This window comes from Rothia sp. ZJ1223 (assembly GCF_016900985.1).
GTDB lineage: Bacteria > Actinomycetota > Actinomycetes > Actinomycetales > Micrococcaceae > Rothia.
On the sequence record NZ_JAFEUT010000005.1, the window covers coordinates 1 to 57,671 of the forward strand.

Annotated in this window: 44 protein-coding genes, 1 tRNA gene and 2 riboswitches (1 of these 47 running past the window's edge); of the genes, 12 read left to right on the forward strand and 33 right to left on the reverse strand. The window is 54.4% G+C overall.

Features of this window, described 5'->3' with window-relative positions:
- Positions 1-257: 257 nt before the first annotated feature.
- The 18 genes from JTP09_RS07465 to modA all read right to left on the reverse strand — a co-directional run bounded on the left by JTP09_RS07465 (position 258) and on the right by modA (position 30,251).
- A complete protein-coding gene (locus JTP09_RS07465; RefSeq protein ID WP_204877838.1) occupies positions 258-2,318 on the reverse strand; it encodes a neutral/alkaline non-lysosomal ceramidase N-terminal domain-containing protein in 2,061 nt (686 codons plus the stop codon).
- A 182-nt stretch (positions 2,319-2,500) separates the two neighbouring features.
- Positions 2,501-6,391 (reverse strand): DNA-directed RNA polymerase subunit beta', encoded by a 3,891-nt coding sequence (locus JTP09_RS07470; RefSeq protein ID WP_204877839.1) that lies wholly within the window; start codon positions 6,389-6,391, stop codon positions 2,501-2,503.
- Positions 6,392-6,471: 80 nt separating this feature from the next.
- Positions 6,472-9,969 carry a DNA-directed RNA polymerase subunit beta gene (gene rpoB / locus JTP09_RS07475; RefSeq protein WP_204877840.1) on the reverse strand — a complete coding sequence of 1,166 codons (3,498 nt, stop codon included), beginning with the start codon at positions 9,967-9,969 and terminating at the stop codon, positions 6,472-6,474.
- A gap of 324 nt (positions 9,970-10,293) precedes the next feature.
- The gene (locus JTP09_RS07480; protein WP_370592535.1) at positions 10,294-11,775 is read right to left on the reverse strand and encodes an L-serine ammonia-lyase; all 1,482 of its coding nucleotides are present in this window, start codon (positions 11,773-11,775) and stop codon (positions 10,294-10,296) included.
- 84 nt (positions 11,776-11,859) lie between these two features.
- Positions 11,860-12,975: a glycine cleavage system aminomethyltransferase GcvT gene (gcvT, locus tag JTP09_RS07485; protein WP_204877841.1), complete on the reverse strand. Its 1,116-nt coding sequence runs from the start codon at positions 12,973-12,975 to the stop codon at positions 11,860-11,862.
- Positions 12,976-13,025: 50 nt separating this feature from the next.
- Positions 13,026-15,869, reverse strand: a complete 2,844-nt coding sequence (gcvP, locus tag JTP09_RS07490) for an aminomethyl-transferring glycine dehydrogenase (RefSeq protein WP_204877842.1) — start codon at positions 15,867-15,869, stop codon at positions 13,026-13,028.
- Between the two features lie 58 nt (positions 15,870-15,927).
- Positions 15,928-16,035, reverse strand: a riboswitch (glycine riboswitch).
- Positions 16,036-16,154: riboswitch (glycine riboswitch) on the reverse strand.
- A gap of 200 nt (positions 16,155-16,354) precedes the next feature.
- Entirely contained in the window at positions 16,355-17,572 is a 1,218-nt protein-coding gene (locus JTP09_RS07495; protein WP_204877843.1) for a nitrate/nitrite transporter, read from the reverse strand.
- 48 nt (positions 17,573-17,620) lie between these two features.
- A complete protein-coding gene (narI, locus tag JTP09_RS07500) occupies positions 17,621-18,421 on the reverse strand; it encodes a respiratory nitrate reductase subunit gamma (RefSeq protein WP_204877844.1) in 801 nt (266 codons plus the stop codon).
- Between the two features lie 4 nt (positions 18,422-18,425).
- Positions 18,426-19,226 carry a nitrate reductase molybdenum cofactor assembly chaperone gene (gene narJ / locus JTP09_RS07505; protein WP_204877845.1) on the reverse strand — a complete coding sequence of 267 codons (801 nt, stop codon included), beginning with the start codon at positions 19,224-19,226 and terminating at the stop codon, positions 18,426-18,428.
- 3 nt (positions 19,227-19,229) lie between these two features.
- Positions 19,230-20,864, reverse strand: coding sequence for a nitrate reductase subunit beta (gene narH / locus JTP09_RS07510; protein ID WP_204877846.1), 1,635 nt, complete (start codon positions 20,862-20,864; stop codon positions 19,230-19,232).
- Positions 20,864-24,586, reverse strand: coding sequence for a nitrate reductase subunit alpha (locus JTP09_RS07515; protein WP_204877847.1), 3,723 nt, complete (start codon positions 24,584-24,586; stop codon positions 20,864-20,866). Before JTP09_RS07515 ends, narH begins: the two co-directional genes overlap by 1 nt.
- A 76-nt stretch (positions 24,587-24,662) precedes the next feature.
- Positions 24,663-25,847, reverse strand: coding sequence for a ThiF family adenylyltransferase (locus JTP09_RS07520; RefSeq protein ID WP_204877848.1), 1,185 nt, complete (start codon positions 25,845-25,847; stop codon positions 24,663-24,665).
- Positions 25,841-26,326, reverse strand: coding sequence for a molybdenum cofactor biosynthesis protein MoaE (locus JTP09_RS07525; protein ID WP_204877849.1), 486 nt, complete (start codon positions 26,324-26,326; stop codon positions 25,841-25,843). Before JTP09_RS07525 ends, JTP09_RS07520 begins: the two co-directional genes overlap by 7 nt.
- Positions 26,316-26,807: a MogA/MoaB family molybdenum cofactor biosynthesis protein gene (locus JTP09_RS07530; RefSeq protein WP_204877850.1), complete on the reverse strand. Its 492-nt coding sequence runs from the start codon at positions 26,805-26,807 to the stop codon at positions 26,316-26,318. The genes JTP09_RS07525 and JTP09_RS07530 overlap by 11 nt, the downstream gene beginning before the upstream one ends.
- Positions 26,808-26,820: 13 nt before the next feature.
- Positions 26,821-27,255: a cyclic pyranopterin monophosphate synthase MoaC gene (gene moaC, locus JTP09_RS07535; RefSeq protein ID WP_239479089.1), complete on the reverse strand. Its 435-nt coding sequence runs from the start codon at positions 27,253-27,255 to the stop codon at positions 26,821-26,823.
- 80 nt (positions 27,256-27,335) lie between these two features.
- Complete coding sequence (locus JTP09_RS07540) at positions 27,336-28,670, reverse strand: molybdopterin molybdotransferase MoeA (protein WP_204877851.1); 1,335 nt, start codon at positions 28,668-28,670, stop codon at positions 27,336-27,338.
- Positions 28,671-28,673: 3 nt separating this feature from the next.
- Complete coding sequence (locus JTP09_RS07545) at positions 28,674-29,495, reverse strand: ABC transporter permease (RefSeq protein ID WP_239479077.1); 822 nt, start codon at positions 29,493-29,495, stop codon at positions 28,674-28,676.
- The gene (gene modA, locus JTP09_RS07550) at positions 29,496-30,251 is read right to left on the reverse strand and encodes a molybdate ABC transporter substrate-binding protein (RefSeq protein WP_204877852.1); all 756 of its coding nucleotides are present in this window, start codon (positions 30,249-30,251) and stop codon (positions 29,496-29,498) included.
- 112 nt (positions 30,252-30,363) lie between these two features.
- Between modA and moaA the strand changes: the two genes are divergently transcribed.
- Genes moaA through JTP09_RS07570 form a run of 4 tightly spaced genes read left to right on the forward strand, consistent with a single transcriptional unit; the run spans position 30,364 to position 33,549 of the window.
- Entirely contained in the window at positions 30,364-31,470 is a 1,107-nt protein-coding gene (gene moaA, locus JTP09_RS07555) for a GTP 3',8-cyclase MoaA (protein ID WP_204877853.1), read from the forward strand.
- A gap of 5 nt (positions 31,471-31,475) precedes the next feature.
- Positions 31,476-31,742 (forward strand): MoaD/ThiS family protein, encoded by a 267-nt coding sequence (locus tag JTP09_RS07560; protein WP_204877854.1) that lies wholly within the window; start codon positions 31,476-31,478, stop codon positions 31,740-31,742.
- A 5-nt stretch (positions 31,743-31,747) separates the two neighbouring features.
- Positions 31,748-32,341, forward strand: coding sequence for a molybdenum cofactor guanylyltransferase (locus tag JTP09_RS07565; protein WP_204877855.1), 594 nt, complete (start codon positions 31,748-31,750; stop codon positions 32,339-32,341).
- Entirely contained in the window at positions 32,338-33,549 is a 1,212-nt protein-coding gene (locus JTP09_RS07570) for a molybdopterin-binding protein (RefSeq protein ID WP_204877856.1), read from the forward strand. Before JTP09_RS07565 ends, JTP09_RS07570 begins: the two co-directional genes overlap by 4 nt.
- Positions 33,550-33,568: 19 nt before the next feature.
- Here JTP09_RS07570 and JTP09_RS07575 read toward each other — a convergent pair whose 3' ends face one another.
- The 11 genes from JTP09_RS07575 to JTP09_RS07625 form a co-directional block, all read right to left on the reverse strand.
- On the reverse strand, positions 33,569-34,555 hold the full coding sequence (locus tag JTP09_RS07575; RefSeq protein ID WP_204877857.1) for a LacI family DNA-binding transcriptional regulator: 987 nt from the start codon (positions 34,553-34,555) through the stop codon (positions 33,569-33,571).
- Positions 34,556-34,605: 50 nt separating this feature from the next.
- A complete protein-coding gene (locus JTP09_RS07580; RefSeq protein ID WP_204877858.1) occupies positions 34,606-35,238 on the reverse strand; it encodes a GNAT family N-acetyltransferase in 633 nt (210 codons plus the stop codon).
- Positions 35,239-35,439: 201 nt separating this feature from the next.
- Complete coding sequence (locus tag JTP09_RS07585; RefSeq protein ID WP_239479078.1) at positions 35,440-36,003, reverse strand: PTS glucose transporter subunit IIA; 564 nt, start codon at positions 36,001-36,003, stop codon at positions 35,440-35,442.
- 276 nt (positions 36,004-36,279) lie between these two features.
- Entirely contained in the window at positions 36,280-37,773 is a 1,494-nt protein-coding gene (locus JTP09_RS07590; protein WP_204877860.1) for a glycoside hydrolase family 32 protein, read from the reverse strand.
- 328 nt (positions 37,774-38,101) lie between these two features.
- Entirely contained in the window at positions 38,102-38,479 is a 378-nt protein-coding gene (rplL, locus tag JTP09_RS07595) for a 50S ribosomal protein L7/L12 (protein WP_204877861.1), read from the reverse strand.
- Positions 38,480-38,606: 127 nt separating this feature from the next.
- Positions 38,607-39,149, reverse strand: coding sequence for a 50S ribosomal protein L10 (gene rplJ / locus JTP09_RS07600; RefSeq protein ID WP_204877862.1), 543 nt, complete (start codon positions 39,147-39,149; stop codon positions 38,607-38,609).
- A gap of 941 nt (positions 39,150-40,090) precedes the next feature.
- Positions 40,091-40,786 carry a 50S ribosomal protein L1 gene (gene rplA / locus JTP09_RS07605; RefSeq protein WP_204877863.1) on the reverse strand — a complete coding sequence of 232 codons (696 nt, stop codon included), beginning with the start codon at positions 40,784-40,786 and terminating at the stop codon, positions 40,091-40,093.
- Between the two features lie 127 nt (positions 40,787-40,913).
- Positions 40,914-41,342, reverse strand: a complete 429-nt coding sequence (gene rplK, locus JTP09_RS07610) for a 50S ribosomal protein L11 (RefSeq protein WP_204877864.1) — start codon at positions 41,340-41,342, stop codon at positions 40,914-40,916.
- A gap of 307 nt (positions 41,343-41,649) precedes the next feature.
- On the reverse strand, positions 41,650-42,468 hold the full coding sequence (gene nusG / locus JTP09_RS07615; RefSeq protein WP_370592545.1) for a transcription termination/antitermination protein NusG: 819 nt from the start codon (positions 42,466-42,468) through the stop codon (positions 41,650-41,652).
- A gap of 100 nt (positions 42,469-42,568) precedes the next feature.
- Entirely contained in the window at positions 42,569-42,826 is a 258-nt protein-coding gene (gene secE / locus JTP09_RS07620) for a preprotein translocase subunit SecE (protein ID WP_204877866.1), read from the reverse strand.
- A gap of 71 nt (positions 42,827-42,897) precedes the next feature.
- Positions 42,898-42,970, reverse strand: a tRNA-Trp gene (locus JTP09_RS07625).
- 388 nt (positions 42,971-43,358) lie between these two features.
- On the opposite strand from JTP09_RS07625, the gene JTP09_RS07630 reads away from it, so the two are divergent.
- Positions 43,359-44,558 (forward strand): pyridoxal phosphate-dependent aminotransferase, encoded by a 1,200-nt coding sequence (locus tag JTP09_RS07630; protein ID WP_204877867.1) that lies wholly within the window; start codon positions 43,359-43,361, stop codon positions 44,556-44,558.
- 200 nt (positions 44,559-44,758) lie between these two features.
- On the opposite strand, the gene JTP09_RS07635 is transcribed toward JTP09_RS07630, so the two are convergent.
- The gene (locus JTP09_RS07635; RefSeq protein ID WP_204877868.1) at positions 44,759-44,899 is read right to left on the reverse strand and encodes a hypothetical protein; all 141 of its coding nucleotides are present in this window, start codon (positions 44,897-44,899) and stop codon (positions 44,759-44,761) included.
- 278 nt (positions 44,900-45,177) lie between these two features.
- On the opposite strand from JTP09_RS07635, the gene JTP09_RS07640 reads away from it, so the two are divergent.
- Entirely contained in the window at positions 45,178-46,209 is a 1,032-nt protein-coding gene (locus JTP09_RS07640) for a 6-phosphofructokinase (protein WP_204877869.1), read from the forward strand.
- A 97-nt stretch (positions 46,210-46,306) separates the two neighbouring features.
- Here JTP09_RS07640 and JTP09_RS07645 read toward each other — a convergent pair whose 3' ends face one another.
- From JTP09_RS07645 to JTP09_RS07655, 3 genes are all read right to left on the reverse strand, one after another.
- A complete protein-coding gene (locus JTP09_RS07645) occupies positions 46,307-47,443 on the reverse strand; it encodes a folate-binding protein (RefSeq protein ID WP_204877870.1) in 1,137 nt (378 codons plus the stop codon).
- A 2-nt stretch (positions 47,444-47,445) separates the two neighbouring features.
- Entirely contained in the window at positions 47,446-48,126 is a 681-nt protein-coding gene (locus tag JTP09_RS07650; protein WP_204877871.1) for an FABP family protein, read from the reverse strand.
- 296 nt (positions 48,127-48,422) lie between these two features.
- Positions 48,423-49,181, reverse strand: a complete 759-nt coding sequence (locus tag JTP09_RS07655) for a hypothetical protein (protein ID WP_204877872.1) — start codon at positions 49,179-49,181, stop codon at positions 48,423-48,425.
- A gap of 151 nt (positions 49,182-49,332) precedes the next feature.
- On the opposite strand from JTP09_RS07655, the gene JTP09_RS07660 reads away from it, so the two are divergent.
- The 6 genes from JTP09_RS07660 to JTP09_RS07685 all read left to right on the forward strand — a co-directional run.
- Positions 49,333-50,016: a winged helix-turn-helix domain-containing protein gene (locus JTP09_RS07660; protein WP_370592546.1), complete on the forward strand. Its 684-nt coding sequence runs from the start codon at positions 49,333-49,335 to the stop codon at positions 50,014-50,016.
- Between the two features lie 99 nt (positions 50,017-50,115).
- Positions 50,116-51,129, forward strand: coding sequence for a mycothiol synthase (mshD, locus tag JTP09_RS07665; RefSeq protein ID WP_204877873.1), 1,014 nt, complete (start codon positions 50,116-50,118; stop codon positions 51,127-51,129).
- Between the two features lie 47 nt (positions 51,130-51,176).
- Positions 51,177-53,384, forward strand: coding sequence for an RNA degradosome polyphosphate kinase (locus JTP09_RS07670; protein ID WP_204877874.1), 2,208 nt, complete (start codon positions 51,177-51,179; stop codon positions 53,382-53,384).
- A 198-nt stretch (positions 53,385-53,582) separates the two neighbouring features.
- Positions 53,583-54,578 (forward strand): NUDIX domain-containing protein, encoded by a 996-nt coding sequence (locus tag JTP09_RS07675; protein ID WP_204877875.1) that lies wholly within the window; start codon positions 53,583-53,585, stop codon positions 54,576-54,578.
- A 216-nt stretch (positions 54,579-54,794) separates the two neighbouring features.
- On the forward strand, positions 54,795-56,987 hold the full coding sequence (locus JTP09_RS10360) for an acyltransferase family protein (protein ID WP_239479099.1): 2,193 nt from the start codon (positions 54,795-54,797) through the stop codon (positions 56,985-56,987).
- Positions 56,988-57,050: 63 nt separating this feature from the next.
- A protein-coding gene (locus JTP09_RS07685) for a thymidylate synthase (protein ID WP_204877877.1) crosses the window boundary here: on the forward strand, positions 57,051-57,671 show its 5' portion. The gene runs 201 nt beyond the window's last position; only the first 621 of its 822 coding nucleotides appear in the window; its start codon is at positions 57,051-57,053; its stop codon lies beyond the right edge, outside the window.

Consider the following 57,671-nt stretch of genomic DNA (forward strand, 5'->3'; position numbering starts at 1 on the left):
GATCCCCTCCGCCAGGATGCGGTCCTCAACAAGGCGGACCACCCGATCCTTGGCATCCTGATCAAATTTCTTCGGCATGTTCCAGATTTTCCCATCTACTCAAACGGAACAAAACCTGGGACACTTCGCTCCGAGAAAAGAACCCTGTTTCATAATCACCTACCAGGATAAAACCGATACGTATTTTACCCTCAGTAGGGCGAGCACGCGTCTGTGCTCTAACAGCAGCGCATGCCCGCCTAACCAGCATCCGCTACCTACCAACTTACGGTAAAGAGCTGTGAAACACCGGTGATTTCTTTGATGGTGCCGTAAGTCTTAGCGTGCCCGCGATAGACCAAACGGTATGTTCCAGCTTCAGCCTCAGTAGGTATCTGCCACTCAAGGGTAATCTTCGACTGAGCAGCAAGATAACGTTTCCAGATGAATTTTGTGTTGGGGTCATTGTCATTAGTGACGTACTGCCACTGCTGACCGTCATATTTTTGTATCTCGAGGAAGCTGGTGGAGCGCCCCACACTATTGTTAGGGTGCGCTCCTTGGAATACCGCAGAAACGGTCTCGCCCGGACGCACGTTGCGGGGTTGCGACAGTACATCGCCAAAACGACGAAAGCCCGAAACGTCATAAAGCACCTTGCCTTGCCCACTCACCGGTGCGTGAGGCTCAGAAGGCTTATCGCCCAGAGGCATCTCGACCTTGTGTTTGAGGGCAGTACCCACATTTTGCACTGTTTGTCGGAAGGCAGGCAGAGTGTATCTGCCGAAGAGAGTCGCACCGCCCTCATACTGCTGGGAATCGTACTCCTCGGGTGTAGTGACGTAGTGGCTGTAGGCGTTAGTGTACCCCTGAAGAATAATCTTCTCCTCAGGCACCCCAAACAACTCAGCCGCGTCCTGCTTGATAGTTACGCCCGCTGCGCCGGTCCACTCCCCCGGCAAACCTAGCAAGTAGTAATCACCAAATTGCATAATCTGTACCGGAAGATGAGTCTGCACGGTGTTGCCCACCGATACAGCCAGCAAGTTTTCTTTAGGCGCCTGACAGGCAGCGAGCCGCGGTGAAATATTGTAAACAGCCCTGTTCACACCGGCGAAGAAAGCATTAGCGCCCAACCCCTCACCGAAAATTGAGGGACCAGGGCCATCCTCCACCGCACCTGCGGCAAAAGACTGCCCCAAACTCGCATCGCAGGTTCGCTCAATCTTTCCCGTACCTGTATACAGCCGGCTCACTACCTGCTGCTCAAAATCCACATAGGTAATCCGTGAATCAATATCGGTACCAGCAGATTCACCTTCCTGAGTCAGTTGGGCTCGCACTGCATCTGCCTGACGCTGCCCCTGAATCTTCATATTCGTGAAATGGTCACCAGTAGGTCCCTGCCCCGGTTGCAAAAAAGTATTGGGAGAAACATCACCAGTATCAGAGTTCGCAAAAGCGGCAACGAATCCACCTCCCTTACCCATGTGCCAATCAACCCCGTGATCCACGGTCTCCAGCAGATACTGGGCATACCCTTTGTTATCGCCAGATACCAGCTTATTGGTATTCATCAGGTTTGTGGGATGGATCGCGTACCAGTTAATCAGAGCTTCAGTAACACCGTTACGCTCCAGCCTAAAGGTGGTGTTAGTAGTGTCTACGCCCTGGTTAAGTTTTGATTGAAGACTCTCAGGGTTAAGGGAGAAGGCTTCCAACGAACGGTTAACACCTGCCTCTAACTCTGAGATAGATACCGTCAGGTTACCGGGTGCCATATCAGCATGCGCTTGATGCACAGCATCCATAGCCCCGTCAATCGTCGCGTTAAAGGTATCGGGGTGCCAACCCGCAGTTGTCACGTTGTACAGAGAGTGTTTGGTAACCCCACCGGGAGTAGCGTGCGTATGAGTCGCCGTCACCATGACATTAGATTCGCCGTACACAGCACCGTACTCAGCGGTAAGTCGTCGCAAGAGCTCTTGGCGCACGCTGTCATAAGCACTCAAAGCATCCAATACAATGATCAGATTTCGCTGAGCAGTATGAGGGTTTTCAATAACGAACGCCCGAGCGTACTGACGCATATGCAGCCCCTCCCCCTTTTGCTCCAGGCTACCGTAGCCCATGAAGCCTACCTCTGCGACTTCACCCGTCATATCAGCAGCACCAGCACCCACCATAAGAGGGTTCAGCTGTGACGCATCAGCGTCAGCTGCCGAAGAACTCATCACATCAGTGATAGCCGGCGCAACCCCCAGTGTGCAACCAAGCGCCAACACTAAACCGGTAGCGATTTTCTTACTTCGCTGCGCCATCGACGATGATGATTTCATATTTTCCCCTTGATATGTGAATGCCATAGACCATAAAAATCTAAAAGCTGCCTAGCGCCAGGGGGGGCGATCCCCATCTACCCGCAGCGCAAGTACCCGAAGACTATAATAAAAAACGGACGCGCCGTCACCGATTTTTTCGGTAACGACGCGTCCGTCGTGAGCTAAGAATCAGCTAGAGATTACTGACCGTAATTGTAATCATCAAGCGGAATAGCCTGGAACTCAGGAGCGACTGAACCCTCGTTCTCAGCAGCGTAGCTGAAGTCTGAGAACATGTTAGGAGTCACCGAGTACATAGCCTCGCGAGCCTCATCAGTCGGTTCGACCTCAACATCGTTGTAGCGAGCAAGACCGGTACCAGCCGGAATCAGCTTACCGATGATGACGTTCTCCTTCAGACCGACCAGCGGATCAGACTTACCTTCCATAGCAGCCTGAGTCAGAACTCGGGTAGTCTCCTGGAAGGATGCAGCTGAGAGCCATGACTCGGTAGCCAGCGATGCCTTGGTAATACCCATCATCTCGGGACGAGCAGCAGCAGGACGCTTACCCTCAGCAACAGCGGCACGGTTAGCAGCCTGGAAAGCGGTGTTTTCAACCAACTCACCGGGCAGCAGTGAAGTGTCGCCTGATTCGATGACAGTCACACGACGCAGCATCTGACGAACGATAACCTCAACGTGCTTATCGTGAATGCCCACGCCCTGTGAACGGTACACGCCCTGCACCTCGTCCACCAGGTGCTTCTGAGCCTCACGAGGACCGCGAATACGCAGAACTTCCTTGGGATCAACAGCACCGACAACCAGCTGGTCGCCAACGGTCACGTGATCTCCCTCAGCCACGTTCAAACGCGCACGGCGCAGAACGGGGTAAGCGATAGGCTCGTCACCGTTATCGGGAGTCACAATAATCTTGAAGGATTTATCGGTATCTTCAATAGACACACGACCGGTTACCTCAGAAATCGGTGCAACGCCCTTAGGAGTACGAGCTTCAAAGAGCTCCTGAATACGGGGCAGACCCTGGGTAATATCGTCTGCCGATGCGACACCACCAGTGTGGAAGGTACGCATGGTCAGCTGGGTACCGGGCTCACCAATTGACTGAGCCGCGATAATACCCACAGCTTCACCAATATCAACCAAGTTGCCTGATGCCATTGAACGGCCGTAGCACAGTGCACAAACACCAACAGCTGACTCACAGGTCAGAACTGAACGAACCTTGACGTCCTTGATACCTGCCGCAAAGAGCTTTTCGATCATGGGATCTGAAACATCTTCACCAGCTGCTGCCAGAACGGTGCCGTCCTCAGCAACAACATCGACAGCCAAAGCGCGTCCGTGGATTGAGCTCTCAACCTCATCGTGCAAGGAAATTGCACCGGTCTCTTCTTCTACCTGAATCAAAGGCAGAGTCAAACCACGCTTGGTGCCACAGTTGTCTTCGCGAACGATGACATCCTGTGAAACGTCAACCAGACGACGGGTCAAGTAACCGGAGTTCGCGGTACGCAGCGCGGTATCAGCAAGACCCTTACGCGCACCGTGGGTTGCAATAAAGTACTCCAACACCGACAGACCTTCACGGTAAGAAGACTTAATCGGGCGGGGCATAATTTCGCCCTTGGGGTTTGCCACCAGACCACGGATACCCGCGATCTGACGAACCTGCATCCAGTTACCACGAGCACCTGAGGTCACCATACGGTTAATGGTGTTCAAGCCTGAAAGGTTGTCCTTCATCGCAGCAGCAACTTCATCAGTTGCCTGGGTCCAGATGTCGATAAGCTCAGTACGGCGCTCTTCGTCATCAATCAGACCCAAATCAAACTGGTTCTGAATATCAGCTGCCTGCTTCTCGTACCCCTCCATAATGGCGGGCTTGGTGGGAGGCGCTGCGATATCTGAAACAGCAACGGTAACGCCTGAGCGTGACGCCCAGTAGAAACCGGTGTTCTTCAGGTTATCCAGGGTGCGTGCGACGACGTCCATGTGGTATTTTTCAGCCAAGTCGTTAATCAGGGCGCCAAGACCCTTCTTATCGGCAACACCGTCGTACCAGGGGTAGTCCTCAGGCAGGGTCTGGTTGAACAGAACCTGACCAACGGAGCAATCTACCAGCAGACGGTCGCCTGCCTGGTAGCCCTCGGGAAGGTCGTAACCAGCAGGGGGTACGAAGTCATCAAGTTCAATCTTAACCTTGGTGTACAGCTCGATCTCGTGCAGATCCATTGCCATGATTGCTTCAGCCAACGAGCTGAATGCGCGACCCTCGTTCTTCTCACCATCACGAGGAGTAGTCAGGTGGTACAGACCGATAATCATATCCTGGTCAGGAACCGCAACAGGACGGCCGTCTGAAGGCTTCAGAATGTTGTTTGAGGACAGCATGAGGATGCGTGCCTCAGCCTGAGCCTCGGGAGATAGGGGCAAGTGAACTGCCATCTGGTCGCCATCGAAGTCAGCGTTGAACGCTGAACACACGAGCGGGTGCAACTGAATAGCTTTACCCTCAACCAGCTGGGGCTCAAACGCCTGAATACCCAAACGGTGCAGGGTAGGTGCACGGTTCAGCAAGACAGGGTGCTCGGTAATGATTTCTTCAAGAACGTCCCACACCTGAGGGCGGAAACGCTCAACCATGCGCTTTGCAGACTTGATGTTCTGAGCGTGGTTGAGATCAACCAGACGCTTCATCACGAAGGGCTTGAAGAGCTCAAGCGCCATCTGCTTCGGCAGACCACACTGGTGCATCTGCAGCTGGGGGCCACCGACGATAACCGAACGGCCTGAGTAGTCAACGCGCTTACCCAGAAGGTTCTGGCGGAAGCGACCCTGCTTACCCTTGAGCATGTCAGACAGTGACTTCAGCGGACGGTTGCCAGGGCCAGTCACAGGACGACCACGACGGCCGTTGTCGAACAGTGAGTCAACAGCTTCCTGCAGCATACGCTTTTCGTTGTTCACGATGATTTCGGGCGCACCCAAATCAAGCAGACGCTTCAAGCGGTTGTTGCGGTTAATCACACGGCGGTAGAGGTCGTTCAAGTCTGAGGTTGCAAAGCGACCACCGTCAAGCTGAACCATAGGACGCAACTCGGGCGGAATCACAGGCACAACGTCAAGAACCATACCCAGCGGTGAGTTATCGGTAGTCAAGAAGGAGTTGACGACCTTCAGACGCTTCAGAGCGCGGGTCTTCTTCTGACCCTTACCGTTCTGAATGATGTCCTTGAGGGTCTCAGCTTCAGCTTCCATGTCGAAGTTCTCAAGACGCTTCTTGATGGATTCAGCACCCATTGAGCCCTCGAAGTACATGCCGTACTTATCGACCATTGAGCGGTACAGCGCTTCATCACCTTCAAGGTCAGCGACCTTGAGATTCTTAAAGCGATCCCATACCTTATCGAGGAATTCAATCTCGCGCTCGTGGTTCTTACGAACAGAAGCCATCTGGCGCTCTGCCTGTGAACGGAGCTTATCGATCTGAGACTTCTTGCCGCCCTCAGCTTCAAGCTTGGCAAGTTCCTCCTCGGTCTCGCGAGCAATCAGGTTAATATCAGCGTTCAGCTGATCCTGAAGAACCTTCTTGTCGCGGTCGTGAGCAGCCTGCAGGTTGGGCAGGTCCTCATGACGCGCGTCCTCATCAACGCTGGTAATCATGTATGCAGCGAAGTAGATGATCTTTTCAAGATCCTTGGGAGCCAAATCAAGCAGGTAACCCAAGCGTGAAGGAACACCCTTGAAGTACCAGATATGAGTCACAGGAGCAGCCAGCTCAATGTGGCCCATACGCTCACGGCGCACCTTAGCGCGAGTTACCTCAACACCACAGCGCTCACAGATAATGCCTTTGAAGCGTACACGCTTGTACTTACCGCAGTAGCATTCCCAGTCGCGAGTGGGGCCGAAGATACGCTCGTCGAACAAGCCCTCTTTCTCGGGCTTCAGGGTTCGGTAGTTGATGGTCTCGGGCTTCTTGACCTCGCCATATGACCAGCCGCGGATATCGTCGGCGGTAGCCAGGCCAATTCGCATCAAACCAAGTGAAGATTCGTTGGACATTTGGTCCTTATCTCTTTTCCGTAAAATTTGAAGACTATAAATTTTCTCGATGCTGTGAAAGCACTAAACCTCTAAAAGGCTTAGACTTCCTCAACTGAGCTCGGCTCTACGTGTGAGAGGTCGATACCCAAAGCATCAGCGGAACGGTAGCCTTCATCATCAACATCGCGCATTTCAATGGTCTGACCGTCAGTTGAAAGAACCTCAACGTTCAGGCACAGTGACTGCATTTCCTTGATGAGAACCTTGAAAGATTCAGGCACACCGGGTTCGGGGATATTCTCGCCCTTAACGATTGCCTCGTATACCTTCACGCGACCGTGAACGTCATCAGACTTGATGGTCAGGATTTCCTGCAGGGTGTAAGCGGCACCGTAAGCCTCAAGCGCCCACACTTCCATCTCACCAAAGCGCTGACCACCGAACTGAGCTTTACCGCCCAGGGGCTGCTGGGTAATCATGGAGTAAGGACCGGTTGAGCGAGCGTGAATCTTATCATCCACCAAGTGGTGCAACTTCAAGATGTACTGGTAACCCACAGAAATAGGCTCGGGGAAAGGCTCACCGGAACGACCATCAATCAAACGCGCCTTACCGGTACGGTTGATCAAACGCTCACCGTCACGGTTGGGATTCGTGTGATCGAGCAGGTCAAATAGCTCGTCCTCGTAGGCACCGTCGAACACAGGGGTTGCGACGTTGGTGGGACCTGATTCCTTGGGAAAGTTCGGCATACGATCGAGCCACGCGGGGTTGCCTTCAATCTTCCAACCCTGCTTTGCCAACCAACCGGTGTGAACCTCAAGAACCTGACCGATGTTCATACGACCGGGAACACCCATGGGGTTCAAGATAATGTCAACGGGGGTGCCGTCTTCCATGAAGGGCATGTCTTCGATAGGCAGAATCTTAGAGATAACGCCCTTGTTACCGTGGCGACCTGCAAGTTTGTCACCATCAGTAATCTTGCGCTTTTGCGCAACGTAGACACGAACCAGCTGGTTAACGCCAGCAGCTAGGTCTTCATCGTTATCTTTACGGTCAAGGACGCGAACGCCAATGACTGTGCCTGACTCACCGTGGGGAACCTTCAGCGAAGTATCACGAACTTCGCGTGACTTCTCACCGAAGATAGCGCGCAGCAGGCGTTCCTCGGGGGTCAGCTCGGTTTCGCCCTTGGGGGTAACCTTACCCACCAGAATGTCGCCAGCTTCTACCTCAGCACCGATGTGGATAATACCGCGCTCATCCAAGGCTGAGAGAACTTCCTCAGATACGTTGGGGATATCGCGGGTGATTTCCTCAGCACCGAGCTTAGTGTCGCGGGCATCAATTTCGTGCTCTTCAATGTGAATTGAAGTCAGCACGTCATCAGAGACCATGCGCTGGGACAGGATAATGCCGTCCTCAAAGTTGAAGCCTTCCCATGACATGTATGCCACAAGCAGGTTCTTACCCAGAGCCAATTCACCGTTATCGGTTGAGGGACCATCAGCAATCAGACCACGAGCCTCAACGCGGTCACCCTCACGCACAACAACACGGTTGTTGTAGCAGTTACCGGGGTTCGAACGTGAGAACTTCTTAATCTGGTAGGACGAGGTGGTGCCATCGTCGTTGCGAACAACAACTAGGTTAGCCGAAACCTCAGAAACAACACCAGCTTTGACAGCCAGAACTGAATCGCCTGAGTCGAGAGCAGCGTACTGCTCCATACCGGTACCCACCAAAGGAGCCTCAGACTGCAACAGCGGCACAGCCTGACGCTGCATGTTAGCACCCATCAGTGCTCGGTTCGCGTCATCGTGTTCCAGATAAGGAATCAACGCAGTAGCAACCGACACCATCTGGCGAGGGGAAACGTCCATGAACTGAACTTCGCCACCGGCAACCAGAACAGCTTCACCGGAGCCATCGCCTGCACGACACAGAACCTGGTCTTCAGCAAAGAACATGTCATCGTTCAAAGGTGCATTAGCCTGCGCAATAATCGCGCCCTTCTCATCATCAGCAGTGAGGTACTTAACCTCATCGGTGACCTTGCCATCACGCACAATGCGGTAGGGGGTCTCAATGAAACCGAAGGGGTTGATGCGACCGTAGGTTGCCAATGAACCAATCAGACCAATGTTCGGGCCTTCAGGGGTTTCAATGGGGCACATGCGGCCGTAGTGAGAGGGGTGAACGTCTCGAACTTCCATGCCCGCGCGATCACGGGAAAGACCACCGGGACCCAGAGCAGACAGACGGCGCTTGTGGGTCAGCCCAGCCAAGGGGTTGTTCTGATCCATAAACTGTGACAGCTGTGAGGTACCGAAGAACTCCTTGATGGAAGCAACCACGGGACGGATGTTAATCAGCGACTGAGGGGTGATAGCCTCGGCGTCCTGAGTAGTCATACGCTCGCGGACTACGCGCTCCATACGGGAAAGACCGGTGCGGATCTGGTTCTCAATCAGCTCACCTACCGCACGGATGCGGCGGTTACCGAAATGGTCGATGTCGTCAGTATCAACACGGATGTCAATCTCTTCGCCATCACGCATACCCTTGATAGATGAACCACCAGCGTGCAGGGTAACCAGGTAACGAATCATTGCTGCGATATCGTCTTCGGTCAGTACCATGGCCTTGGGATCGCTCAAAGGCATCTCAACGCCGAGCTTGCGGTTCACCTTGTAGCGACCAACCTTCGCGAGGTCGTAGCGTTTGGGGGTGAAGTACATGTTGTCCAGCAAGTTCTGGGCAGCATCAACTGTGGGGGGTTCACCCGGACGCAGTTTGTGGTAGATATCAAGCAGAGCCTCTTCGCGGGTCTCTACTGAGTCTTTTTCAAGGGTTGCGCGGATTGAGTCGAATTCACCGAATTCGGCAAGAATCTTTGCTTCTGACCAGCCCAGCGCCTTCAACAGTACAGTGACTGACTGCTTACGCTTGCGATCCAGACGAACACCTACCTGGTCGCGCTTGTCAATTTCAAGCTCGAACCAAGCACCGCGTGAAGGAATAACCTTTGCGGTGTAGATGTCTCTATCGGAGGTGCGGTCAGCGGTCTTTTCAAAGTAAGCACCGGGTGAACGTACCAGCTGGGAAACAACAACACGCTCAGTACCGTTAATGACGAAGGTGCCAGAGGCGGTCATGAGCGGAAAGTCGCCCATAAACACGGTCTGCTGCTTGATTTCGCCGGTGTTGTTGTTCATGAACTCGGCCTTGACATACAAAGGAGCTGAGTAGGTCGCGTCGCGATCCTTAGCTTCTTCCATGGTGTACTTGGGGTCAGCGAATTCAGGGTCGGAGAATGACAGGGACATAGTGCCCTGGAAGTCTTCGATGGGTGAGATTTCTTCAAAAATTTCAGCGAGACCTGAAATCTGTGCAACAGAGGTGTCACCAGTTTCAGCAGCTGCTGCGCGGCGAGCTTCCCAGCGTTCGTTGCCTATGAGGCGGTCGAAGCTATCGGTCTGCAACGCCAAAAGGTTAGGAACCTGAAGGGGCTCAGAGATTTTTGCAAAAGAAACGCGGCTGGATGCTCCGCCGCTAGCGGTTTGGTTATGTGAGGTGCTCGAGGCGACCAAGATTGGATCCTTCCACAGACCTGTCAGATTTGCGACGCTAGAACCTAGCTCTGCGCAAAGGCGCACCGACAGTCATCTTCTTCAGGCTTTTCCAACTTGGCAATCACATATGATGCTGTATGCCCTAAAGCTTTAGCTGTGTTCGCTGGTTTGTTGGTTGCTGGAAGAAAATGCGTCGGACGCATGTGCTTGGTTTAACCATGCCCACCGCTATATGAAGGCACAGAAAGTTAGGGCTAGCGTAAATACCAACACTACACTATGGAAATCCATTAGTCCATACCTTGTCACCGTAGTTTTTGCAAGTTCTCTTTCAGTCTTCTTTTAGCAGGCAACCACATTGACGGCGAGACCGCCCATGGAGGTTTCTTTGTAACGGTTGCTCATATCTTCACCGGTTTGGCGCATGGTTTCAATCACCTGATCCAAAGATACTCTGTGCTGACCGTCCCCACGCAGGGCAATACGGACGGCGTTGATTGCCTTGGTAGCAGCCATCGCGTTGCGCTCAATACAGGGAATCTGCACCAGACCGCCCACCGGGTCGCAGGTCAGCCCCAGATTGTGCTCCATCGCAATCTCAGCGGCGTTTTCGACCTGCTCGTTAGTGCCGCCCATTACCTGTGCAAGACCTGCTGCAGCCATCGATGAGGCTGTACCCACCTCACCCTGACAGCCCACTTCAGCGCCCGAAATTGAAGCACGCTTCTTATACAGCGAGCCAATAGCCGATGCCGCTAAGAAGAAGTCTACAATCGCGTCTTCCTGCACCTTCGTACCGCGATTACGCACCTCAGGCACGTAGTTCAGGGCATAGTGCAACACCGCCGGAATGATACCCGCCGCGCCATTCGTCGGGGCTGTCACCACGCGCCCACCAAAAGCATTCTCTTCATTCACTGCCAAAGCGATCAGGTTGACCCAATCCCACGCCATCTCGGGGGCTTTTTGGGCGTCCTCTTCCATGAGTTTGCGATGCCAATCCCCCGCACGGCATCGCACCTTCAACTCGCCGGGCAGGTACCCCATACGCCCTAACGACGAACCAATGCACTCGCGCATCACCTGACGAATACCCAAGATACCGGCGCGAATCTCTTCTTCACTGCGCGCTGACTTTTCATTTTCAAGTTTGAGGGCGGCAATAGAAAGACCTGCACTATTAGCCATATCTAGCAGTTCATCCCCCGAGCCAAAGGGGTAGGGTGCCTTATCAAGCACACCGCTATTTGATGACTCCTCGTCCTCCTCAACGATGAACCCACCGCCGATTGAAAAATAGGTGCGTTCTAGCAAGAGGGTCTCTCCCGCAAAAGCTGCCACCTTAATACCGTTGGTGTGACGGGGCAAAACGGTCAGCGGACGCAGGGTCATCTGGGATTCCTTGTAGGAAATTACCGGCCCGTACACCAACTTATTGACGGGATCTAACGTGCCGGAGGCAAAGTCCTCCCCTGAAAACCCTGCCAGGGGCAGGGTTCCATCAACTTGGTTGCGCTCCATCATTCGCTCAGATGCAGCGATGTCGATAGTCTCTGGAACAAAGCCACACAATCCCTTAAGAGCCGCGCTCATCGTGCCGTGACCTGCGCCGGTTGCTGCCAAAGACCCGTACAAGTCAATGTGGATGCGCGTTACCTCACCCAGTTGTTTAGCATCAATTAGCTCAGCAATAAAACGATTGGTTGCGCGCATAGGCCCCACAGTATGGGAGGACGAAGGACCAACACCGATACTAAAAAGATCAAATACGCTGATGTCATATTCGAGGGCTTCTGCTTGCTTGAGTTCTGAACTGGTCTCCACAGTGATAGCTCCTTGTGGGATAAGAGGGTGGAAATGCTAAAGACCCGCCCGCGCTTGTGGCACCGGCGGGTCTTTATTATAAGCCTACTTCTGACGTGTATAGAAAGGCAAAGCGACAATGTCGAACGGGGCTTGCTTGCCACGAATATCAACGTTGACGGTATCGCCCTCACGAGCGTAGTCGGTATCGATCAGAGCCATCGCCACCGGGTAGCCCAAAGTGGGGGAAGGAATACCGGAGGTAATCTCACCAATAGTTTTCTCACCATCTACCAGGGTTGAACCAGCGCGGGCAGGACGCTTGCCCTGAGCTTTCAACCCCACCAGCGAGCGAGCTGGTGCCTGTTCAGCCATCTTTTCGAGGGCGGCTCGTCCGACAAAGTCTGCAGACTTTTTGGTGAGAGCAATTTCTACCAGTTTGCCAAGACCTGATTCGAAAGGTGTAATCTCAAGACCCAGTTCGTGACCGTAGAGAGGCATGCCTGCCTCAAGGCGCAGTGAGTCGCGGGCGGCGAGGCCTGCGGGAAGAATCTCAAAGGCTTTGCCCGCTTCGAGAGCGGCGTTCCAGATAGTCAGTGCTGAAGCGTTGGGTACGTAGATTTCGAACCCGTCTTCACCCGTGTAGCCGGTACGCGCCAGAAGGACGTCGATACCCGCGATGTTGGCGGGTACTACCGCGTAGTAGCCGAGACCGGTGAGGGCGTCCTCATCGGTCATTCCCATAGCGAGCATAGTTTTTTCGGAGGCGGGGCCCTGTACTGCCACCAGTGAGGTTTCTTCTGACTCGTTGGTGAACTCCACGTCGAAGTCGCCCCGGCGAGCGCTCATTACCTCAAAATCAACCGCGACGTTAGCGGCGTTGGGTACTACCAAGAACTCATCTTCTGCTAGGCGGTAGGTGATGAGATCATCGATGACTCCGCCATCCTCGTTGACGAGAATGGAGTACTTTGCTTTGCCGACCTTGAGCACTGACATGTTAGAGACCAACGCGTAATCGAGGAAGGCTGCGGCGTCTTTACCTTTGACGCGGAACTCGCCCATGTGGGACAGGTCAAAAAGACCTACCGACTGACGAACGGCATGGTGCTCGGTGACATCGTTGGCATATTTCAGGGGCATGTCCCAGCCACCGAAATCGGTGAAGGACGCGCCCAGCTCAGCGTGGGCGTCGTAGAGGGAGGTTTTCTTGGGGGTCATATCTTTTTCTTTTCTGCTCTTGGAACCGTGAAGTTGCTACCGGCGTGCGCTTAGTTGTACTCGATGTCGAAGGCTTCGAGCGGAGGGCAGTCACACACGAAGTTGCGGTCTCCACCGGCTCCGTCGATGCGACCCACGGAGGTGAAGTACTTGGCGGCGCGCAAGGACGCAACGGGGTAGGCTGCCTGGGTACGGCTGTAGGGACGGTTCCAGGTGTCAGCGGTGAGTACATCCGCGGTGTGCGGTGCATTGCGCAGCACTGACTCTTCAACGCTTACTTTTCCGTCAATAACCTCTTGAATTTCAGCGTGGATTGACTCCATTGCTTCAATAAAGCGATCCAGTTCTTCTAGGTTCTCAGACTCGGTAGGCTCGACCATGAGGGTGCCCGGTACGGGGAAGGCAAGGGTGGGTGCATGGAAGCCGTAGTCCATCAGGCGCTTGCAGACGTCCTCGGCGGTAATCTTTGAGGCCGCGGTAAGTTCGCGCAAATCAAGGATGCACTCGTGAGCTACCAGTCCGTTGTCTGAGGTGTAAAGCACCGGGTACTTGTCTTTGAGCTTCTGAGCAATGTAGTTAGCGCCTAGAATTGCGTATTCGCTGGATGCGCGCAGACCGGTAGCTCCGGTCATCGCCATGTACATCCAAGAAATAGGAAGGACGCCGGCTGAACCGAACATTGCCTGAGAGATGGGAAGGGGCGCTCTGTCGGTCAGGTTACCGGTGGCATCCGCGAGGTAGCCGTTGCCGGGCAGATACTTTTCAAGATGCGCGCCCACCGCAACGGGGCCCACGCCGGGACCGCCACCACCGTGCGGGATGGCGAAAGTCTTGTGCAGGTTCAGGTGCGACACGTCGCCACCGAACTTGCCAGGCTGTGCCAGCCCCATCTGCGCATTGAGGTTAGCGCCGTCGATGTATACCTGCCCACCGGCTGCGTGTACCAGTTCGCAGACCTCGACAACCTGCTCCTCGAAAACGCCGTGGGTTGAGGGGTAGGTAATCATAATGGCAGCAACAGTATCGCTGTGCTTCTCAATCTTTGCTTTGAGGTCTTCAACATCTACCGAGCCGTCAGGGGCGGTAGCGACAGGGGCGACTTTGAGACCCGCCAAAGCTGCTGATGCGGCGTTGGTGCCGTGCGCTGATTGGGGAATGAGCACGATATTGCGCTGAGTATCCCCACGGTCTTCGTGGTAGGCACGAATAGCGCGCAGCCCCGCATACTCACCGGACGCGCCGGAGTTGGGTTGCAGCGAAATAGCATCATAACCGGTTACCGCGAGCAACCAATCGCTTAGCTCATCAATCAATTTCTTCCAGCCTTTTGCCTGCTCAGCAGGAACCAGCGGGTGAATGTTCGCGAACTCAGGCCATGAGATGGGTTCCATCTCGGCGGCAGCGTTGAGCTTCATGGTGCATGACCCCAAGGGAATCATAGTGCGATCCAGTGCCAGGTCTTTATCAGAAAGACGACGTAGGTAACGCATCATTGCGGTTTCAGACTGATGGCTGTGGAAGACAGGATGCTGCATGTACTCATCGGTACGCAGCAGCTCTGAGGAGAGCTCGTACTGGTCGGTGGATGCGGGCAGAGTTGCACCTAGGGCTTCAGCAAGAACTGTAAGAACTGCCTCGGTGTGTGATTCACCCACTGAGATCGAAATGCGGTCAGCGTCAATACGGCGGATGTTGATACCAGCCTTTTCAGCCTGGGCGACCAGCTCGTCAGCGCGTCCGCCCGTTTTGAAGCTCACGGTGTCAAAGAAGCTCTCATGCACCAGGGTCAGACCGGCTGAGACCAGGCTCTGAGCAAGGCGTGCGGCATTCGTGTGCAGACGCTGTGCAATAGTCTTCAAACCAGCGGGGCCGTGGTAAACCGCGTAAGCGCCAGCCGCAATCGCCAGCAGTGCCTGAGCGGTACAGATATTCGAGGTCGCCTTCTCTCGGCGAATATGCTGCTCACGAGTCTGCAACGCCAAACGGTAGGCGGGCTTACCCGCAGAATCCTGTGAGACACCTACCAAACGACCGGGCAGGGTACGCTCCATGCCCTTTGACACAGCCAAGTAAGCTGCGTGAGGTCCCCCGTACCAGAAGGGCAAACCAAAGCGCTGGGTGGAACCTACAGCAATATCAGCGCCCAGCTCAGCAGGTGAGGTCAGCAGGGTCAGCGCCAGAAGGTCAGCGTTAACGGTCACCAGAGCGTTACGTTCTTTAGCTGCGGCAACAATCTCACGCAAATCGCGCACCTGACCGTCGTGGGTGGGGTAGGCAAGGATAAGACCGTACAGATCGCCCTCGGGCAGACCGTCTGCAAAGTCAGTCACCACAAAGTCAATACCCAGCGCGTCCGCACGGCCCTTAACCACAGAAAGAGTCTGCGGCAGAACACCGGCGTCGATAGCAAAGAAGCCGTTCTTCACCTTCTTGTTGGCGCGGTGCATCATCACAGCAGCCTCAGCCACAGCGGTTGATTCATCGAGCAAGGACGCATTAGCAACCGGTAAGCCGGTCAGCTCCATGACAGTGTTCTGGAAGTTCAGCAAAGCCTCAAGGCGGCCCTGGGAAATCTCGGGCTGATAGGGGGTGTAGGAGGTGTACCAGCCGGGGTTCTCCAAAATATTGCGGCGAATGACAGCCGGAGTAATGGCGTCATAGTAACCGGCACCAATCATCTGGGCGTGTACGCTGTTCTCAGCGGCGTACTGGGCAATCTTGGTCTGCGCCTCGAGCTCACTCAACGGCTCAGGAAGGTCCAGTTCCCCCTCCACACGAATCCGGGAAGGAACAACAGCATCAACCAACGATGCCAAAGAATCATAACCGAGGGTGCCCAGCATATGCTCGGTGTCAGTAGCGTTAGAGCCAAGGTGACGGTCAATGAAGGTCATGGAAAAACTCTCCTGGTGAAAAGGCGCAAAGACTAGCCGCCGCAGTGACGGTTAGTGCCCTCCCCACTCTGTTATAAACCTGAGAGTTTTCACCAAAACCTTACACTCGCGCGATAGGTTTTCGCTTGCCCCTTCGGTGGAGGTGTCACGCCCCTCTCCAGAGTTGCCTGAGCTAGCGGTACTTTTGCCTGAGAGTTTCCCGGGGAGGGTTTGCTCCTTCGGCGCTACGCTATCAACCGGTTATTCACCCGGCGCTTTCGCGCAGTCTCTCCCGCCTAGCTGTAAACGGCACTATTTAATTTGTCTTCTCAAGTGTGCCACAGCCAACATAAAAGCACCACTCCCCCTACTCCTAAAGAACGGGAAAGTGGTGCTTTTATTCAAGTCTAATGCCCAGTAGATGAGGTAAGTTCACCGACAGTCTTTGAAGATACCTAGCATTTCAAAGATTGCCGGGGTTCTCTCTACCCCAACCGTATATGTGTTTATGAGGGACGTACCGCGTTCTTATCTGATTTCATCCACAGTGAGACAAGAAGCGAAACAATGCAGATGATCGCTAGGGCGTACAGACCCCATGCGTAGCTTTCGTTCGCGGTGTAGGCTGCACCCATGATCAGAGGCGGGAAATAACCGCCCAGACCACCGGCTGCTGATACCAGACCCGATACGGTACCGATATCTTGCGGGCGAACAACCTTGCCCAACCAGCCGTAAATGGTACCGGTGCCGAAGCCAACGAAGAATGCCGTCACAACGTGCAAGAGAGCGTTCAAACCGGTGGATGCGGGCTCGAAAGCAATCAGCACAACCAGTACTGCCACCGCAACAAAAACAACCAGGGTAGTCAGCTTTCCACCGAACTTATCTGCCGCAACACCACCGAAGGGGCGAGCAAGCACGGCGCAGGCAGCGAACATTGCGGCGAAAGTACCGCCAGCAACAGCCTCGTAACCATAGATGTTCTGCATATAGGTGGAGAGGAAGTTCGAGAAGGCAACGAAAGCACCGAAGACAACTGCATAGATAAAGCACAGTTGCCAGGTCACCAGAACCTTAGATACGCGAAGAATCTTAGGCATGACAGGCTCAGGTTTAGCAGCCTTCATCACCGGTGAATCCTTCAAGAAGAACCAGACAACGCAGGCGTAGATCAGAGCCACGCAGGTCATAATCAGGTGGGTAGGGAAATAACCGAAAGCCTGAAGCATACGGGGGTTGAAGAAAGCAGCACACGCGGTACCGACCATACCCATACCGAAAATACCGGTAGCAAGACCCTTACGGTGGGGTTCAAACCATGCTGAAGCGAAGGGGATGCCCACCGCGAAGATTGAACCGCCGATGCCCAGGAAGAAGGCAACTAGCAGCAGCAAGGGGAAGCTACCCATCTGACCCACCAAGCCGGTAACCAGAACCATTAAACCGGTGAAGGTCAGCATAATGGTGAACATGATGCGACCACCGTAACGGTCAGTGAGTGCGCCCACCGGAATACGCGCCAGTGAACCGACGATAACGGGGGTCGCGATCAGCAAAGAACGCTGCCCCTCAGTCAGACCGTAGGTTTCGGTGTAGTACTTGGCGAGCGGACCAATCATAGTCCAGCTCCAGAAACCAATCATTGAGGCACACGCCGCCATGATGGTGTATTTGAGCCCACCCTGCAGTTTAGGGTCACGCTCGAGTGTTGTAGTACTCATGAATTCCTCATTCAATACTGTGTGAAAGAAATAGTAAAAAATTCTTGATTAGCGAGACGCGCGTTCACGGTTTTTACGCTGTTCACGAGCGCTCTTATCAGACAGCTTGGCTGCGGTCGCCAAAGGCTCCCAGCCACGACGCGGTGAACGTGCGCCGCGACCCTCGCCGCCGCGTCCACGGTAAACAATGTAAGGACGGAACAGGTAATGCAAAGGCGCGGTAAAAGCGTGAACTAGGCGGGTAAAAGGCCACAGAGCAAAAAGCAAGAAAGCAACAATGATGTGCGCTTTGAAGGTGAAAGGCACATTGTGCATCAGCTCAATATCAGGCTGGAAAATCAGCACAGAGCGGAACCACGGTGAAATATCTCCGCGGTAGTTGTGACCGTGATGCCCCTGGAAAGCACTAAGAATAGTGACGCCAATGCCCAGAACAATAGCGCCCATCAAGAAGATGTACATGATCTTGTCATTCACAGTGGTTGCGCGGAACACGGTGGCGGTGGTGCGGCGACGGTAAACCATCATTACCAAACCAACAGTAACCGCAATACCAAAGGGCAGACCAAGGACCAAAGCCATCATGTGGTACACATCATCTGAAATGCCCAGTGCCGCGGTCCAGCTTGCAGGAATCAGCAGACCCGCGATGTGACCGGCAAGAACGCCCACCAGACCGTAGTGGAACAGCGGGGAGGCGATACGCAACATCTTAGATTCATAGACCTGAGATGAGCGGGTAGTCCAACCAAACTGATCGTACTTGTAGCGCCAGAGGGTACCACCGATGAGAATCACGATGGACATATAGGGCAAAATGCCCCAGAGGAACAGATCTAGAAGGTTCATCGGTTTAACTCCTGGTAGAAACTTCAGTCAGGGATGAGGGCACGGGTGCAGGTTGCAACAGGGGCAGAAGACGCGGGTCTGTGGGATCAAGCCCCACTGACTCAGCGGGCGGGGTTGCCCGTGCGAGCTTCTGAATTTCCTGGGCTGTTTGCGGGGATTCTCCCGGCAAGCTATCGCAGATGCACTCCACCAGTTTGTGGAAAGCAAGATTGTCATCGCGCAAAGCAAGACGCAACAGCTCTAGGGAAGGGCGGTATGCCTGCAAGGATGCGCGTCCAGCACGTGAATCTACCAGGGCGGTAAATTCAAGCACGAGTGGCAGGTAATCGGGCAGTTCACCATGAAGGTTAGTCACCATACCCGAGTCGCGGTACATCTTTTTAAACCGGGTAAGGGCTTCGCCGCGTCGGCGGGTATCTCCTTCAGTCCAGTACGAAAGATGAAAGGAATGACGCCGCGAAAGGTCGTATTCCTGCACGTAGGAGGCGGCAACGTCCTCCATGGGTGCTGATTCGTACCAGTGTGCAACGTCATCAATCGCCTCAACGAGCGGGGTCTCCCCCACTTCTTGGGCTAGCTGACGCAGTTCGGGAATCAACGCCTGAATTTCAGTATCGGGGTAGCGCATGAGCACAGATGCCACCTGATAGATGACCTGCTGACCCTCAGTTGCCTGACCGAGGTCAGCATCGAAAGGGTCAGTGCTACCGGGCACTACCGTGTCGAAAGAAGGCGCGGACGCGCCGGGGGTGGGTTCGGTTGCCGAACCCGCCTTGCCCATGAGTTTAGAGAAAAATCCCGCCACTGCCTACGCCTTCTTAGAACTGGTGGTATCGGGGAACAGGGCATCGGGGCGACCGTTGCCGTCCCACATGAAAATGTTGACCTTACCGTCAGCTCGCTGGGCGTTGGCATAAGAACCGGCTGAGACCGGAACAGGGCGGTCGCCCATGCCCGAGAAGGCATCGTCGTAGAGCATGCCGGGACCACCCTCGCCTTCCAGCGAGCAGCCCGTCTCTTCGAGGTTGTGGGCATCTTCCATGTGAGCTGCGGGAATTACGTAGCGCTCGTCGTACTTTGAGATAGCCATGAGGCGGTACATTTCGTACATCTGAGCACCGGTCATACCCACAGCGTTAGCGATTTCTTCGTTACCCACGTTGCCGAGGGTGATATCACGCATGTAGGAGCGCATTGCTGCCAGCTTCTTCAGCACGTCAACGATGATGGTTTTATCGCCAGCGGTGAAGAGCTCTGCCAGGTACTCGACGGGAATACGCAGGGAGTCGATGGCACCAAAGAGGTTGTCCTTGGATTCAGCGTCGTGCCCCTGTTCCTTGAGCAAGTCGATAATCGGTGACAGCGGCGGCACATACCAGACCATGGGCATGGTGCGGTATTCGGGGTGAAGCGGAAGAGCAATCTTCCATTCCTTCGCCAGCTTGTAGACCGGTGACTTCTGTGCAGCTTCAATCCATGCTGAGGGAATATTGCTCTTTTTCGCCTCAGAAATGACCTGGGGATCGAAGGGGTCAAGCATCAAATCAAGCTGTGCCTCGTACAGATCCTTCTCATCGGGTACTGACGCAGCCTCGGTCACACGATCAGCGTCGTAGAGGAAGATACCGATGTAGCGCATACGACCCACACAGGTTTCCGCGCAAACGGTAGGAATACCGTGCTCGATACGGGGGTAGCAGAAAGTACACTTTTCTGCCTTACCCGATGCGTGGTTGAAGTAAATCTTCTTGTAGGGGCAACCGGTGATGCACTGACGCCAACCGCGGCACTGATCCTGATCAACCAGTACAATGCCATCTTCTTCACGCTTGTAGATAGCACCTGAGGGGCAGGACGCCATGCAGGAGGGATTCAGGCAGTGCTCGCAGATGCGCGGCAGGTAGAACATGAAGGTCTTTTCGAATTCGAACTTGATCTTCTCTTCTGATTCCTGACGGATCTTCTGCACGATGGGATCCTCGTTACCGGTCACAAAAGTACCGCCGAGGTCATCGTCCCAGTTCGCTGACCAGTCAATAGCGGTGTCTTCACCGGTAATCAAAGACTTCGGTGCAGCAACGGGAAAGTCATCGCCCAAAGGAGCGTTAGTGAGGTTCTCGTAGTCGTAGGTCCACGGCTCGTAGTAGTCACTCATCTCGGGCTGAACAGGAGATGCAAAGAGGGTAAAGAGCTTCTTGAAGCGGTTACCGCCTTTGAGTTCCAGACGTCCGCGCTTGTTCAGCTGCCAGCCGCCCTTCCACTTCTCCTGATCCTCGTAACGCTTGGGGTAACCCAAACCGGGGCGGGTTTCGACGTTATTGAACCACACATACTCAGTACCGGTACGGTTAGTCCACGCCTGCTTACAGGTTACCGAACAGGTGTGGCAACCCAGGCACTTATCCAGTGCCATAATCATTGAAACTTGAGCCATAACGCGCATTAGTAGGTTACCTCCTGCTTGCGGCGGCGAATAACGGAAACAATATCTCGCTGGTTACCGGTCGGTCCCAGGTAGTTGAAGGCGTATGCCTGGTGCGCGTAACCACCGATAAGGTGGGTGGGCTTCACAAGAATTCGGGTCACCGAGTTGTGAATACCGCCGCGCTTGCCGGTTGCCTCCGACTTGGGAGTATCGACCAGACGTTCCTGGGCGTGGTGAACATAGACAACTCCCTGTGGCAGACGGTGTGAGACCACCGCGCGTCCAACGAAGACACCGCCGTCGTTGATGCACTCGATCCAGTCGTTGTCCTTGACACCAATACGCTCGGCGTCCTGCGGGGAAATCCATGCGTGGGAGCCACCGCGAGAAAGCGCCAGCATGTAAAGGTTGTCGTGGTAGGACGAGTGGATAGCCCACTTGTTGTGCGGGGTCATGTAACGCACCGCAATGGTGACCTCGTCCTGCTGTGTACCCAGAATCGGCTGGTTGAAGAGCTTATGCATATCCAGCGGTGGACGGTAGGTCGGCATCTGCTCGCCCATCTCGTTCATCCAGTCGTGATCCAAGAAGAAGTGCATACGGCCGGTGAGCGTGTGGAAGGGCTTGAGCTGCTCGATGTTCAGTGTGAAGGGAGCGTAGCGGCGGCCGCCGGTTTCTGAACCTGACCACTCGGGTGAGGTAAAGACCGGGCAGGGGCGATCTTGGGTATCACGGAACGTAATACGCTTTTCTTCGTTGCCCTCAGCCAAGTGAACGAACTTCTTGCCCACTCGCTTTTCGAGCTGTTTGAAGCCAGCAATAGCTACCGGACCGTTTGAGGTACCCGAGAGCGCCAAGATGGTATCAACCAGCTTCTCGATGGTATCGAGTGCGGGTAGCCCCTCACCCTTACCGGAGTTCATCACACCGTGCTCCTCCGCCAGCTTCGCCAGCTGCGGATTAACATCAACAGTGATTGCCTTGGTGGTAGTACCGAGCTTCGAGAGCAGCGGACCCACCGAGGTGTACATATCGTACAGAGCCGGGTAGTCACGCTCGACCACCGTGAAAATCGGCATGTTCTTGCCGGGAATACCCTTGACGCCCTGGTTCTTCCAGTCCGGGGCATGACCGCCGGGCTGGGCAATCTGACCGGGAGTGTCATGCTGCAAAGGCACAGAGACAACATCTTTACGAGTGCCCAGGTGCTTAGCAGCCAACTTGGAGAAGACGTACGCCAGTTCCTTGAAGGTCTGGTAGTCAGTCTTAGCCTCCCACGGCGGGTCAATAGCCGGGGTGAAGGCGTGAATGTAAGGGTGCATGTCGGTCGATGAAATATCGAACTTCTCGTACCAGGTAGCGGTCGGGAACACGATATCCGATGACAGGGTAGATGAGGTCATACGGAAGTCCGCAGTCACCAACAGGTCAAGTTTGCCCTCGGGAGCGTTCTCGTGCCACTTGATTTCACGCGGATGCACATCTGAGTCACCGGCACCCATGACGTTGTTGTGGGTACCGAGTAAGTGCTTGAGGAAGTACTCTTCACCCTTAGCGGACGAACCCAGCAAGTTGTTACGCCAGAGCATCAAAGTGCGCGGCCAGTTGACGGGGTTATCCACGTCTTCAACCGAGAATTCAAGGTCTCCTGAGTTCAAGCGTCCTGCAACGTAAGCAGCAGGGTTCTCAGCGGCGCCTGATTCGACAGCTACCGCTGCCTTATCGGCCAAATCCAGTGAATTCTCGGGGAACTGCGGGTAGAAAGGCATCCACCCCATGCGGGCAGAGCGCGCCAGAATATCGGCGGTGTGAACGCCCTTGAGTTCACCCTTGGCAAGGGGAGATTGCAGGGAGTCAGCGGAGTAACCATCAAGACGCCACTGGTCGGTGTGCATGTACCAGAAGGAGGTACCTGCCTGGGTGCGTGGAGGGCGAACCCAGTCAAGAGCGTTCGCCATATGCGCCCAACCGGTGATCGGGCGAGCCTTTTCCTGACCCACGTAGTGAGCCCAGCCGCCGCCGTTGCGGCCTTCACAGCCACACATCATCAGCAGCGCCAAGATAGCGCGGTAGGTAGCATCACCGTGGTACCACTGACAGATACCCGCACCAAGAATAATCATAGTGCGACCCTTTGAATCAATGGAGTTCTGTGCAAATTCACGTGCCACACGAATAACGGCCTCGGCGGGTACCGAAGTGATTTCTTCCTGCCATGCGGGGGTGTACTCGGTGGTCACATCGTCAAGACCCTTTGCCCAGTTACCGGGCAAACCGGGACGACCGATACCGTACTGTGCCAGCATCAAGTCAAAGACGGTGGTGACTTCCATACCCTCCACCATGAGGGTGGGAACACCGCGTGAGACCACGTGACCGGCACCGTCAGGAGTATCGAAGGCCGGCAGCTTAATTTCGGCAACGCCGGTAGCACCACCGGCAACATCGTTGATGGAAAGGGCGGGTTTAACGCCGTTCAAATCAAGGTTCCACTTGCCCATGTCTTCTTCGTTGTAACGGTGACCCAAGGTGCCGTTAGGAATAAAGACCTCACCGTTGTCACGGTTAATAAGAGCGGTCTTGAAGTCAGCATCAGCCTGACCCTCTCCAATGGAAAGGTCTGAAGCCTTCACAAACTTATGGGGAACCTTGGTGCCGTCTTCACGGGTTTCGAGGCGAACCAAGAAGGGGAAGTCGGTGTAGGTGGTGACGTAGTCTTCAAAGAACTCTACGCGCTGATCCACAAAGTTTTCCTTGAGAATCACGTGCCCCATTGCCATAGCCAACGCTGCGTCCGTACCGGGCTGAGCGGGCAACCACTCATCGGCGAACTTGGTGTTATCAGCGTAGTCCGGTGACACGGTGACAACTTTGGTACCGCGGTAGCGAACCTCAGCCATCCAGTGAGCATCAGGGGTACGGGTCACGGGAATGTTTGAACCCCACATCATGAGGTAGGTGGCGTCCCACCAGTCACCAGATTCGCGGACGTCTGTCTGGTCACCGAAAACCTGGGGTGATGCCACGGGCAGGTCAGCGTACCAGTCGTAGAAGGAGGTCATAACGCCACCCATGAGCTCGATGTAACGAGCGCCGGAGGCGTGTGAACCCATTGACTTAGCAGGAATGGGTGAGAAGCCGATGTTACGGTCAGGACCGTAAGTACGAATGGTGTGAATCTGGGCGGCAGCGACGATTTCTAATGCCTCAGTCCAGGTAGCACGCACCAAACCGCCCTTACCGCGGGCAGTCACGTAGCGGTTGCGCTTTTCGGGGTCTGAGACGATAGCGGTCCAGGCTTCAACGGGGTCACCGATGCGTGCCTTTTCCTCGCGGTACATTTCAAGCAGGGGACCGCGAATGTAGGGGTACTTTACGCGGGTAGGTGAGTAGGTGTACCACGAGAACGCAGCACCGCGGGGGCAGCCGCGGGGTTCGTACTCGGGACGGTCGGGGCCAATGGTGGGGTAATCGGTTGCCTGAGCTTCCCAGGTAATCACGCCGTCTTTGACGTATACCTGCCAGGAGCATGAGCCGGTGCAGTTAACACCGTGGGTGGAGCGTACAACCTTGTCGTAGCTCCAGCGGTCGCGATAGAAGACATCGCCTTTGCGCCCACCCTGACGGTAGACGGTGCGGTTATCTTCTGATTCTTCCCATTTAGAGAAGAACTTTCCAAACTTAATGAGGCGGTCAGAGACCGGGCCGTCCGGGCCGGGTACATACGATGTCTGAGTCATACACCCAAGCCTACAAAAAAATAGGTATTAAAAATACCAAATAAAAATGTTCGCTAATTCAAATTTATTTTCCACGTCAAGCGTTCTCAAGCCAGGCATTGATACCCCCTGCTAGGGAAGCAAAAGCCCCCACACCTGCGTCCGCCAAGATGCTTTGAGCACGCAGCGAGCGCACCCCTGCCGCGCAGTATAGAATCACCGGCTTATCATCTACCATCAAAAGCTCTGAAATTTCAGCGAAATCGCCACCCTCATTCTGCAGCTGCTCCAGGCGCGACAGAGGCAGGTGAATAGCACCAGGAATAGCTAAAGCATCAAACTCGTGTTTTTCGCGAACATCGATGAGGTTGATCTCACCCTCACCCAAGAGCCCCTCAATCTGTTCAACCTCCACCTCTTGCGGTGATTCAAAAGAAAGCGATGACACGTCAATAAAATTTTTATGACCAATTGTTACGCTAGGTTCATCTGAACCTTGTGAATTTTCAGAACTCTGTATAAAGGGAAGCTCAGAAGTATTTTCACGGCGCTCAGATGCCTTGAGAGGAATGTAGTCCCAGCGCCCATCAAGCCCCGAGTAGTACCCCACCGTGCCAATCATCGGTATGCCCACACCGGTCAGCAGTTTTAAAGTTTCTAGCGCCATGGAGGTGCCCACAACACCCGCCAGTGGTCCAAGGACGCCAGCGGTCGCGCAGTTAGGCACTGAACCGGGAGCAGGCATCACCGGGTAAAGATCCTCATACACTGGCCCCCTCCCCTGCCAGAAAACGCTCATCTGCGCGTCAAAGCCAAGAATGGCACCCCAAATATGCGGTATGCCAGCCTCAGCGCAGGCCCGCGAGACCAGGTACCGAGTCTCAAAATTGTCGCTACCATCGAGCACTGCATCAGCATCAGCAAACAGAGAGTGAGCGTTCTTGTTACTCAAGCGCTCTTGCACCGTGCGCACCGTAATAGTGGGATTAAGCGATCGCATGGCGTAAGCTGCCGATTCGGTCTTAGAGTTACCCGCGGCAGCAAAAGTATGAATAATCTGGCGGTGAAGGTTAGAAAGCTCCACCTGATCATCGTCGATAACAGTGAGCGTACCAATTCCCGCAGCAGCGAGGTAAAGCAGTGCAGGAGATCCCAGCCCACCAGCGCCGACAACAACAAGGTGCGCGTCCTTGAGGGTATTTTGGGCGGCGGCTCCCCACTCCGGCAGAATCATCTGCCTGCGGTAAAGCTGTAGTTCGATGGAGCTGAAGTTCTCTAGCATGAGGATTCGATTCCTACCCATTCAACTTTGCCATCGGTAAGGGTCTGTTCCTTCCAGATGGGAACCATCGCCTTAATATCGTCCGCGATTTTTTCGCAGATATCAAAAGCTAGACCGCGGTGAGCTGCAGCAGCCATAACGGTGAGGGCTGATTCACCAATGGGAATATCGGCGACTCGATGCACCGCTAGCGCTCGCACGCCGGGGGTTGCCTCGACGACTGCTGCTACAACCTCGGCGATTTTTTCGGTGGCGAGGGGGTGTGCCGAATAAGAGAGGCCAGCGACCGATTCACCGTGGTCATGATCGCGCACAATACCGTCGAAAATAACGAGGGCTCCCATGCCAGGGATCATGACGGCTTCGCGCCACTGCTGGTAGTAGTCTTCGAGACGGTCTTCGATGATGTCGGTGTGAACCACCGCTGAGGTGGCTGGTTCCGTGGCGGGGTACTGGGCAAGGTGCTCGTTAGTGATCATGGTAATCCTGTAGCTGACGAATGATGTGCGGGAGGAGTTTTTCAAGGGTGGTGACGCCATCAGTCACACCCCCCACCGAACCAGGCAAAGTCATAATGAAAGTGGTACCGATGGTGCCGGCAACTCCGCGGGAGAGGACGGCGGCGGGGGTGTTGGTGAGTCCCAGCGTCCAAAAGGCGTGCATAATGCCCGGCACTTCTTTATCGAGGTGGGGGCGCACCGCTTCAACGGTTTGATCATCGGTGTTCAAGCCGGTGCCACCGGAGGTCAGAATGACGGTGGGTAGGTTGCCCGCCTCAATGACGGATGCGAAATAGGCGGGCATATCAGCATCTGCCACCACGGTGGCGTCCGGGGTCTCAAAGCCCTGCGAGCGCAACCATTCCACGGCGATAGGGCCTGATTTATCGGGGTAGATGCCTTTGGAGGCGCGAGTTGATGAGACGATGACCAGCGCGCGGGCGGGTTTTCCCTCCATCATCAGCGGTTCTTTTCTAGTCATTGTTCACTGACCAATCCCCGGATTTTCCACCGGATTTACTCAGCACTCGAACACCGTCGATGACTGCGTGTTTATCGACGGCTTTAATCATGTCGAACACGGTGAGAGCGGCGGATGAGACGGCGGTGAGTGCCTCCATCTCGACCCCTGTGACGCCGCGGGTTTTGACGGAGACTTCGATGCGCACAGCCTCGGCAAGGCGATCGAAATCTACCGTAATTTTACCCAGGGGTAGGGGGTGGCACAGGGGAATGATGTCGGGGGTTTTCTTGGCACCCAAGATAGCCGCGACGCGAGCTACCGGCAGAGCGTCCCCTTTAGGCAAATCTGCGTCAAAAATCTGCTCGATGACGTCTGATCGGGTACGCACGAAACCCTCTGCAACGGCGGTGCGGGTGGTTTCTGATTTCTCTGTTACATCGACCATGTGGGCGCTGCCATCAGCGCGGACGTGAGTGAGGTGGTGGGGTGTGTTCACGAAAAATCTTTCTTTTGGTTTTTCTTGGGTCAGTGAAAAAGTGCGCCCGGGAGCAGGTGTACTTTTACGCTATCACCCGGTACGTAGCTGTTACTGGGCTCGAATTCTATGAGGGCGTTTGCTTCTGAGGCGGCGTGTAAAAGGTGCGAGCCGGTCTCACCGTGAAGGTGGCAGGTAAGGGCGCCGTTTGCCGGGTTCAGGCGAACGATACCTCTGCGGAACTGAGTTTTGTGTTCTAGACCAGAAACTGGTTGTTCGGCTGTGAGTGATGCTTGAGCGACCAATACACGCGCTGGGGCGAGGTGCCTGCTGGCTACGAGGGAGGGGCGGAGCAGCGCAGTGTAGGTCACCAGGGTGCTGACGGGGTTGCCGGGGAGCGAAACAAAAGGGACCTGCCGTTGACCGGTGTTCAGGAGGCTCACTCCCTGAGGACCTCCGGGTTGCTGGCTGACGTGACCAAACCAAGAGAGAGCATTCATACCGCTGTTGGTTTGTTTCTGTGAGGTATTCAGGGAGGTGAGTGCGTTACGCACCACTTCATAGCGGCCGGCGCTGATGCCCCCGCAGGTGAGAATCAGATCGGGGTTGAGCTGCGCGCAGTCGTGTTCTAGAGCCTTAATCAGAGACTGCGGGTCATCATTGATCTGCCGGGTATACACATCATCTATGCCGTCTGTGACAAGCAGTCCGCGCAGCATAGGGGCGTTGGCGTCATAGATTTTCCCGGCAGTGAGCTGCCCGGTGGTGACTTCTTCGCCACCGGTATAGAGCAGGACGCGCGGGCTTGATTGTACGATGATCTCAGCGATTCCCTGGGCGGCGAGAACACCCACGTGAACAGCGGTGAGTAGGGTGCTAGCTGGTACGAGAAGCTCCCCCTTTTGAATATCTTCGCCCACGGTGCGGATGAAGGTGCCCGGTGCTACTTGTTCAAGCTCAACCTGCTGCCCCTCAGCTGCGAAACCCTGCGCGTCCGCATCTGCGCTAACCACCCGTGAACGTTCAACCGGCACGATGGCACCGTAGCCAGCGGGCACCGGAGCGCCGGTCATAATGGGGTAGGCGATATCGTCATCACACACTACATTGCCGCTAAAACCTGCCGGTATATCGTGCCCGACGGTGAAGACCCGGTTCTCGCGGCGGGCAGAGACGGCTGTTAGCGCGTAACCATCCATCTGAGAGTTGTCGAAGGTGGGTGAGCTGTGGGCGGCAAGTACATCGGATGCCAAGACCCTGCCGACGGCCTGTGCCAGCGGCACACTCTGTGTAGCGCTGGGAAGATAGCCCCCCAGCAAGGCAGCCAGAGCATCGACGTAGCTGTTCGGGCTCAGGTTGTGTGCAGAGGTGAAAAAAGAAACCACAGCTTATGCCTTTCTGCGCATCACTTTGCCCAGGGCAAAAAGAGCACCAAGTAGCAGGTAGAGAGCAATCATCACTAGGGCACTACCGAGTGCAGCGCCGGTATCTGCTGATGAAAGCATTAGCTCAATATTGAGCGGTAGGGTGCGGGTTTTGCCCTCCAAATTACCGGCGAACATGAGGGTCGCGCCGAACTCCCCCAAAGCCCTTGCAAAAGACAGGAGGGCGGCTGTTGCCAGACCGGGTAAGGTCAGCGGCAACAGCACCTTGATAATGATGTGCCACGGGCTAGCACCTTCTGTGAGTGCTATTTCTTCGTATTCAACCGGCACGGTACGCAAAACGTTCATGTAGGTCGCCACGAAAAAAGGTAGGGCAACAAAAACTTGGGCGAGCACTACTGCTAGCGGGGTGAAAGCGATGTTTATTCCCCCCTGCGCTAATACGCTACCGAGCAAACCGCGTCTGCCCCAGAAATATACCAGTGCAAGACCCGACACCACCGGAGAAAGCACCACCGGAGCGTATACCACTGCGTGGAGAATATGAGCTAGCGATGAGTGACGGCTGCGAGGAAGCACCCGAGCGATCCACAGTGACAGCGGAACGCCGAGTGCAATACACACTGCCGTAGACACCAGTGCTGTAGTCACTGAAAGCGTCGTTGCCTGCGCGATACCGGGGGCGGTGAGCAGCTCCCCGAGGTTGCTCCAGGGTACCTGAAGCATTAGCCCCAGTAAGGGGCCCGCAGTCAGAACAAGGGCTACCGCCACCGGAATAAAAAACCAGCGGGGCATCAGGGTACGGTCAAGGGCAGCGCGTGGCATTTATGCTCTCTCGAATCCGTAGGCACTCAAAATGTCTTGCGCGACGTCCCCAGTGATCCACTGGGCAAAGTCATCGGCTGCCGGATGCACGCTCTCATTCGTCATCAAGGCAAGAGAGTAGGTGTTGGAAGGAAGACCCTCAAGAGTGATCACCGTTGAATCTGACAGGTGTTGTGCGTCGGTGGTGTAGATAAAACCTGCGTCAATCTCGGCAGTTGCAACTTTTGTGGCGACCTTTGCCACGGAGGTTTCTTCAACCGGCTGACTTAGCTCTAGCTGCTGAGATTCTAAAAAGGTGGTGGCTAATCTGCCGCAGGGAACATCGGACGCGCAAATCCCGGTGAGTACGCCCTCTTGGCTCAGGTCGGTCACAGCCGAAATACCAGCGGGGTTGCCCGGTGCGGTAGCGAGTACAAGGCGATTGCCCGCGAATTTCTGGGCGGGGGTGCTGAGTTCCGGTAGTTGCGCCTGCGCTGATTCCATCGCCGCGTCATCTGCTGTCATCAGAATATGAGTTCTAGCACCGTCTGTCAGCTGGCGAATCAGCGTGGGCGTGCCTGCATAGTTGATTTCTATCTCAACATGGTGGCTGGCTTCGAAACTTTTTTCGAGTTCTGCACCGGCATCTGCGAGGGACGCTGGCGCGAAAATAACCAAGGAATCAGCAGCGTTAGCGGTGGGATCACTGCTTGGTGTACAAGCGCTCAGCAAGGTAAGACCAAGGGTAGCAAACAGCACCTGTGCTCTGCCCGGCATATGTATTCCCCCTTGTAATAACCCTACGTATCATAGCAAGATGGTATGACTGCCCAATGTGGGCTAATCTAATTATTACCTGAAATATGCAAATTTACTGAAGGTTGCTTTCATGTCTACCGCCCAACCGTTAGGCGCTATCTCTGTACGAGGCGCCAACGGCAATACCGTACCCGGTTCTACTCCCCCGCTTGGTGGTCGCAAACTGCTTGACCAGTGGGGGCGCACGGCTACCGATTTGCGTATCTCACTCATTGATAAGTGTAATCTACGCTGTGTTTACTGCATGCCAGCTGAAGGGTTGCAGTGGTTGCACAAAGATAATCTGCTTTCTCTTGATGAGGTAGTGCGCCTTGCCCGTATTGGCGTGCGTGATTTGGGGGTTGAAGAAATCCGTTTTACCGGCGGTGAACCCTTAGTTCGCGCTGACTTTCCCGAAATCTTGCGTCAAATTCGCGCGGAGTTCCCCGAGGTTCCCCTCTCTGTCACCACCAACGGTATCGGTCTTGAAAAGAAGATCGACGAGTTGATTGATGCAGGTCTTACCCGCCTGAACGTTTCAATGGACACTATCTGCCGCGAAACTTTCGCCAAGCTCACCCGCCGTGACCGCTTGGACGATGTCATCCGCGGTATCGACTACGCTGCCTCTCGGGGTATCAGCCCCATCAAAATTAACGCTGTACTCATGCCCGGCGTGAATGACCACGAAGCCCCTGAAATCGTAGATTGGGCGTTAGAGCGCGGCTACCAACTACGTTTCATTGAACAAATGCCGCTGGATGCAGACCACAACTGGGACCGTGACAATATGATTACCGCCCACCAGATGCGCGAGATGGTAGAGCGCACCTACGATTTAACCCCGCACCCGGTACCCCGCAAAAGCTCACCGGCAATGCTGTGGGACGTCTTGGAAAAGGGGACGACGCGCGTCCTGGGTCAAATCGGCATCATCGCCTCAGTTACCGAGCCTTTCTGCTCAGCGTGCTCACGCACCCGTATCACTTCTGATGGTAAGGTACGCAGCTGCCTCTTCTCGCTGACCGAAACTGACCTTATGGGTGCCCTGCGCAGCGGTGCCAGCGATGAAGAAGTCGCCGATATCTGGCGCGGTGCTATGTGGAGTAAGCCTGCGGCACACGGCAAAAACAGTGCCGGTTTTGAAGCTGAAGACTTTGTGCAACCAGAACGCTCCATGAGCGCTATCGGAGGTTAATTTTTGTGAATGTTCACTTTTTTGCGGCAGCGCGTGCCGCTGCAGGTACCAGCTCAGCAGAAGTTTCCCTTGAGGATTTGAAGGAGCCTACCCTAGCTGCCTTGCTCAATTACCTGCCTACCCGTTTCACCGGTACCACTGCCGCAGGCATGAGTCTGGGGCAGGTACTTGCACAGTGCTCCTTCCTGATTGATGGCGAGTCCTCCCCCGCTACTGCCTCGCTTGCAGGGGCTACCCGCGTCGATGTGTTGCCTCCCTTTGCCGGAGGCTAAAACCCATGGATTACAACGCAATCATTGTGGCGGGCGGACGTTCTTCGCGTCTAGGTGGCACCCCGAAAGCACTTTTGAGTAACGGTGCAGTGACCCTTCTGGATTCAACCCTGTTAGCTGTTTCAAGCGCTAAATATAAGGTGGTTGTAGGTCCTGAAAATTTGCCTGTGCCCCCGGAAGTTCACCTCACCCGCGAACAACCCGTATTCTCGGGTCCCGCCGCTGCGCTTGCAGCCGGTGCGCGCGTCCTTAAGTCCACTGGCGATTACGCCCCCTGGACGGCTATTTTCAGCGTCGATATGCCCCACATCGCAGAAGCTATACCGGCGCTGTTGACCGCAGCAGCTCAAGCCGACCATCAGGTGGGTTTTATGGGCCAAGCTGGAGGAGTACTGCAACCTCTTGCCGGAATCTACCACACACATCAGCTGGTGGAGGCGCTCAAAGGCGAAATGGACAATAAGTCCGTGCGCTCAGCCCTGCGAACTCTAAACCCCGAGATTATTGAGCTACCCGCTCGCTCCATTGATGATGTAGACACCTGGGAGCAGGCACGTACCAGTGGTTTCGATCAGCCCACCGCTGGCGGCGACCGATGAGCCACCATCTGCCGTCGATCAGCTGGTACCAGGCTCGTGAAAACCTCCACCGCACTGTTACTCAACACCTCTCAATTGCTAGAGAGCAGCTCCCCCTCTCCCAGGTAATCGGTCGCACCCTAGCATCAGATGTCACCACAGTCCTTGCCGTACCCCACTACGACTCATCGGCAATGGACGGTTACGCCACCGCAGGTGCTCCGCCCTGGCAACTCATCTACCCGGATTACCCTCAAGACCCCACCGCCAACGTTCACCGCATCACCGTTGACCTCACCCCCGGCACCGCAACCCCCATCTTCACGGGCGGTCTACTCCCGGCAGGTGCCACCAGTATTCTGCGCAGTGAGCATTCACGCAGTTTCATCCGTGACGGTCACAGCTACATAGAACCCCTCGGCGAAGCTCCCCGTGAGGGAGCAGATATGCGCCGCACCGGTGAAGAACGCGCAGCCGGAGCTACCCTCGCCACCGCAGGCACCACGCTGACCCCCAGATTGGGCGCATCCCTGGCTATGGGCGGTATCGACACCGTAGATGTTTTCAACCCCGTCACCGTCGCCGTCGCTTTTAGCGGCAACGAAGTAATTACCAGCGGTGTACCCGGTCCCGGTCAGGTACGTGATGCATTCTCCTCTTTTGCCGAACCCCTCCTTGAGGCTTACGGCGCGCAGGTTGCACGCACCGAACGTCTAGCAGACACTCCGGGCGCCTTCGATACCTGGATCAGCTCCACCGATGCCCAGATTCTCATGGTCACCGGCGGCTCCAGCACCTCCGGCGTAGACATGGTACGTTCCACCCTGGCACGGCTGCAGGCAACCTATATTTTCGAATCCGTGGCAGTACGCCCCGGTCACCCCGCCCTCGCCGCGCTGTTACCAGATGGACGCATCTTACTCGGTCTACCCGGCAACCCCTTCGCTGCCTACACAGCCCTGTGCTCCTATGTGCCCGTAGCACTCGATGCCGCGTACTCGCGTCCGCTATCGACCCTTGCTACTGCCCCAATTGCCGCCGCTCACCCAGGCACCGGCAAACAGAGTATTGCCCTTCAACCTGCCCGGTGGCAAGCAGGTGCCCTGCACGTCCTCAAGCGCTCGCAGTCTCACATGCTGGGGGGGTTTGCTCGAGCTGATGTACTGGCGGTTGTACCCGCACAGGGGGCAGCTACCGGTGAGCAGGTAGGCTATCTTCCCCTGCCCTAACCCCAGCGCTGTAAAGGAACTACTTGCGGAGGGTTTTCCCCATCAAGATATCAGCTTTGAGAACATCTAAAGAAGCATCAGTATCAAGGGGCTGATTCTCGATAGCGGCAATCAGGTGGTCTGCTGCCCGCTGGGCAATAGCCTCTAACGGCTGAACCACGGTTGCAAGGTGCGGAAAAAGGGTACGTAACGCCTCGGTACCGTCAAAACCAATAACCTGAAGATCCTCAGGAACCTTCACACCGTTTTTCTGTGCCCATGATAAAGTGTGCGCCGCGTACACATCGTTAGAAGCAAACACAGCATCTACGTCAGGATGCTCGTTGAGATACTCTTCAATCAGGTGACGTTTGCGCTCGGATTCGGTGGTGAAACCGACTTCAAGAATCTGTGGCTCATATCCTGCGGCAAGTATCTGCTCGGTATAACCGCGCTGACGCTCGTTCGTAGCAGAGATAGTTGAGGCAATATGCACTATCGACTGCGCCCCACTTTCAATCAGCATTTTGGTCACCTGCTGCGCAGCCCCGTAGTTATCGCAACGAATATTGGGGTACTTATCGGTTTGTTCACGGTCAATGGTCACCAATGGCGCGTCAAGTTTAGGGTAGGTAGCAATCACCTCTGAGTGAGCGCCTGTAATAATGCCATCGACCTGTCGGGCACGTAGCATCTCAAGGTAGCGTTCTTCACGTGCCGGGTGCCCCTGGCTATTACACAGCACCACCCTGTAATTACGCGCCGACAAAGTCCGTTCAAGGTGTGTGGCAATCTCCCCATAAAAAGGATTAACCATGGTGGGAAAGATAAGGGCTATAAGATTGGTCCGCTGGTTTTGCAAGGAGCGGGCGATAGCGTTCGGTCGGTAATCAAGTTCTTCAATCGCAGCAAAAACCTTATTTTTGGTGGCCTCGCTCAGGTAGCCGCGGTTATTGAGCACTCGCGATACAGTCGTTACAGAAACACCGGCGAGCGCAGCAACGTCGTGCAGTTTGGGGTGTGCCACGTGAAGGTTCTTTCGTCTGGATGAGTTAGTGTGAAGTGGGCTGGGGCGTCTTATCTGGTGGTCGCGTGGTTTTTGTCGATGGATGAGATCGGTGCCGGGTGCCACATGCCGATGGCTGCTTTGGAGAGTTTGCCGTAACCGCCAAGCTCTACGAAACCGTGACGTTTGTAGAGGGCTGCGCTGTTATATGTAGAGGCTTCTAGGTAGGCGGGATATTCACCCAGCTGTTCGCGGCGGAAGTCAAGGAGGGCGCTACCAACCCCGTGACCGCGCGCGTCCTCATGTACGCCAATGGTGTACAGATACCAGTGTTTGAAGACTGGACGCGCTTTGAGCAGCTTGTACTCGGTTAGAGCGGCGCTGATAAGGGAGCCGCGCAGAACCTGAACGTATTCACCTACTTGTTTGAGCTCGTCCACAAAGCTAGTTGATTTGTGAGGGGTTGCCCAGAGCGCAGCCCCAAGAACTTTACCTGAGGTATCGACGGCGACGTCTACTCTGCCTTGGTCGGTGTGGGAATACTGGGTGCGAATCTGGAGTTCAAAGAGGGCACGAATGCGTTCTATTTTCATGGAGCCACCGAGCGCCCCACTCATGACGGGGTCTTTGCTGAATCCATCGACGAGGGCGTGAATGGCACCGGGGATGTCAGCAGCCGTCGCTTCGCGCACGGTAATCTTCATGAAAGCACCTTCCACAGGAGGAAACCGGGACTGCTTCTTTTCTGCGTGGTCCGGTCTATTGAATTCTAAAGTACCATGCATCTGCCCTAGTGCGGTGCGAGTTTCGGCGAATGTGGGTGTAGAACCTCGTCATGATATAAAAAGCAACCGCTCCGTCGTGGAGCGGTTGCTGTTACAACAATGCCGTAGCACTGAGAAGTTTTACTGGTTCAAGCTGTAGACCAAGAAGTCATCACCTGCGGTAATGGGCGCTGAACCAGCGGTGCTCTGGTGCAGAGCTGTTGAGGCAACGATTCGCTTGTGGTTGGTTGCCACAAGGGGGGTTGTGATGTCGTAACCCGCTGCCTTGACTGCTTCAAGGTCAAACTTCACCAGTACGTCGCCGCGCTTGACCTTGTCGCCCTTCTTAACCTGAATATCAAAGTGCTTACCATCGAGTTCTACTGTGTCGAAGCCGATGTGGATGAGCAGCTCTACACCTTCGGGGGTGCGAATGCCGACGGCGTGACCGGTGGGGAAAGCTACGGTGAGTTCGCCGTCAGCAGGAGCGTACAGGACGCCTTCGGTGGGCTCGATAGCTGCACCGGGTCCTAGCGCACCGGTGGAGAAAGTGGGGTCAGAAACCTGAGAAAGTTCGTGAACGGTACCGTTCATGTGAGCGCCCAGTACTAGCTGGTTACCACCGGTTGCCGCAGCTACCGGAGCCACCGGCGCCTGTTGCTCGTTACTTGATCCACCAAAAATTTTTGAGAAAAAGCCTGCCATGCGAAGACCCTCCTTGGTTACTGGTGAGATCATATGTCAGCGCTCACCGTTGAGTTTAGATACAGTGTAATCCTATCATTGCTTGTTATCGGGCTCGCATATTTTGTATGGCTGGGTCAGTACCAAAACTTGGTAGGTTTACCGCTTGAAAGCCATGATTTCTTCGCCCCAGAACAGCATCCGCTGAGATGCATCACCACCGCGAGGTTTGGCAATGAGAGTTGAAAAACCACCTACACTTGGTGAGAAAGTAGGTGGTTTTTCTTCATGCTTTCGCTAACGGTCCATAACGCCTACACTAACGTTGCTGAGAACTCCTTGTGCAGTGGCGCGAACGCGCAACTCCCCCGGTTCTTCATGCAAAAAGACGCGGCTGGTAAAGACTTCTCTACCGCCGTCGACAAAGACCTCCACGGCAGAACCGTCAAAGAGCATTTCGAAATCCTTAGTATCGCTGAGCGGCAGGGTGCGATGACGGGTGGCTCCGCCTACCTGATAGCGGGTTCCGCTGCGATCCAGCACAGCACAGTCTTGCGTAAGGGTAAGAATAACAGCGTCGCTTGCACCATCAGTAAGTACAATTCGAACGTCGCCCTGACTGAGGTTAGCGGTGCCCGCTAGCCTAAACTGGCGGCGTCCGCCCAACTGAGCGATAACACCATCAGCACCAACAGTTACAGGCTCAAGCGGTAACACTCGTTCCAGTTGCGAGACAGGACGCTGGTAGATTTTGCCGCCACGCAAGGAAAGTTCACGCGGGTAGGTGAGCATATGCACCCAGTTCTTATCCCAGCTGGGCTGATCGTCTTGCTCGGCGTTGCCCATCCACGCCATCAGCACAGGAGCACCGTGGGTGTCTTCAGCCTTGTGAACGGTCTGTGGGGCGTAGAACTCGAAACCAGCGTCAATCTCGGTAAATGCCTGCTCCACAGCAAATGATGTGCCGGTCAGTTTTCCCACCACATACCCGCACTGATAAATGTTGTTGTATTTCTCACCCTCAGCCTCCATGCCCTGCGGGCAGAACATCATCACATCTTTCTCTTCGCCAGTTGCCTCATCAACCATCGAAAAAAGAATTGGACATTCCAACATGTAGCCCATAGCGTGCAACGCAGGATCAGAGAACTCGATTTCGCCCTCAAAGTTCCAGTTGCGGCGATCCTCCGAAGTGTATAAGGCAATTGCACCGGTCAGATCTTCACGTTGAGCACCGAGCACCGCGGCATACGCGCCATGACGCTCTACAAGGTGGGGGTCACGAAAGTGGGCGGTGTAGCCTGCGGGCTGATCGGCGATGAGGGGGTTTGATTCTAAACGCTCGAAGGTCCTGCCCTGATCCTTTGATACGAACATGGCTTGGTAGACGCTACGTACATCATTATCGTCTTTGATATTGCCGGTGTAGAAAAATTCGTAAGTACCGTCGGGGGCAATAAACCCTGAGCCCGAGTAGCAACCGGATTTGTCGTACCAGGTCACCGGGGCGATAGCGGTCTGGTCGTCCTCCCAGCGTGTCAAATCGGTGCTGGTGGCGTGACGCCAAAAAACTGCGCGAGTGGGGTGGAGCGGTGAGTACTGGTAAAAAGCATGGTACACGCCGTTGTCGTAGAGCAAGCCGTTGGGGTCATTGAGCCTACCCACCGGTGGGGCTAGGTGCAGTTTGGGGTACTCCGGGTCTTCCTGCACAGTCTGGGCGTGCTGTAGGTAGGCTGTCTCGGCAGCTTCAAGCAGTTCAGTAGCGTCGGTGCGCGGGGCGTAAATATCCACAGGTGACGGGTACCTTCCGTTATGTCAAACGTTTGCCTACTACATTCTAGGCATTGCACAATTCGTTAGCGCTATCAACACCGCAGTATGTCGGGGCAAGTCACAAGGTTCCGGTGAGCATCTCATCATCCTACCCCGTGCAGGTGCCACCCGTACGGCTACTCCCCTTCCTTACCCAGCCCCGAAAAACTCCTAGGAACGTATGCTCTCCAAGCAGGCGGACGCATCCACCCCCGTTAAAGCCGCAAGGCGGCACTCGTAACGAGTACCGCCTTGTCGATTCTCACTGCAGAACGTTGCCATTCTGTAGGAGCAAAAAGTAAAAGAATTACTTGAGGGTGATGGTTGCGCCAGCGCCTTCGAGAGCTTCCTTTGCCTTCTCTGCGTCTTCCTTTGAAGCGCCTTCGAGGATAGCCTTGGGAGCTGAGTCAACGAGATCCTTAGCTTCCTTCAGACCCAGTGAGGTCAGCGCACGTACTTCCTTGATAACTGCGATCTTCTTATCGCCAGCTGATTCGAGAACTACGTCGAATTCGGTCTGCTCTTCAGCTGCACCAGCGTCGCCGCCTGCTACGCCTGCAACTGCAACGGGAGCTGCTGCGGTTACGTCGAATTCTTCTTCGAATGCCTTAACGAATTCTGAAACCTCTACGAGTGAGAGTTCCTTGAATGCTGCAATGAGTTCTTCGATTGAAAGCTTAGCCATTGTGAGGCTCCTTCTTTATCAGTGTAGGGTTTTCCCTACCTTTGAAAAATCTTGTAATCTACCGCCCGCAGGTGCGGGCTACCTGAAGTATCAGGTGAGGTGGTGACACCTTCCGTGAGGAAGAGTATTACTCTGCGTCCTCTGCGGGTGCTTCTTCTGCTGCTTCTGCCGCAGGTGCTGCACCTTCTGATTCTTCGAGCTTGATACGCAGGGCATCCACGGTGCGTGCAATCTTGGAGAGCGCACCCTTCGCGCCGCCTGCAACCTTTGCCAGCAGAACCTCGCGTGATTCGAGGTTTGCGAAGCGGTTGACACCTGCCTCATCAAGAGCTTCACCTTCGTAGAAGCCGCCCTTGACGATAAGCTGGGGGTTTTCCTTGGCGAAGTCACGCAGTGCCTTTGCAGCGTCAATGAATTCACCGTTGATGAATGCAATTGCGCTAGGACCTGCAAGCTGCCCCTCGAACGCGTCGATGCCAGCTTCCTTAGCAGCGATACCTGCTAGGGTGTTCTTCACCACGGCGTATTCGGTCTCTGCGCCGAGAGCGCGGCGAAGCTCTTTGAGCTTCGCAACTGAGAGACCACGATACTCAGTGAGTACAACTGCGTTGGAGCTTGAGAAACGTTCCTTCAGCTCTACAACTACAGCTGCCTTTTCTGCTGTTGCCATGGTATTCCTTCCGATCTTTTCTAAACACACCGGCCAGTTTTGAACCCATAAAAAAAGCCTCGAAGCGAAGGCGTCGAGGCATGAAATACGCAAGCTAAAAATTCAAGCTTGGTGTGTCAAGTTCTTCACCTACGCAGGCGACTCATACGAGTTCTTCGATGGGCATTTCAGCGTTTGCTTGCCTTGAGAGCTAACAAGCACAGAAATATCCAGTGACCGGCGGTCTTTGGTTCTTCCATCTAACCACACCGAGGCTACGATGAACAAGTTAAAGCTGTAAATTCCGGGATTAAGCGGGCTTAATCACTTAAAGGCTGACAGTTCAAGCTCACAGGGGTGCCATTGCGAGAGGACGCGCAAGCCACCGCTCGCAGCGTCTGGCAACTTGCCATACACCGGCTGTACCCGCCGTACACGAAGCTGGGTGTACGGTAATGAAAACAGTTTTCAGATAAACAAGGTCAAGGATGCTCACCACACACCAGCTTCATCGTGACTAGCTCTTTGGACTTTTCACCACAAAAAGTATGGTCTCAGGTGAAAGATCAAGCCCACCAAGGTCTCGTAGCCAGAACCCCCGCAAAGAACCCAAGATCCTACTGAATACGCACACATAAGCTCTTGGGGAGCGGTTAAGTCTGCCTCTCCAGCATCTTCGCAATCCGGTATTGAATACCGCCGTAAATCGTTGTTACTACGATGATTGTTGTTCCCCAACGAAAACAAGATTACGCATAACAACCAGATTTTTCTCACCGGTCTCATGTTGCTCCCTATTGCAACGGTAAATGTGCAACAGCTTGCCATAACCATAGAAACCTATATTGGCGACCGGCAATGATTTCAACAAATCATGTTGATGCAGATATACAAAAATCCGGCACTGACTCTTGCAAGCAGGTGCCGGATTCTTATAAAAGCTATAAACCTAAAAAGCTAGATTATGCTGCAACCTCTGAGGGATCCACGGGAACGCCGGGGCCGAAGGTGGTAGCAACGGTAGCCTTTGAGATGTAGCGACCCTTTGATGATGAGGGCTTGAGGCGGTTGATTTCCTCAAGAGCTGTCTCAAAGTTCTCAACCAGCTGAGCTTCTGAGAATGAAGCCTTACCGATGATGAAGTGAAGGTTTGAGTTACGGTCAACGCGGAAGTCAATCTTACCGCCCTTGATGTCGTTAACAGCCTTGGTGACATCCATGGTGACGGTACCGGTCTTGGGGTTCGGCATCAGGTTACGAGGACCAAGAACCTTACCCAAGCGACCTACCTTGCCCATGAGGTTGGGGGTAGCAACTGCTGCGTCGAAGTCAACCCAGCCGCCAGCAATCTTAGCGATCAGTTCGTCTGAACCAACGAAATCTGCGCCAGCTGCTTCAGCTTCTGCTGCCTTATCACCTTCAGCAATAACTACAACGCGTGCAGTTTTACCGGTGCCGTTGGGCAGGTTAACGGTGCCGCGCACCATCTGGTCAGCCTTACGGGGGTCAACTGAAAGACGCAGTGCAACCTCAACGGTTGCGTCGGTCTTGGTTGATGAGGTTTCTTTTGCAAGAGCAATAGCCTCGGCGGGGGTGTAGAACTTACCCTCTTCAATCTTGGCTACAGCTGCCTGGTACGCTTTGCTGCGCTTTGCCATCTGCTTATCTCCTTATGCAGTTGTGGTGAATATGAACCGCGCGGGCTCTTCCCACATGCCAGCTACTAGATGCCTAGTCGCTAGCGCCTAAAAATTGTTGTGTGTAGCTAAAAGCTACGGGGAGGTGTTACTTAACCTCAATACCCATTGAGCGTGCGGTACCTGCAATGATCTTCGCTGCTGCGTCGATGTCGTTTGCATTGAGGTCCTGCATCTTGGTCTCAGCGATTTCACGAACCTGAGCTTCGGTGATTGAGCCGACTTTCTGGGTGTGGGGAACGCCTGAACCCTTAGCAACGCCAGCAGCCTTCTTAATGAGACCTGATGCGGGAGGGGTCTTGGTGATGAAGGTGAATGAACGGTCTTCGTAAACGGTGATTTCAACCGGAACGATGTTGCCGCGCATGTGTTCAGTTGCAGCGTTGTACGCCTTAGTGAACTCCATGATGTTCACGCCGTGCTGACCCAGTGCGGGGCCAACAGGAGGAGCGGGGTTAGCAGCGCCTGCCTGAATCTGCAGCTTGATGAGGCCTGTGACCTTCTTCTTGGGAGCCAATGTAAGCATCCTTTTCTTAGCTGTTGAACCAACGCACAGGAGCGTGACGCTGGCTGGTGGCAACCGTGGCGCGGTTGCCGGGCATATCTTTACCAAGCGTTAGGTAAACACATGCAACACACCATCTTAGTGTCTCTGCGTCCTTAAAACCACTGGCGCGCTTTTTCTGCGTATGTCTGCTTCTTCACATACCCTCCAGAGCAAGCATGCGACGGGCATATAAAAACCCACCTGTGCGCGTCATACACCCTCTCTAGGGGTTTGCGGACGCGCGCAGGCGGGGCGGAAACAGCCACGAACGGACTGATTACATCTTGGTGACCTGACCGAAGTTGAGGGTCACGGGGGTTTCGCGCTCAAAGACAGAAATGAGCACAACCATCGATGACGATTCGGGCTTAATCTCTGAAATGGTTGCGGGCATACCCTCAAAAGGACCCTCGTTGACAGTGACAGCCTCACCAACCTCCCAGCCGGTTTCGTACTGGGGAGCAGCTGCGGGAACCTCGCCAGCTTCTGCCAGCTCTGCTTCAAAGACGGGAGCCAACATATCAATGACTTCGTTCAGACGCAGGGGTACGGGGTTGTAGGCATCCTGACCGACGAAGCCGGTAACGCCGGGGGTGTGGCGCACCACGCCCCAGGTCTCATCGGTCAGGTTCATGCGAACCAGCACGTAACCGGGAATGCGCACACGACGAACCATCTTCTTTGAAGCGTTCTTGACCTCCATGACCTCTTCCATAGGTACCTGGATCTCAAAAATGTCTTCTTCAGCATTGAAGGTCTGAGCACGGGTCTCAAGGTTAGTCTTCACGCGGTTTTCGTAGCCTGCGTAGGTATGAACGACGAACCAGTCGCCTTCTTGGCGGCGCAACTTGGCTTTGAACTCTTCCATGGGATCAACAGCGGGTGCTTCTTCTCCCGCGGTTTCCTCAGCAACCTGAGCTGCAGCAACTTCAATAGCTTCTGCGGGCTCCTCAGCTTCTACAGGCTCCGCAACGGGTACGTTCTCTGAGTCTTCAGCTTCTGCGTTCTCAATCTCGGTGGTTTCTGATGCTTCGATAGCTTCATCAAGCTCGGACGAAAATTCCTGATCCGACACGGCAGCCTGCTTTCTCGTGATACTGAAAGAACCTCCCATCAAGAGCACTTGACGAAGGTTCTTTGTTTTAAAAGGTCTTTAGCTACAGTCTAATTTATTTTTGCCGGAGGTGCTAAACCATTTAGACACCGGGTACGTCACCATTGCCGAAAATCCAGAAAGCAGCCTGACCGAACAACCAGTCAAGACCGAAAATCAGAAGCAACATGAACCCCACAAACGCGAGGACAACAACCACGTAATTGGTGAGTTCTTTACTGGTGGGGGTGGTTACTTTTTTGAGTTCTGCGATGACTTCGCGAATGAACTGCAAAATTCCACCAAAGAAACCGCGTTTTTGCGTATCTGAATCGTGAGCGGCTGCAACAGACTTAGCCATGAGCACTAAGCCCCTTTCGTGATGATCAACGCCGAAACGTCAAAAATTTTTCTAATGAGGCTTTGTAAAAGCAGGGCGGACAGGACTCGAACCTGCAACCTGCGGTTTTGGAGACCGCTGCTCTACCAATTGAGCCACCGCCCTTTGAAACATAGGTTTCGCAAGGTTTCACTTGATAACAAGCAAAAATGTTGTTCGGTTGCGAACAACAGGTACAACTTTAGGGCATAGAAAAAGATTTTGCAATTTTGCCTCTTGGGGGTTTGTTTCAGCGCTTACATCGTTTTCTCGCCTCCGCAACAACAAAGCTGACGGACGCGTCCGCCCCTCTACAGCCCCCTCTCACCCCTGCTACATACAGAGTCGCCCCCCTCCCCATCTCAAGAACTGGCGTTGATTTCATCTCACTTCTGCAGACCCGGTGCGAAATGGTTCACAGTAAGGCAGACCTAAAATATGCTTAAACCCACGAAGCACCACACAGTGGGGATTAGTCTTTACGCTTCGCTGTACTTTTTGAAAGAGAGCACCCATGGCACGCATCGCCCAACGCATCGCCGCTATCGCACCCAGCGCCACCCTCGCCGTTGATTCCAAAGCTAAGGCTTTAAAAGCAGAAGGTCGCCCCGTTATTGGTTTCGGCGCCGGTGAGCCCGACTTCCCAACACCCGATTACATCGTTGAAGCAGCAGAAAAAGCGGTGCGTGACCCCAAAAATCACCGTTACACCGCAGCTGCCGGTTTGCCTGAACTCAAAGAAGCGATTGCAGAAAAGACCCTGCGTGATTCAGGCGTAAAGGTTGATCCCTCACAGGTGATCGTTACCAACGGCGGCAAGCAGGCAGTGTATGAAGCCTTCGCCACCGTAATTGATAAAGGCGATGACATACTTTTGCCCGCGCCCTACTGGACTACCTACCCCGAGGCAATTCGCCTTGCCGGCGGTAACCCCATTGAAGTTTTCGCAGGCTCTGACATTGAATACAAGGTCACGCCCGAGATGCTCGAAGATGCATACACAGAGAACACCAAGGCACTGATTTTCGTTTCGCCATCAAACCCCACCGGCGCGGTCTACACTCCCGAAGAAACCAAAGCAATCGGCGAGTGGGCACTTGCTAAAGGCATCTTCGTGCTCACCGACGAAATCTACGAGCACCTCACCTACGATGAGGTGCCTTTCACCTCTATTCTCAAGGCTGTTCCCGAACTTGCTGAAAACACCGTTATTCTCAACGGCGTTGCCAAGACCTACGCTATGACAGGTTGGCGCGTCGGTTGGCTCATTGGCCCGGCAGATGTTGTAAAGGCAGCAACCAACCTGCAATCACACCTGAGCTCTAACGTCAATAACGTTGCCCAGATTGCAGCTCTGACCGCGGTGTCCGGTTCACTTGATGCTGTCAACGAGATGCACACCGCCTTTGACCGCCGTCGCGCAACGATTGTTGAGGGCTTGAATGCGATTGATGGCGTACACTGCCCCACCCCCAAGGGCGCCTTTTATGTCTACGCGGACGTCCGTGAGCTGCTCGGCAAAGAAATCGCCGGTAAGACCCCGCAGACTTCGGCTGAACTGGCAGAAATCATTCTGACTGAAGCCGAGGTTGCTGTGGTGCCCGGCGAGGCATTTGGCCCTTCAGGTTACCTGCGTCTTTCGTACGCACTCAGCGACGATGACCTTGCAGAAGGCCTAGCACGCATCCAGAAGCTGCTGGCGACCGCCCGCTAAAGTTGCTTCGCTGAATTATATATCGGTGCCTGTTCTTTGACTGAGCAGGCACCAATTTTTCTATCCCTTGCACAACCTATAGGACGCTGAGAAACCGGCTTATATTGTCTAACACGGTCCTCCGACCGCTAAACGCCTCAGCCCCATAAAGACCAGTGGTCACCGCAAAGAACTCGAGACCGGCATCTAACGCAACAGTTTCATTCGAGCGCACCGGGTATGGGCTGTTTCGGGAACAGTTCGTTACTGGCAATGTTGGTAGCAAGCATCTCCTCGTGTGTTCCCCTGTTGTCGTACAGCAAGGCAAACATTTCGTTAATACGCAGCGGTGATGCTCCCATTTCGTCTCGCAGGTATAAAAAAGTACGGCACGGCGCGGGTTCTCGGCATCGATCACCAGCGCCACTTTTTAGATGGGGCCAGTCAGGGCTTATGAAGTAGCTGAAGTCATAGAGGGAGGGAAAATTCATAGGGACTTCAACTCCCACAGTTACCCACACAAGCACAGGTTTACTAGAATAGAACCAACAGCTTTTCTGTGGGTTAGCACATTTGTTTTATCTACCCGCTGAAAAGCCCCATCAACCTTTCCACCAGGAAAAAACTTAGGAGATCCTCCATGAAGATCGGTCTGCTCACTTCAGGCGGCGACTGCCCCGGCCTCAACGCTGTAATCCGCGGTGCTGTACTCAACGGCATCAAAACTTACGACTACGAGTTTGTTGGTTTCCGCGACGGTTGGCGCGGTGTTGTAGAGGGCGATTACATGGATCTTCCCCGCACCAAGGTACGCGGTCTAGCACGCCAGGGTGGCACTATCTTGGGCACCTCACGCACCAACCCCTTCGATGGCCCTCACGGTGGCTCCGAAAATATCGAGATCATGCTAGAGAAGAACGGCATCGACGCTATCATCGCCATCGGTGGCGAAGGCACTCTGGCTGGCGCTAAGCGCCTGGCAGATGCAGGTCTACCCGTTGTTGGTGTTCCCAAGACCATTGATAACGACCTGCAGGCGACCGACTACACTTTCGGCTTTGACACTGCTGTCTCCATCGCAACCGACGCGATGGACCGCATCCGTACCACCGGCGAATCACACCACCGCTGCATGGTAGCTGAGGTTATGGGTCGCCACGTCGGCTGGATCGCTCTGCATTCAGGCATGTCAGCAGGTGCCCACGCTGTTCTGATTCCCGAGCAGAAGGTCTCCATGGAGCAGGTTTCACAGTGGGTCAAGGAAGTTCATGACCGCGGCCGTTCCCCCTTGGTTGTTGTTGCTGAGGGCTTCATCCCCGAGGGCTTCGATGACGTTCTTGCAGGTAAGGGTCAGGAGAAGGACGGTCGCCCCCGCCTCGGTGGTATCGGCGAGTACGTCACCCACGAAATCGAGCGCATCACCGGCATCGAAACCCGTAACACTACCCTCGGTCATATCCAGCGCGGTGGCGCACCCACCGGCTTTGACCGTGTACTTGCCACCCGTTTGGGCATGGGCGCCGTTGACATGATTCACGATAAGGACTGGGGCAAGATGGTTGCTCTGCAGGGCACCGATATTAAGCGCGTTGATTTTGCTGAAGCACTCGACGGACTCAAGACCGTTCCCCAGCACCGTTGGGATGAAGCGAAGGTTCTCTTCGGTCGCTAAACCGGTGTAGCCTCTCGCTCGTTCTTAAAAAGCTCTGGCGCTTACCCCTAGGGGGGGGAAGCGCCAGAGCTTTTTATACCTTTAGCTCATACATAGCCTAGCCTCGGAAGAAATCTCCCATAGTGCGGCGTCCAGCAACCTGACCAGCGTCGGGTGTCACAATAATGGTCTGAGCCGCTGCGTAATCAGTGGCAGTAGGCGCTGAGCCCTCTTCACCTGCGATTTCCTCGCGCACCATTAACGTAGCTGCCGGGTCAACATTGCGTTTGAGCACTGCTAAACCGATGGGACCAGCCTCAAAGTGCTGAGCCACAGAGGTTAAAGTACCCACTTTTTTAGTACCCGAATACACTGAAGCGCCTACCGGCGGCTGGGTGTGCTCTGTGCCATCGAGATCAAGGAAGGTCAGGCGGCGCGGCGGGTGACCGAGATTGTGTACGCGAGCTACCGTTTCTTGACCTTTATAGCAGCCCTTACTCAGGTGAACAGCGGTACGCATCAAATCAAGCTCGTGCGGAATACTCTTATGGTCAACCTCGTAGCCAAAGCGTGGACGCCATGCTTCAATACGTAGGGCATCGGCAGCCCAGCTTCCGGCAAGCTCGCAAGATTCAGCCAGAGCAGGAAGATCTACACGGTTGATAATAGAGAGGAACCAGCGGTAGCCCTCCCCCGGATGCTCCACACTCTGGGCGTAGCTGTACCCGCCGGGCACGATGCCGGGCCAGGGATCTTGCCACACTCGAGCGTCCTGCAAAATAGCAGGAGCATCAGTATCTGCGCGGAAGTCCCGAGTAGAACCCACCACAGCGTATTCGTCGGTACGGTTGGCAATCTCAACACGCAGCATAAACTTCATGCTGTTGAGGTAGTCAGTGAGTGCCTGAGCGTGAGAACCCTCGGTGATGAGCCACATAGTGCCGTCATTTTCGAGAGCATGCATATAGAAATCGATGCGCCCCTGGGCTGATAGCAGCAACAGATCAGCACCGCGAGCCACCAGCGGGTCTGTCATTACCTGAGATGAGAGGGTGGTCAGCCAACTGGCGCGGTCTTCACCTGTTACCGTCACGACGCCCAACTGTGAGTAATCCACAATAACGCGGGCAGATGCGCGCGCCAGCTGACGCTGTTCACGAGCCGGGTCGCCGTAGTGGGCTGCGACCCCGGCATCCGCCCCCGTCGCGGGGAAAGTACCGTGAGTAGCGAGCAGGGGGCTGGTGTATGCCTCCACCTTTATTCGCCGCTTTCTGAAGCATTAGATTCATCGTCAAAGGAACCAAACATGGAGGTACCCAAAGAATCGCCTGTCATCGATGAGGTCTTGCGGAGTTCAGCTGAGGCGTGCTTTTCAAGTTTCTTGGTGGTGGGGTTTGCGGTTTCCCAGTCCCACATCAGATTGCCGTTGACCAGCCCCCACAGGCGCACTGAACCAGCGTATTCTTTCGAAATTTCATCGCGCATCAGGTTACCTGTTTGCATACGCACTACGGGGCCTTTCACCATGCCCACGTAGTTTTCGCTGATACCGCCGGGGTGGGCAATGGTTGCCATGATATTGAAGGCATCGTCTGCGTTACGCAGCTTTTCAACGGATTCAGCATCAGAGTACTCGGGCACAATATCGGCAGGCACTAAGCCCGGGCCAACGTCGCCGTCCTTTTGCTCACGATCAATCTGCCAAAAACCGGTTTCAACCGAGATAGTACGCAGTTTATTACCGCTGTCATCAAGCAAGAACGACTCAGCACGGTACTCCACAAAGGGCAACCCGTCTTGAGTGAAGGTAATAATCTGACCGAAAGGAGTCTGTTCAGAACCCTCATACCACAGCGAGCCGGTGCCTTCCCAGGTGCCGAGCAACCATGAAAGGGGTACAAGTTCAGGAGAAAGATTGGTGGGAATTTCAATAGCCATACCCCCATTCTAGGGCTCACCCAGCTATAGCCTAAAGCCTCTTCGCTAGCGGGCGAACGCACCCGTTCCACCAGTACCCTGAATATTCACAGGCTCAAGACACAGAAAAAAGGGGGGCGTTAGCGCCACCGCCAACACCCCCGTTTTTACTCAACGGCAGATACTTACCGGAGTTACTTTTTATTTCTGTCCCTTGAACAAGCCAGCGATTACAGCGTACGCTGCGCCTCCGATGCACAGGAAAGCACCACCGAGCAAGAAAAGGAAGAAAATTTCTAGAGCTTCAATCATGGTTCTTACCCTAACACATAGGTGAGGAATATCGCACTTGTATAGCTTAGAACCCCGATAAAAGCTACGGGTGTCACTCCGAGGGTAATGGCACCGCGCCGTGGTCCCTCCTGCGGACCGGCCGCAATGATGCGCGTACCCAGCAGTCCGACCACCAGCGCAAACACAAGACCAATCAGCATCATGGTCCAGGTATCGCTGTTGCCGTCGTTGTACATACGGGAGAGCGCCACCCAGCCAGCAGCAGAGACCGAAGCCAGCACACCGGTCACACACGAGATCACCGATTCCAAACGTCCGCGAGCGCCCTCACCGCGCAGTAGTTCTAATAAAAAACTACCGACTACGCCCACGGCAGCTACGACCGGCACCGTTGCCAGGCGGTCGTCGTTAGGGGTGGTGAGGGCAAAGAGGACGGAGGTAATGCCCGCCAGCAGAATAATGGTGGAGTGCGAGTAAATACGGTGGGTTTCGCGTAATTCGGCAATACCTGTTGCTGCGGGCCATCCGCCTGCTACCAGGGCTACAGCCACTAGACATACAACTGCTGAAACAACCGGTGTGAGCATGGAAGCAACGATAACTGCTACCAGTGATATGCCTGCGGCTGCTGCAACGAGGGTGTACCGAGAACGTTGTGATACCCCTACCCGGCCCAAGCGTCCTTCATACATTTTACGCTTTTGTTTATCTCGAAGCTGCCTGAGCTCGGGGACGAAGGTGCGCAGCTTGGTAGTGTGTGCGTCTTGCTCGTAAGGTGGCACGGGCGGAGTTTCCCCTTGTCGCTAGCGGAATACTTATTAAACCATCTTGTACTGTGAAACAGCTTTTCTAAAGGTTAACGGTTGTGTTTTGTAGTATTAATTTTTGAAAGTGCAGTATTTGGGTCTGTGGGTGAAGAATCGGGGTGTGATGGTGAACCAGCTGGTGTTGCTGTCTGATACGGCAAATTCGAGTAGTGATGTTCTTCCTGCCCTTGATTTGCTGGGACATAAGACGCAGGTACTTTCGTTGCAGACTCCTGCTGATGTGCTGAACCGCGAGGCGGAGGCAGTGGTGATGATTGATGCCCGCGAGTCGTTGGTTCAGGCGCGTAATACCGCGCAAATACTCAAATCATCCGGGTTGGTTTCCCCGCTGCTGATGGTGCTCACGGAGGGTGGTTTAGCTGCGGTCTCAAGCACCTGGTTGATTGATGATATTTTGCTCAATACTGCTGGTCCCGCTGAGGTGGAGGCGCGATTGCGCCTAGCTACCGCGCAACTCAGTACAGACGTTACCGACGGTGAACATCTCATTCGCAGCGGTGAGATCACTGTCGATGAGGCGTCGTACACAGCGCGTTTAGCTGGTGAACCGCTCAACCTCACCTATAAGGAATTCGAACTTCTGAAGTTTTTAGCGCAGCACCCGGGGCGTGTGTTCACCCGTGCGCAGCTTCTTTCTGAGGTCTGGGGCTACGACTATTACGGTGGTACTCGCACGGTGGACGTTCACGTTCGTCGTTTGCGTTCCAAACTCGGTTCTGATCATGAGAACCTGATTTCAACTGTGCGTAATGTGGGCTATAGTTTCAGCAGTGTCCGCGGTGAGTCTTAAGCTGAGAGTCCGAAAGAAGCATCAAAAGCGTGTGAGATGGCGGTAACAGCAAGTACAGTTGTTTATGTACTAACCATCTGTTGAAAAGGTCGTACGTTTATGCAGGTATATGATCAGACACGTGCTCCATGTGAGAGCGCCCTAACACCCGAACAACTCAAGAAGTTCGAGACATTCGTTGCTGATGTGACCGCGCATGACGGTACCAGCCCCTTTTCGGAGCAAACCCTAGTAACCCTTCGCCGCTGTGCTCAAGACGATACGGGGGTGGCTCGCCTGTTCACTGTCACAGACGATCGTGGGCAGATACTAGGGGCGTGGGTTGTTGTCACCCCCACCCAAGAATCACCGGGCATTATTGAAGGCGCAGCCCACCCCGCTCAGCGCGGCTGCGGTATCGCTTCGCAGATTACCGATTTCATCTTTACTAAGGTTCTGACGCAGAACGATCTAGCGCAGTACACAGCGTGGGTTCACCAGGTACAAAAGGACGATGACGGCTCCCTTCAGGATATTGCTGCCTACCTCACCAAAAAACACGGGCTGGCACCGGTCAGAGAACTGCACAAGATGGCGCTGGAATTGACCGATGACTCCGTACACACAATTCGCGTAGCCCACGAAAATACGCAGCTACCGCCAGGTGTTACCCTACGAACTTTCGCAGGTGATTCGGACGAGCTCGCCTGGCTCACCCTCAACGCAGCAGCTTTTGCTGATCACCCAGAGCAGGGCAAACTCACCCGCGATGATCTTACAGAGCGCATCAACAGCAACTGGTACCAAGCAGAAGGTTTCTTTATCGCAGAAGCACCCAACGGTCTAGCAGGCTACCACTGGACGAAAATTCCGGTTCCTGCCGCGGAGTCTCCCGAAGGAGAGGTCTACGCGGTGGGGGTCTCCCCCGCCTGGCAGGGTAAAAAACTCGGTAAAGCGCTCACTCTCGCAGGCATTGATTACCTGACTCGCGCGTCCGCGCCCACCGGCGAAAAGCTCAGCCGCATTGTGCTCTACGTTGATGCAGAAAACCTGCCAGCAATGGGTCTCTACCGCTCACTAGGTTTCACCGATCTGAGCGTAGACCGCATGTACGAGCGCCCCAAGTCGCCCTAAGACCACTATTCATCCTTTCAACCCGCACGCTCTTGTAAGAGGAGATTATGAGTACACCTGTTAACACCGGTACCCAGCACATCAGCAACGACATCACAAAAATTGAACGTGCTGATACTCGCGGGGATCGTATTGGTCTCGAAGAAAAAATTAAGCTCCCCAATCTCGCCGGTGATTTTGGTGGCGACCGCTTTCTAGACCGCGAAATCAGCTGGTTGCAGTTCAATACCCGCGTGCTTGAACTAGCAGAAGACCCCAACCTTCACCTGCTAGAGCGCCTCAATTTTCTCTCGATTGTTACCAGCAACCTCGATGAGTTCTTCATGGTGCGCGTTGCCGGTCTCAAGCGCCGTATTGCCACGGGCATCGCGGTATCATCAGCTGCGGGACTCACTCCTGATGAGCAGATGGAACAAATTTCAACCGCTGCCCACGATCTGCAGAAGCGTCAGGCACGAGTCTTCCACGAACAGGTCATGCCCGAGCTGGCAGAGGAAGGCATTCGCATTGTCTCTTGGAAAGAAATTGATGAGGAGGCAAAGTCACGTCTGGGCACGATGTTCCGCCAGGAAATCTTCCCCCTACTCACCCCCCTGGCTGTCGACCCTGCCCACCCCTTCCCCTACATCTCAGGGCTCTCACTGAATCTCGCGGTTATCGTGCGTAACCCACAGACTGGCAAGGAACTCTTTGCCCGTCTCAAAGTACCCGAAAACCTGGGCAGAATGGTCGCCGTTTCAACGGAACGCGACGTTAATACCCCCGGTAAAGAAGCCCTGTTTATTCCGCTAGAGGCAATTATCGCGGAGCACCTCGATATGCTCTTTCCCGGTATGGAAGTCGTTGAGCACCACGCCTTCCGCGTCACCCGTAATGAAGACCTTGAAGTCGAAGAAGACGACGCCGAGAACCTGCTCAAGGCTTTAGAGAAGGAGCTGCTGCGCCGCCGCTTTGGCCCTCCCGTGCGTCTTGAAGTAGAAGACACTATCAACCCCAACATTCTTGACCTGCTCATTTCTGAGCTGCGCGTGAGCCAGGGCGAAGTGTACAAGCTACCCGCGCCGCTAGATATGCGCGGTGTCAGTGCCATCGTCAAGGCTAAGCGCCCCGCCCTGCACTACCCCAAACATGTGGCTCATACCTCGCGCTGGCTCAACTCGGCAGAAACCGCCAAGGCTGCGGACGTGTTCGGGGCAACCCGTGACCATGACGTGCTGCTACACCACCCCTACGACTCCTTTGCCACCTCTGTGCAGGCATTCTTGGAGCAGGCTGCTGCAGACCCCAAAGTCGAGGCTATCAAGCAGACTCTCTACCGCACCTCAGGTGATTCGCCCATCGTGGACGCGCTCATTGAAGCTGCAGAAGCCGGCAAACAGGTATTGGCACTGGTTGAGATCAAGGCGCGCTTTGACGAAGAAGCGAACATTAAGTGGGCGCGAAAGCTAGAACGCGCGGGCGTGCATGTAGTGTACGGCATCGTTGGTTTGAAGACCCACTGCAAGCTCTCACTGGTGGTGCGTAAAGAAACAGACGGTCTGCGTCGTTACGCTCACATCGGCACCGGTAACTACCACCCCTCCACAGCGCGTTTCTACGAAGATCTCGGTTTGCTCACCTGCGACCCTCAGATTACCGAAGACGTGTCACGTCTGTTCAATCAGCTCTCAGGCTACGCACCCAAAACCACTTACAAAGAACTCTTGGTGGCGCCGCGTTCGCTACGCTCAGGTCTCATAGACCGCATCAATAAGGAAATCGAGCACAAGCTAGCTGGCCGTCAAGCCCAGATTCAAATCAAGTGCAACTCCATGGTGGACGAAGCGATTATCGACTCGCTCTACCGCGCCTCCCAGGCAGGGGTTGAAGTCAATGTTGTGGTACGCGGAATCTGCGCGCTGCGCCCCGGCGTACCCGGTTTGAGCGAAAACGTTAAGGTTCGCTCTATTCTGGGCAGGTTCTTGGAGCACTCGCGCGTTTTCACCTTCGCGAACGCCGGCGACCCTGTTGCCTACATCGGTTCAGCCGATATGATGCACCGCAACCTTGACCGCCGTGTTGAAGCCCTGGTACACGTCAAGCAAGCAGAACACATCAAATACCTCTTTGACATGTTCAAGCACTACACCTCAGAGAAAACCAGCAACTGGATTCTCGAATCAGACGGTAACTGGGTGCGCCACCACCTTGATGAGAAGGGCAACCCCCTGCGCGATGTGCAGGCAATGTACCTAGAATCTCGCCGTAAGAAATAAAAACTCATGGATGGCTGACCTGCCCCCCCCCCCCCCGCATACGGGGCAGGTCAGCTTATCTCGTCTGGATTCTTTCACGCTCGCTGAGTACTCACTACCCCTTTAGCGGCTTACAAAAATAGTAAGATATTTACGATAGCCCCACCCCGGCTACCGTAACCTTTGTTATGGTTTTTCAAGAAAGTCAACAGTACACACATGTCTCCCCACCAGTTGTACAGCGCTGCGCGCTCAGACCACCAGCTTAACGTCACTAAAACAACCCATAATATGCCGCCGGTTGTTGCCGCAGGTTGCATCATCTGGCGTCAGAAAAAAGACAAAATCGAAGTGCTGATTATCCACCGCCCCCACTATGACGATTGGTCATGGCCCAAGGGCAAACAGGATCATGGGGAAACCGTTGCAGAGACCGCGGTGCGCGAGGTACGTGAAGAGGTCGGTCTCACCGTCACGTTGGGTGCGCCGCTGGCAGTGACCCGTTATTCCGTCAAGCACGGTAAAAAAGAAGTTTTCTACTGGGCAGCTCGTGCCTCATCAAGCGATCACGCCCAAGCTGATTTGAGTGAGGTCGATGAATTGCGCTGGGTTAGCCCCGCTGAGGCGCGAAAGCTCCTCACCAACGACACCGACCAAGAGCCCCTAGATGCCCTTATTGCCCTGCATGAACGCGGTCATCTGCACACGCGTCCCGTCATTATTGTGCGCCATGCCAAGGCAAAGCCCCGTTCATCTTGGGCAGGTGCCGAGGGCGAGCGTACCCTTGTGGCAACCGGCAAGCGTCAGGCGTTAGCGGTGGGTGAGCTTTTGCAGGTTTGGGCTCCCACTCGTATTATTTCTTCACCCTGGACGCGCTGTATGCAGACGGTGGCACCGTACTCCAAAGCGACGGGTCTTGTTATTAAACAAAAATCAGCGCTCACCGAGGCGGCCTACAAGGCGCACCCGAAGAAGGTCGCCAAGATTATTCAGGGGCTTTTTGATAAAGATGATTCGGTCATGCTGTGTACCCACCGCCCGGTTTTGCCTACAGTTTTGGAAGTTTTAACGGGTGTTATGGACGCTGGACTGGCAAAAAATCTGCCCGCCGCCGACCCCTATCTGACTCCCGGCGAGATGCTGGTGATGCAGGTGAGTGTGGGCGCCCAGGCAGAGATTGTTTCTTTGGAACAGATCAAACCTTTCAGTGACTAATCACACAATGCGTGCAGAATGAATCTACCCAGCAAAAAATCTATAAATAAGACTACACACAGGTAAAATTTCCCCATAACGCTGGAACCTTACTGAAAGTAGCTCGTCACCCCACATATCTTCTCACGTCGCCCCCCCCCCCGAGGGTTTAATTCACGGTTAAAGCATCCGCAAGTAGCATAGAAACCAGCAGGTCTTCGCACCGATATCCAGGCTCTGCGAGCACTTGCAGTGCTCTTCGTTGTTATCAACCATCTTTGGGCTGATGGCTTTACCGGTTGCTACATTGGCGTTGATATTTTCTTTGTCATTTCTAGTTACCTCATCACCAGCCACCTGCTCAAAGAGATTAGCAGCACCCGTAAGGTCATGTTGCCGCGCTTCTACGCTAGACGCGCTCGAAGGCTTCTACCTGCCGCTCTACTGGTGACCGTGACAACTCTGGTACTGACTGTTATCTACGCACCCGCCCAAAACTGGGGTAAAACCCTCTTTGAAGGTTTTGCTGCCACCGCTTACTTTCAGAACTGGGCGCTTTATTCATCAGCCACCGACTACTTTGCTCAGGCTAACCAATCTAGCCCCTTCCAGCATTACTGGTCTCTTTCAGTGGAAGAGCAGTTCTATCTTCTGTGGTCGGTCTTGTTTCTAGTCTTCTGGCACCTCAGCAGAAAAACCGCACTCTTCTTCGGTGCTCCCCGTGCGCTCCCGACCATTTTGCTGGGCATTACACTGCTGCTTATTCTGGCGTCTCTTATCTTCTCCACTCAAGAGCTACAGACCAACCCCGCTGGTGCCTATTTCAATACTTTTGGACGTGCCTGGGAGTTCCTATCAGGTGGTGTGGTTGCGCTCGGCATACAGTTAGGTAGCCACAAGGCCCAGATAAACAGACCTTTAGCTTTTCAAGCAACACTCTCGATTCTTCAAGTAGGCTCTTGGGTAGCTCTGTTCACCTTTGGTTTCTTCTACTCAGAGAACACGAGCTTCCCCGGTGTGATGGCACTATCACCTGTTCTAGCAACACTTCTTATTCTTGCTACAGGTCCCATAACCTACACGCCAGCGCTACGGACTGCCATCTCTTTCAAGCCGGTTCAGTTCATCGGCGATATCTCTTACTCCCTCTATCTTTGGCACTGGCCGCTGATGATCTTGCTACCCTATATTTTGCAGAATCAGTTGGATTTCTGGTCGAAGCTAGGAATTCTTGGGGGATCAATTCTTCTAGCGTGGCTCAGTAAGGTCGCTGTTGAAGATCCAAGCCGCAGGCATCTCTTCACGGCTTTCAAACCCCACGTAACGTTAGCTACTGCGTTGGCATCAGTGATAATTATGGCTGGAGCAACGTCACTGCTCAACATCCATTCCGCCCAAACACAGCAAAATCTAGCAGCAGAATCCAAAAAATTATTTACTTCTACTGAGGAAGCCGCAGCTCAGTCTGCTGAACAAGACCCAGCGGATGATGAGTCTGCAGAGAAGACAGCACCAGTGAGTTGCTACGGCGCTAACCAGCTGATGGAGATCAGCAGTGGTTGTCCCAAGCCAGCTTTTGCTCCTGCTGTTTTGTCGGTAGCAACTGCTGATGAAGCACCGTGGGGAGGATACCCTGCTCATTGCCAATACCTTGTCAACGAAAATCTACCCAACATCGCAGTCGGATTTAAACGAATCCTCGAATGTGATTTTTCCGTACATCAACAGCCCTCCCAAGAAGTTTGGTTGATTGGAAATTCACATGCTGAACATTGGATGCATGCGCTGATTCCTATCGCGAACGCAAACAATTGGAAACTAACCTTAGATATGCAATCAAGTTGCCCAGCAATTAATACTCCGCTAAGCACCCGGCACTTCACTGAACCTTTTGTGCAGGAATGCCTCACATGGTATCCACAGACTTTGGCAAAGCTTCAGCAAGTGCAACCTGATCTTGTCTTTTACTCATCTAATGCCAGCAGTCTTATTGATGCTCCGCAGGGCCTACCGATGCTGACCGAAAATACCAAGAAACTTGAAGCTCAGGTTAAAGCTATATCTGAAGATACTGAGATTGTGGTACTTAGAGATACACCCCACGCTGGCGATTTTATCGGCCCGGCGTGCATTCAGGTTTCTGGTTCTATTGAGTCAGGGTGTACGGCTCCCCTCGATAAGCTGGAATGGCGCGATTATCTGGCAGATGCGGCGTCCGATCTTTCGACTAAGCACCACAACCTGCACAGCCTAAATATGCTTCCCTATTTCTGCGTTGACGATACCTGTTCCGGCGTCATCGGTGAAGTTCCTGTCTATTACGACTCCAATCATATTTCCCGAAGCTACGCTAAGTCTTTGGCTCCTGCTTTGAGATACGAGCTGGGAAAAGCGCTTGATCAGGACTTCGCTCCGCCAGTCTATGAATAGGGTGGCTATAGTTTTGTTGTTAGAATAGCCGGTGAGAAAAACCTGTACAGAGAGTCTTCCGCTATGTCTATCTTGCTCACCCCCTACGAGGATCTTCTCGCAGAGATTATGGAAACCGGGGACGAGAAATCTGACCGTACCGGTACCGGCACCCGCAGCGTTTTCGGTCGTCAGATGCGTTTTGATTTGCGTGAGTCTTTTCCGCTGATTACTACCAAGCGGGTTCATTTCAAGTCTATTGCGGTTGAACTGCTGTGGTTTTTGCGCGGGGATTCCAACGTGCGTTGGTTACAAGAGCGCGGTGTAAGTATCTGGGACGAGTGGGCTGATGAGGACGGCGAGCTTGGCCCGGTTTACGGCGTACAGTGGCGCTCCTGGCCTGCCGGTCACGGTGAGACCATTGACCAGATTGCCAAGGTCATTGAGTCACTAAAAACTAACCCTGATTCTCGCCGTCATATTGTTTCTGCGTGGAACCCTGCCGAAGTTGATGAAATGGCTTTACCCCCCTGTCATGCTCTCTTTCAGTTCTACGTTCGTACAGGTCAGAACGGCACCCGAGAGCTGTCTTGCCAGCTCTACCAGCGTTCGGCAGATATGTTCTTGGGCGTACCTTTCAATATTGCTTCTTACGCCCTGCTAACCCAGCTCATTGCTGAAGAGGTGGGCATGGTACCCGGTGAG

What these genes read in the sequence shown, in the direction of transcription:
- JTP09_RS07675 (WP_204877875.1), top strand. Translation starts at nt 53,583, where the DNA reads ATGTCTCCCCACCAGTTGTACAGCGCTGCGCGCTCAGACCACCAGCTT.
- JTP09_RS07650 (WP_204877871.1), bottom strand. Translation starts at nt 48,126, where the DNA reads ATGGCTATTGAAATTCCCACCAATCTTTCTCCTGAACTTGTACCCCTT.
- JTP09_RS07470 (WP_204877839.1), bottom strand. Translation starts at nt 6,391, where the DNA reads ATGTCCAACGAATCTTCACTTGGTTTGATGCGAATTGGCCTGGCTACC.
- JTP09_RS07530 (WP_204877850.1), bottom strand. Translation starts at nt 26,807, where the DNA reads ATGATGGAGGGAAAACCCGCCCGCGCGCTGGTCATCGTCTCATCAACT.
- JTP09_RS07630 (WP_204877867.1), top strand. Translation starts at nt 43,359, where the DNA reads ATGGCACGCATCGCCCAACGCATCGCCGCTATCGCACCCAGCGCCACC.
- gcvP (WP_204877842.1), bottom strand. Translation starts at nt 15,869, where the DNA reads ATGACCTTCATTGACCGTCACCTTGGCTCTAACGCTACTGACACCGAG.
- rplL (WP_204877861.1), bottom strand. Translation starts at nt 38,479, where the DNA reads ATGGCTAAGCTTTCAATCGAAGAACTCATTGCAGCATTCAAGGAACTC.
- narI (WP_204877844.1), bottom strand. Translation starts at nt 18,421, where the DNA reads ATGAACCTTCTAGATCTGTTCCTCTGGGGCATTTTGCCCTATATGTCC.
- mshD (WP_204877873.1), top strand. Translation starts at nt 50,116, where the DNA reads ATGCAGGTATATGATCAGACACGTGCTCCATGTGAGAGCGCCCTAACA.
- JTP09_RS07545 (WP_239479077.1), bottom strand. Translation starts at nt 29,495, where the DNA reads ATGCCACGCGCTGCCCTTGACCGTACCCTGATGCCCCGCTGGTTTTTT.
- JTP09_RS07580 (WP_204877858.1), bottom strand. Translation starts at nt 35,238, where the DNA reads ATGAAGATTACCGTGCGCGAAGCGACGGCTGCTGACATCCCCGGTGCC.
- JTP09_RS07670 (WP_204877874.1), top strand. Translation starts at nt 51,177, where the DNA reads ATGAGTACACCTGTTAACACCGGTACCCAGCACATCAGCAACGACATC.
- JTP09_RS07570 (WP_204877856.1), top strand. Translation starts at nt 32,338, where the DNA reads ATGAGCCACCATCTGCCGTCGATCAGCTGGTACCAGGCTCGTGAAAAC.
- JTP09_RS07495 (WP_204877843.1), bottom strand. Translation starts at nt 17,572, where the DNA reads ATGAGTACTACAACACTCGAGCGTGACCCTAAACTGCAGGGTGGGCTC.
- modA (WP_204877852.1), bottom strand. Translation starts at nt 30,251, where the DNA reads ATGCCGGGCAGAGCACAGGTGCTGTTTGCTACCCTTGGTCTTACCTTG.
- moaC (WP_239479089.1), bottom strand. Translation starts at nt 27,255, where the DNA reads ATGGTCGATGTAACAGAGAAATCAGAAACCACCCGCACCGCCGTTGCA.
- JTP09_RS07585 (WP_239479078.1), bottom strand. Translation starts at nt 36,003, where the DNA reads ATGGCAGGCTTTTTCTCAAAAATTTTTGGTGGATCAAGTAACGAGCAA.
- JTP09_RS07520 (WP_204877848.1), bottom strand. Translation starts at nt 25,847, where the DNA reads ATGCTAGAGAACTTCAGCTCCATCGAACTACAGCTTTACCGCAGGCAG.
- narH (WP_204877846.1), bottom strand. Translation starts at nt 20,864, where the DNA reads ATGCGCGTTATGGCTCAAGTTTCAATGATTATGGCACTGGATAAGTGC.
- JTP09_RS07640 (WP_204877869.1), top strand. Translation starts at nt 45,178, where the DNA reads ATGAAGATCGGTCTGCTCACTTCAGGCGGCGACTGCCCCGGCCTCAAC.
- JTP09_RS07465 (WP_204877838.1), bottom strand. Translation starts at nt 2,318, where the DNA reads ATGAAATCATCATCGTCGATGGCGCAGCGAAGTAAGAAAATCGCTACC.
- gcvT (WP_204877841.1), bottom strand. Translation starts at nt 12,975, where the DNA reads ATGACCCCCAAGAAAACCTCCCTCTACGACGCCCACGCTGAGCTGGGC.
- secE (WP_204877866.1), bottom strand. Translation starts at nt 42,826, where the DNA reads ATGGCTAAGTCTGTTGCAGCCGCTCACGATTCAGATACGCAAAAACGC.
- moaA (WP_204877853.1), top strand. Translation starts at nt 30,364, where the DNA reads ATGTCTACCGCCCAACCGTTAGGCGCTATCTCTGTACGAGGCGCCAAC.
- JTP09_RS07635 (WP_204877868.1), bottom strand. Translation starts at nt 44,899, where the DNA reads ATGGGAGCATCACCGCTGCGTATTAACGAAATGTTTGCCTTGCTGTAC.
- JTP09_RS07565 (WP_204877855.1), top strand. Translation starts at nt 31,748, where the DNA reads ATGGATTACAACGCAATCATTGTGGCGGGCGGACGTTCTTCGCGTCTA.
- rplJ (WP_204877862.1), bottom strand. Translation starts at nt 39,149, where the DNA reads ATGGCAACAGCAGAAAAGGCAGCTGTAGTTGTAGAGCTGAAGGAACGT.
- JTP09_RS07525 (WP_204877849.1), bottom strand. Translation starts at nt 26,326, where the DNA reads ATGATCACTAACGAGCACCTTGCCCAGTACCCCGCCACGGAACCAGCC.
- rplA (WP_204877863.1), bottom strand. Translation starts at nt 40,786, where the DNA reads ATGGCAAAGCGCAGCAAAGCGTACCAGGCAGCTGTAGCCAAGATTGAA.
- JTP09_RS07515 (WP_204877847.1), bottom strand. Translation starts at nt 24,586, where the DNA reads ATGACTCAGACATCGTATGTACCCGGCCCGGACGGCCCGGTCTCTGAC.